This is a genomic window from Variovorax paradoxus (genome assembly GCF_030815975.1).
Taxonomy (GTDB): Bacteria; Pseudomonadota; Gammaproteobacteria; order Burkholderiales; family Burkholderiaceae_C; genus Variovorax; species Variovorax paradoxus_N.
Genome location: NZ_JAUSXL010000002.1, coordinates 4776622 through 4832187, shown reverse-complemented (window position 1 = coordinate 4832187; position 55566 = coordinate 4776622). Strand labels below are relative to the sequence as shown.

Below are 55566 nucleotides of genomic sequence, written 5' to 3'. Positions count from 1 at the left end.
CCGCGTCGCAGCTTGCCGGTCAGCCGGCCCCAGCCGAGCGGGCTCCAGACGATGGCGCCCAGGCCCTGGTCCAGGCCCAGCGGCATCAGTTCGAATTCGTAGTCGCGGCCGATCAGCGAGTAGTAGGTCTGGTTGGCCACGAAGCGCTGCAGCCCGAGCCGGTCGGAGGCCGAGAGCGACTTCATCAGTTGCCAGCCCGAGAAGTTCGAGGCGCCGATCAGCCGCACCTTGCCCGCGCGCACCAGGTCGTCGAGCGTGTCGAGCACCATCTCGACCGGCGTCATCGCGTCGAAGGCGTGCAGCTGGAGGATGTCGATGTAGTCGGTGCCCAGGCGCTTCAGCGCGGCATCGGTCGCGGCGATCAGGTGGTGGCGCGAGGCGCCGACATCGTTCGGCCCGTCGCCGGCGCGCAGCGAGAGCTTGGTCGAGATGATGGCCTTGTCGCGCCGGCCCTTGAGCGCGGCGCCGAGGATCGATTCCGAAGCACCGTTCGAATACACGTCGGCCGTGTCGAACAGCGTCACGCCGGCGTCCAGCGCCAGGTCGACGATGCTGCGCGCGCCCTCGACGTCGGTGTTGCCCCAGGCGCTGAAGAGCGGACCCTGTCCGCCGAAGGTGCCGGCACCGAAGCCGAGTGCGGGAACCTTGAAGCCGGAGCGGCCGAGAAAGCGTTGTTCCATGATGTCGTGTCTTTGTGGTCGTTGAAAAAAAGAGGGGAGTTCAGGCCCGTGCCGAGGCGCAATCGGCCGGCGAGGCATTGCTGTTTTCGCGCCGGTCGAGCGAACGGCTCCAGAGCGCGATCGCCAGGCCGGCGAGCGTGAGCAGCGCGGCCACCCAGCCGAGCGCGCGCAGGCCCGGCCCATGGTCGATGACCACGCCGCCCACCCACGCGCCGAGCGCATTGCCCAGGTTGAAGGCCGCGATGTTGAGGCTCGACGCCAGGTTCTGGCCCGCGCCCGAAGCCTTCTCGAGCACGCGCAGCTGCATCGGCGCCACGGTGGCGAAGGAAGCGATGCCGAGCAGGCCGACGAACACCACGGCCGTGAACGGCGTTCCGATGGTGAACTGCATCGCGCCAAGCACCGCGGCCAGCGCCACCAGCGTGCCGAGCACGGCCGGCATCGTCGACTTGTCGGCCAGCCTGCCGCCGAGGAGATTGCCGATGGCCAGGCCACCGCCGAACACCAGCAGGATCGGCGACACCACCGATTCGGACAGGCCGGTGACCTGCGTCAGCAAGGGCTGGATGTAGGTGAACACCACGAACACGCCCGCGAAGCCGAGCACCGTCATCGCCAGGCCGAGCAGCACCTGCGGCCGCGCGAGCACCGCGAGTTCGTCGCGCAAAGGTACCGGCTTGGCTTCGCTCCTGACACGCGGCACGAACACGGCGAGCACGGCAAAGGCCAGCACGCCGATCAGCGTCACCGCCCAGAAGGTGGCGCGCCAGCCGTACTGCAGGCCGAGCCAGGCACCGGCCGGCACGCCCAGCAGCGTGGCGGCCGTGAGGCCGGTGAACATGATGGCGATGGCCGAGGCGCGGCGTTCCGGCGCGACCAGCCCGGTGGCCACCACCGAGCCCACGCCGAAGAAGGTGCCATGCGCGAGCGAGGTGACCACGCGCGCGGCCATCAGCAATTCATAGCTGGGCGCGAGCGCACAGGCCAGGTTGCCGAGCGTGAAGATCGCCATCAGTGCAAGCAGCACCGTCTTGCGCGGCAGCTTGCGGGTGGCGATGGTGAGCACGGGCGCGCCGACCGCGACGCCGAGTGCGTAGCCCGAAATCAGCAGGCCGGCGGCCGTGATGGAGACGTGGAGATCCGCCGACACCTGCATCAGCAGGCCCATGATGACGAATTCGGTGGTGCCTATTCCGAAGGCACCGGCGGTGAGGGCGAGTAAAGCGATTGGCATGATGGCTCTACTGTGCGGGCTGGCGGCCTGGATGACTAGAATGCCGTCCGGACATAGACTTGTGAGTTGAACTCACAACAGGAAGACACCAGGAACCGCCATGCCCCGCATCGATGTCAACCGCTCCGGCGAAATGGAAGCCTTCGTGCAGGTGGTCGAATCCGGCGGGTTCTCGGCCGCAGCGCGCCTGCTCGGCATGACGCCTTCGGCCGTGAGCAAGCTCGTGGCACGGCTCGAGCTGCGGCTGGGCATCCAGCTGGTGCACCGCTCCACGCGCAAGCTGCAGCTCACGCCCGAGGGCCTGCATTTCTACGAGCGCAGCACGCGCGTGCTGGCCGACATGGACGAGGCCGAGCGCTGCGCCGCCGCGGGCGCCGCGCCGCGCGGGCGCGTAAGCATCAACGCGAGCGTGTCCTTCGGGCACCACAAGCTGGTGCCGCTGGTGCCGCGCCTGCTCGAACTGCATCCGCAGATCACGCTGGACATTGCGCTCACCGACCGCATCGTCGACCTGATGGACGAGCGCGCCGACATCGCGATCCGCTGGGGCCAGCTGCCGTCGTCGGACCTGGTGGCACGGCGCCTGGGCGAAACCAGCCAGTCCATCGTGGCCTCGCCCGGCTACCTTGCCAAGTACGGCACGCCGCACACGCCGCAGGAGCTGGAAGCGCACAACCGCCTGGGCTGGAGCTACCGGCGCAATGCGCCCGACTGGCCGCTGCGCGTGGACGGACGAATGATTGCGCTGCCCGTGGCCGGGCCGGTGCGCGCGGGAGACGGAGAAACCCTGCGCCAGCTGGCGATTGCCGGTGCGGGTGTGGCGCGGCTGTCGCTGTATCACATCCAGCACGACATCGATGCCGGCCGGCTGGTGCCGCTGCTCGAGGAATTCAACCCGGGCGAGGTGGAGCCGATCCACGCGGTGTATATCGGCAAGGCCGGCACCTTGCCGGCACGCGTGCGCGCGGTGCTCGATTTCCTGGTGGCCTGCTCGGGCGTGGGAGGAGGGCGCTATACGCGGAGGCGCACCGCGCCGATGCCCGCGAATTCCACCGTCACCTGATCGCCGCGGCGGCAGGGCACGATGCCGACCCACGAGCCGGTGGTGACCACGGTGCCGGCCGGCGCCGTCTGCCCGTGCCGCGTGATGTGGCGCAGCCAGATCGGCAGCAGCCACGCCGGATCGGCCAGCGGATGGGTGCCTTCGCGCACAACGGTTTTCGCGTTGCCGACCTTCGTTTCGCAGCGCTGCGAAGCCCAGTCGACCGCGGCATAGGGTTGCCATTCGCCAAGCACCAATGCGCCGTGCACCTGCGAATCGGCCAGGCGCAGCAGCGCGGGCGTAGCGGCCAGGTCCTGCCAGCGCGAGTCGACGATCTCGACCGAAACAGCCATCGCATCGATGAGCGAAGCGGCGTTGCCGTGGTCGAGCTTCGCGGCTTGCGCAGGCGTCACGTCCTGGCCGAGCCGCAGCGCGATTTCGGCTTCGATGCCGGGCGTGTGGAACGCGAGGTCGCTGAACTCGGCCGGGCCCTGGCGCACGCCGGCCGGCGGCAGCGGCGCATGCGTGAGCGTGGCGCTGCGCGAGCCGCCGCCGGATTTCCAATGACGGGGGACGGCGCCATCGTCACCGAACCAGCCGAGCGCGGCGGCCACGGCGTCCTGCACTTCATAGGCCTGGGTTGCGTCTTGCAGCGCATCGGTCCAGGGCGCGGCGTCGAGGGTGCGGTTGTTCCGGCGCGCGGCGATCAGGGCGTCGGCGAGGGCGGTCATTGAAGTGGTCATGTCGGGATTTTCTCAGTTGCTCTGGCGCGCGTTGTATTTGCAGGTTCTTGTGTTCGGGCGCTGTTTGGTTCAGGGCGCGTGCACAGGCCACCGGGTACTCCCCTCCGCGAATGTCCCCCGGCCTGCGGCCTCCTCCTTGATTTCGCTGCGGGGAGCACCCGATGCCCTGTGCACTTGGGCACGCTGCTGGTGTACCGCTGATCAACGACCGCTGCGCATAACGCTCCCGTCGATGGGGTGCCTTGCGCAGCGAAATAAAGGAGGAGCCGAAGGCGGGGGACATTCGCGGAGCAAGGTACCCCGTCGGCGGGAGCGCGCCCCGGACCAACGGCGTTTCAACTTTCAAGTATCCACATGCACCTTGCCATCCTTCACCACCTTCGCCCACTTCGCGATCTCGGTCGAGATGAACTGCCTGAACTTGTCCTGCGAACCGCCGCCGTCCTCGGCGCCATAGGTGTCGAGCTTCTCCTGCACGTCGGGCATCGCCAGCGCCGTGTTGACGTCGCGGTTCACCTTCTCGGCAATGCCCTGCGGCAGCTTGCCCGGGCCCGCGAGCCCGTACCAGGTGGTGGCCTCGAAACCCGCGAAACCCTGTTCCTGCATCGTCGGCACGTTCGGATGTCCCTTGGCGCGCTTGCCGCGCGTTTGCGCCACGGCCAGCACGCGGCCGCTCTTCACGTGCGGCGTGGCCGCTGTCATGGTTTCGAAGCTGTACTGGATCTGGCCGCCCATCAGGTCGGCCAGGAGCGGGCCGCTGCCTTTGTAGGGCACGTGCAGCGCATCGACCCGGGCCTGCAGCTTGAACATTTCCAGCGCCAGGTGCTGCGCCGAGCCCGCGCCCGCGGAGCCGAAGCTCACCGTGCCGGGCGCGGCCTTGCAGGCGGCCACGATGTCGTTCACCGTGAGCGCCTTCTGCGCCGGGCTCGCGATCAGCAGGTTGGGCGTGACGCCCACCAGCACGATCGGCACGAAGTCGCGCTCCACGCTGTAGCGCAGCTTGGGCTGCAGGCTGGGCGCGAGTGCATGGCTGTTGATGTGCGCCATGAGCAGCGTGCTGCCGTCGCTGGGCTGCTGCGACACGTATTCGGCCGCCAGCACGCCGGCCACGCCGCCCTTGTTCTCGACGATGACCTGCTGGTTCCACATCACCGTGAGCTTCTGCGCCACCACGCGCGCGAGCGCATCGGTGCCGCCGCCGGGCGGAAAGCCCACCACGATGCGCACCGGCCCCGAAGGCCACTCCTGCGCAAAGAGCCGGGGCACGCCCAGCGTGGCGGCCGCGGCACCCGCGGCCTGAATCAGCGAACGTCTCTGCATCATCTTTGTCTCCAGTGTGTGGTGGGTCCGATGCGTGCCGGGCTCGAAAGCCCGGCAAGGTGGTGGCCGCCGCGCCGTTCGAGCGGCGCGCTGCGGCCGGTGTGTTCTTGCGGCTACGCGGCCTTCTGCAGGCTGGCAGGCGCCGCCGAGTGGCTCGCGAAATGATCCATCGCCGCCTGCACGCCACTGCCCGCCAGCTTGATGCCGCTGAGCTTCATGCCCATTTCCACGCCCGCCACCATGGCCACCAGCGTCAGGTCGTTGCTGTCGCCCAGGTGGCCCATGCGGAACATGCGGCCCTTGAGCTTGCCCAGGCCCGTGCCCAGCGAGAGGTCGAAGCGCTGGTGGATGAGCCGGCGCAGCGCATCGGCATCGACGCCTTCGGGCGTGATCACGCCGGTGAGCACGGGCGAATACACGGCCGGGTCGGCGCACTGGATCGGCAGGCCCCAGGCATTGACCGCCGCGCGCACGCCGGCGGCCCAGCGCTGGTGGCGCGCGAAGACGTTGTCGAGGCCCTCGCCAAGCAGCATGTCGAGCGATTCCGAAAGCCCGTAGAGCAGGTTGGTGTTGGGCGTGTAGGGCCAGTAGCCGTCCTTGTTCATCTCCACGATCTCGTCCCAGGCCCAGAACGCGCGCGGCAGCTTTGCGCCCTTGGCGGCTTCGAGCGCGCGCGGCGAAAGTGCGTTGAAGCTGATGCCCGGCGGCAGCATCAGGCCCTTTTGCGAGCCGCTGATGGTGACGTCCACGCCCCATTCGTCGTGCCGGAAATCGGCGCTCGCCAGGCCCGAGATGCTGTCGACCATCAGCAGCGCCGGGTGGCCCGCCGCATCGATGGCCTTGCGCACCGAGGCGATGTCGGAAGTGACGCCGGTGGAGGTTTCGTTGTGCACCACGCACACGGCCTTGATCTTCTTTTCGGTGTCCTTGCGCAGGCGCGCCTCGATGAGGTCGGCCTGCACGCCACGGCGCCAGCTGGGTGCGGCGGGCAATTGGTCGTCCTTGCCGGACCAGGCGAGGAATTCGGTCGAGAGGCCCAGGCGCGTGGCCATCTTCTCCCAGAGCGTCGCGAAGTGGCCGGTCTCGTACATCAGCACGTGATCGCCCGGGCTCAAGGTGTTCGCGAGCGCAGCCTCCCAGGCACCGGTGCCGGAAGCGGGGTAGATCGCGACCGGATGCTTCGTCTTGAAGATCTGCCGGATGCCGCCGAGCACCTTGAGCCCCAGCGTGCCGAACTCGGGCCCGCGGTGGTCGATGGTCGGCAGGCTCATGGCCCGCAGGATGCGGTCGGGCACCGGACTGGGGCCGGGGATCTGGAGGAAGTGGCGGCCGGTGGGATGGATGTCGAGTTGCAGCATGGACTGTCCTTTCGCTTTCAGTTTTGCATTCAAAACTGATTCCAACATGCTGGTTTACCCTTGTGTCTTGGGATTGCGACTGTGGTTTTTTGCATTCAAAATGCATTCAAGGGAAACAGACATGACTGCAGACATCATCGAAATCTCGCGCCTCGCGCTGCACGACCAGGTGGCTTCGCGCCTGCGCACGATGCTGGTCGAAGGGCACATCGCCCCGGGCGCCAAGCTCAACGAGCGCGAGCTGTGCCTTCAGCTGCGCGTCTCGCGCACGCCGCTGCGCGAGGCCATCAAGCTGCTCGCGGCCGAAGGGCTGGTCGACCTGCTGCCCAACCGCGGCGCGGTGGCGGTGAAGCTCACCGAGGCCGACGTGCTCAACACCTTCGAGGTGCTGGCCATGCTCGAAGGCATGTCGGGCGAGCTGGCGGCCAAGCGCATCACCGACGAAGAACTGGCCGAGGTGCGCGCGCTGCACTACGAGATGATGGCCTGCTTCGCGCGGCGCGATCTCTCCGGCTACTACCGCCTCAACGCGCGCATCCACACCGCCATCAACGAGGCGGCGGCGAACCCGGTGCTGTCGAGCACCTACCGCTCGATCAACGCGCGCGTGCAGTCGCTGCGCTTTCGCACCAACCAGGACGAGGCCAAGTGGAAGCACGCGGTCGAGGAGCACGAACAGATGATCGAAGCGCTGGCCGCTCGCGATGCGCCGGCAATGCGCAAGGTGCTGGTCGCGCACCTGACGCGCAAGCGAGACACCGTGCTGGCGCTGCTGCGCGCCGGCGAAATCTATCCCCAGGCCAACAAGGCGGGCTGAGGCCCATCACACCATGCGCGTCGATCCCGCCAGCCACATCCAGCCCGCCGGAACCGTTCTTCCGCCCAACGACACCTGCGAACTGCTCGCACGCCGGCTGCGCGCCGAGACCGAAGGCGAGGTGCTGTTCGACGACGGTTCGCGCGGCCGCTACGCCACCGATGCGTCGATCTACCAGATCACGCCGGTCGGCGCTTTCGTGCCCACCAACGAGCGCGACATTGCCACCGCCATCGACATTGCGCGCGACCTGAAGGTGCCGGTGCTCGCGCGCGGCGGCGGCACCAGCCAGTGCGGCCAGACCACGGGCGCCGCGCTGGTGATCGACAACAGCAAGCATTTCCGCCGCGTGCTCGATGTGAACGTGGAGGAGGGCACCGCCACCGTCGAGCCCGGCCTGGTGCTCGACCATCTGAATGCACAGCTCAAGCCGCATGGCCTGTGGTACCCCGTCGATGTGTCGACCAGCGCGCAGGCCACGCTGGGCGGCATGGCGGGCAACAACTCCTGCGGCTCGCGCTCCATCGCCTACGGCAACATGGTGCACAACGTGCTGGGCGCGAGCGCCTGGCTCTCGAGCGGCGAGCTGGTGGAGTTTGGGCCGCAATCCACGCTGGGCGCCCGTGCGGCCGGCATTGCGAGCTTCGTGCACGGGCTGGCGCTTGCGCACCGCGAGCAGATCCACGCCCACTGGCCCAAGGTGCTGCGCCGCGTGGCGGGCTACAACCTCGACATCTTCGACAACCAGAGCGAGAAGCCGTACACCGCGGACGGCAGCGTGAACCTCGCGCACTTGCTGATCGGCGCCGAGGGCACGCTGGCCTACACGAAGAGCCTCACGCTCAAGCTCGCGCCGCTGCCGCGCGCCAAGGTGCTGGGCATCGTGAACTTTCCGACCTTCCATGCGGCCATGGATGCCGCGCAGCACATCGTGAAGCTGGGCCCCACGGCGGTGGAACTGGTCGACCGCACGATGATCGAGCTGAGCCTGGCCAACCCGGCTTTCAAGCCCACGGTGGAAACCGCGCTGATCGGCAAGCCCGCGGCCATTTTGCTGGTCGAGTTTGCGGGCACCGGGAAGGCCGCGCTGCTGCCGCAGCTGAAGCAGCTGGTCGAGCTGATGGGCGACCTCGGCCTGCCCCGCAGCGTGGTCGAAATGCCCGACGACGCGCGCCAGAAGAACCTCTGGGAAGTGCGCAAGGCCGGCCTCAACATCATGATGAGCCTGAAGGGCGACGGCAAGCCGGTGAGCTTCATCGAGGACTGCGCCGTGCCGCTCGAGCACCTGGCCGAATACACCGATGCATTGACCGAAGTGTTTGCGAGGTATGGCAGCCGCGGCACCTGGTATGCGCATGCCTCGGTCGGCACGCTGCATGTGCGGCCGATCCTGGACATGCGTACCGATGGCGGCGCCAAGATGCGCGCTATTGCGGAAGAAGCCTCCGTGCTGGTGCGCAAGTACAAGGGCGCCTTCAGCGGCGAGCATGGCGACGGCCTGTGCCGCGGCGAGTGGATCGAATGGCAGTTCGGCCCGGCCCTCAACGAGGCGTTCCGCGCCATCAAGCAGAAGCTCGATCCGGCCAACCTGTTCAACCCCGGCAAGATCGTCGACACGCCACGCATGGACGACGCGTCGCTGTTGCGCTTTGCGCCGCCCACGGCGCCCAGGCCCTACCGGCGCATCGAACTCAAGCCCGTGCTCGACTGGTCGGCCTGGAACGTCAACGCCGACCCGGTGACCGAGAAGACCAGCGCGCCCGGCACCGGCGGCGACAGCACCGGCGGCCTCGCCAAGGCCGTGGAAATGTGCAACAACAACGGCCACTGTCGCAAGTTCGACGCCGGCACCATGTGCCCGAGCTACCGCGTGACGCGCGACGAGCAGCACCTGACGCGCGGGCGCGCCAACACGCTGCGGCTCGCGCTCTCGGGCCAGCTCGGCGCCGATGCTTTCACCGGCGAAGAAATGCACGAGACCATGGACCTGTGCGTCGGCTGCAAGGGCTGCAAGCGCGATTGCCCGACCGGCGTCGACATGGCGAAGATGAAGATCGAGTTCCTCGACCACTACAAGAAGCGCCACGGCCACTCGCTCAAGGACAAGCTGGTGGCCCACATGCCCGACTACGCGCACCGCGCGAGCCGCGTGCCATGGCTCATGAACCTGCGCAACACCGTGCCCGGCGCGGCCTGGCTGGGCGAGAAGCTGCTGGGCTTTTCGGCACGCCGGTCGCTGCCCGAATGGCGCTCCGACACCTTCTGGCGCGCCAAGGCCGACCTGCACGGCATGTTCGCCAGCCGCGAAGCCGTGCTGTCGGTGCAGGCGAACGGCGGCAAGGCCGCGGTGCTTTTCGTCGACACCTTCAACGGCACCTTCGAAAGCGAGAACGCGCTCGCTGCGGCCCGCGTGCTCAAGGCCGCGGGCTACACGCTGCACACGGTCGAGAAGAGCGGCGGGCACCACTGCTGCGGCCGCACCTTCCTGGCCAGCGGCATGGTGGGCGAGGCCAAGCGCCGCGCCGAGGCGCTGATCGATGCGCTGCGGCCGCTCGCCGAAGCCGGCATTGCCATCGTCGGGCTCGAGCCTTCATGCTTGCTCACGCTGCGCGACGAGACCCTGGTGATGGGCTTCGGCAAGAAGGCCGAAACCGTGGCCAGGCAGGCGCTGCTGTTCGAGGAGTTCATTGCGCGCGAGCTGAAGGCCGGGCGCTTCGCGCTCGCGCTCACGCCGGCCACGGCGCCGATCCTGCTGCACGGCCATTGCCACCAGAAAGCCTTCGGCGCGGTCAGCCCGATCCTGGATGTGCTGCGGCTCATTCCCGGCGCCGAGCCCGAGCTGATCGAAAGCTCCTGCTGCGGCATGGCGGGCAGCTTCGGCTACGAGGCGCGCCACATCGACGTCTCGATGCAGATGGCTGAGGCCAGCCTGCTGCCGGCGATCCGAGCCAGGCCCGACGCCATCGTGGTGGCCGACGGCACCAGTTGCCGCCATCAGATCGGGGATGGCGCGCAGCGCGAGGCGGTGCATGTGGCTGTGCTGCTGGAGCGGCACCTCGTGCCGCCAACCCTGTCGCCCGAGCAGACTTAGCAGCTGGCACAAAATGCCGTGATGAATGCAGCATCGAGCAGCGGCAGCGAAATCATCGAGCCGGGCTTTGCCTTGTTCGAAACCGCGATAGGCACCTGCGCGCTGGCCTGGGGGCTGCGCGGGCTCGTCGGTGTGCAACTGCCGGAAGAAAACGGCGAAGCCGCCACGCGGGCGCGCATGCGGCGCCGCTTTGCGAACCTGAATGAGGCCGAGCCGCCTGAAAGCGCGCAGCGCGCGATCACAGCCATCCAGGGCTTGCTAAAAGGCGCTTCCGACGACCTCGGCGACTTCGAGCTCGACATGAGCGCCGTGTCGGAATTCCACCAACGCATCTATGCGATTGCGCGGCGCATTCCGCCCGGGCAAACGCGCACCTATGGCGAAATCGCGGCCGAACTCGGCGACAAGGGCCTGTCGCGCGCGGTGGGCCAGGCCATGGGCCACAACCCCTTCGCGCCGGTGGTGCCGTGCCACCGCGTGCTGGCCGCGGGCAACAAGCCCGGTGGTTTTTCGGCGGGCGGCGGCGCGCTGACGAAACTGCGCATGCTCGACATCGAAGGCGCGCGGCCGAACGGAATGGCTTCGCTTTTCTAGCAGCCTCCGGAAGCCGTCACGCCGCCGCAACCGGCAGCCGGTGCAGCCCCGCGATGCGCGAGGCAAAAATGATTCCCGCCTGCAAGAAGAAACCCGCCAGCGCGAGCAGCAGGCAGGCCGGCTCGCCCCACGTTGCGCCCACAACGCCGCCCAGCGCGGCACCGATCGGCCGGGCGCCCGCATTGATCGTGAGGAACACCGCCGACACCCGGCCCAGCATCGCCGAGGCCGTGACGCTCTGCCGCAGCGTGGTGGTGGTGATGGTCCAGACCATCGGCCCGGCGCCGAAGAGAAAGAACGACAGCGCGGCCAGCGATGCGGCCGGCACCACCAGCGTGGCCGCCATGGCCGCCGCGGCAACAACCGCCACGGCAGGACCGACCTGGATCGCACGGCCGAACGGCAGGCGCGCAACCACGCGCGATGTCAGCAGTGCGCCCGCCACCATGCCCGCGCCGTACATCGCCAGCGTGAAGCCGACCGCCTGCGCGCCAAGGCCCAGAACCCGCACCGCATACGGCACGTAGCCGGCCTGCAGCACGAACCACGAGATGTTGAAGACCGCGCCGGTCATCAGCATGGGCCGCAGCAATTCGTGCCGCCAGACAAAGCGCGCGCCATCGCGCACATCGAGCAGCGGATGGCGCCGCGATGCGGCCGGGCGCGGCGCTTCGGCCAGGCGCAGCAGCAGGCCCACCGCCGTGACCGAGAGCACGGCCGCCAGCACGAAGGCCGTCGAGGCACCCGCCCACGCGACCAGCGCGCCCGCCAGCGCAGGCCCGGCCGTGAACGCCGCGCTGCGCGCAAGCTCCAGCCGGCCGTTGGCGGCTGCCAATGCATCGCGCGGCACGAGTGCCGGCACCAGCGCGGGCGCCGCGACGCTGAAGCCCACGGTGCCGACCGCACCCAGGAACCCGAGCACCGCGAGCCAGCCGATGCCGAGCCTGGACGACAGCACCATGGCCAGCAGCACCAGCAGCGAGACGGCACGCAGCCCCTCGGATGCCACCATCAGCCGCTGCCGCGACATGCGATCGGCCAGCACGCCCAGCGGCATCGACAGCAGCAGAAAAGGCAGCGTCTGGATGGCGGCGAGAAAGCCGATCTCGCCCGGCCCCGCACCGAACATGAGCACCGCGACCAGCGGCACCGCTGCAAGGCTCAGCTGCTCGGCGGACTGCGCCGCGAGGTTGGACCACGCAAGGTAGACAAAGGGACGGGGAAGGGCGGTTTTCATGCGGCAGGTGCTTCATGTGCGAGGAAGCCCCCATGCTGCGGCCGCGCGCCGCCCGGCGCTGGCCGTTTACGGACCTGCGAGCGTCATCGCGCCTTGCGAGTCCGAGGCCATCATTTCCTCGAACCATTGCGCGACGCATGCGGCTTCGGGTGTGGCGTCGGGCGCCAGACCGTAGTAGTAGCGGTTCAGCGCCATGCGCAGCGAGGGGAGCGGCGACTGCAGCCGGCCGGAGGCCAGGTCGTGCGCCACCAGCGAGGTCGGCGCCAGCGCGATGCCCAGCCCGTCGACCGCGGCCTGCAGCACGAAGTGCAGGTGGTCGAACAGGAGCCGCCCCGCGGGCTTGGCACGCGGTGCGCCGACATGCTTCTTCCAGTCGTCCCAGTCTTCCTTGCGCGTGCGGGCCGACAGCTGCACGTGCGAGGCCAGCGCGCGCAGGTCCGAAAGCGGATGCGCCTTGAACAGCGTCGGCGCGCCGACCACCAGCACCTCGTCTTCGAGGAAGGGGCGCACCTCGATGGAAGGCGGCCAGCCCTCGAGCCCGCGGCGCACCGCGATGTCGAAGCTGCCCGCGGCCTGCTCGGGCATGACCGTGCTCGTGACCACCTGCGGTTCGATCTCGGGGTAGCGCTCGACGAACGACGGCAGCCGCGGAATGAGCCACCGCACCGCGAAGGAAGGCCGCACGTTGATCCTCACGGCACGGGCCGGCCCCTGTGCCTGCAGCGCACGCGCTGCCGCATGGATCTGCGCGATGGCCGGGCCTGCCTCGGCAAAGAACTGCTGTCCTTCCGCGGTCAAGGCGACCTGGCGGATGCGGCGCTCGAACAGCGCGACGCCCAGGCATTCTTCGAGGCTCTTGATCTGCCGGCTCACCGCGCTGTGCGTCACATGAAGCTCGATGGCCGCGCGCGTGAAGCTCTGGTGGCGGGCCGCGGCGACGAAGGCGCGCACGGCATTGAGGGGCGGTTCTCGCAGCGGCATGCGTGCGATTTTCTCACGCATGGCGGGCGTTAATGTCGTTTGCCGGCATGCCGTGCCACGGCGCACCATGCGGGCTCGATGCTTCGCACCACGCCCGCTCCGGCTCTCGCTGCCACCGACCTGAACTCCCGCCACGCAGCCATTGCGCTCGGGCTTTCGCTGCCGGCCGACGTGGTGCTCTACCTGTTGCTACCGATGTACGCCGGGCAGTTCGGCGTGACGCTGGCGGAGGCCGGCATGCTGCTCGCGGCCAATCGGCTCGTGCGCATCGCGGGCTACGGCGCGGTGGCGCGCTTCTATGCGCGCAACGGCGACCGGCTCACCTGCACCATCGCCGTGGTGGCGGCCGCGTTCTGCGGGCTCGGCTACGCCACGCTCTCGGGCTTCTGGGCGCTGCTGCCGCTGCGGCTCGTGTGGGGCCTGTGTTTTGCCGCGCTCAATCTGTCAACGCAGTCGCTGGCCACGGCCGAGCTGCTTGGTGCGGCACGCCGCAGCGGGCGTTCGCGTGCGCTCATCGCGATCGGGCCGGTGCTGGCGCTGCCGCTGGGCGCGCTGCTGGCGCTGTGGGCCGGTCCGCGCATCATCTTCGGCATTCTTGCCGTGTTCTCGCTGGTGGCGGTGCTGGTCACGCGGCGCTTGCCTGCGGTGCCGCATGGCGCCGGGCCACGACGCGCGCGCCGCTTCAAGCGGCCCAACAGCCTCGATGCCTGGTCGTTCATGGAAGGGCTGACGCTCGACGGGCTCTTCATCATCGGCCTGTCCTATCTGGGCAAGGACCTGATGCCGGGCGGCGCGGTGGTCATGGCCGGTTCGCTGATGGCGCTGCGCTACCTGGCGGAAATCCTGCTGAGCCCGGTCGGCGGCCACCTGGCGGAGCGCTTCGGCGCCGAGCGGCTGCTGGTGAGTCTCTCGCTCGTGACGGCGATGGCGCTGGTCGGCTTCGGCCTGGGCTGGCTGTGGAGCTGCGCGGCATCGATCGTGGTCCTGCGCGCCTTGCAGCTGCCCTTGCTGCCGCCCATCGTGGCGCGCCGCACGCCGGGGCCGGAGCGCATGCACGCGCTGGCTGCGCGCGCGGTATGGCGCGACATCGGCGCCGGCATCGGGCCGCTGCTGGCCGGGCTCCTGCTGCCGGTCGTAGCATCGTCGTGGCTCTACGGCATCTGCGCGCTGCTGCTGGCCGCGGCGGCACTGGCCTGCGGCAGAAACCCGTCAACCCCGGCAGACACAAAACAAGGAGCGACTCCATGACCCATGCCATCGACACCATCGAGCAACTCGAAGCGCTGTTCGGCCAAGCCGGCGAGACCTCGCTCAAGAAGGAGGTGCCCTGGCTGCACCCGAGCTACCAGGCGCTGATTGCCGCTTCGCCCTTTGCCGTGCTGGCCACCGCCGGACCCGGCGGCCTCGACGCCTCCCCGCGTGGCGACCCGCCCGGTTTCGTGGCGGTGCAGGACGAGAAGACGCTGCTGCTGCCCGAGCGCCGCGGCAACAACCGCATCGACAGCCTGCGCAACATCGTGGCCGATCCGCGCGTGGCGCTGCTGTTCCTGATTCCCGGCGTGGGCGAAACCTTGCGCGTGAACGGCAGGGCGCGCATCACGACCGAGCCTGAACTCATGGCGCGCTTCGCGATGGAGGGCAAGCTGCCGCAGTGCGTGATCGAGATCCGCGTGGAGTCCGTTTTCTTCCAGTGCGCGCGCGCCATCCAGCGCTCGAAGCTGTGGGCGCCGCTGCCGGCGCAGATGCGGCGCGAGGTGCCTACGCCCGGCGCCATCCTGTCGGCGCTGACCGATGCCGCCTTCGACGGAGAGGTCTACGACCGCGAGCTGCCGGCGCGGCAGCGTTCTACCTTGTATTGAGCAGCGCCCCGCGGCTCGTCAGGGCTGTGGCGATGCCTGTTGTTGCTGCTGCTGCTGCGCCCTCATGAACTGGTGCCGCTGCCAGTAGCGGCCGACCGCGCCCTTGAAGTTCTCCTTCTGCTTGCCCAGGCCGCCCACCTTGACCTTGGTGGTGCGCGCACCGAGCATGCCCTTGTCGTGGTGCGTGACGACCAACAAGTCGCCAAAGGTGTTGTCGTGGAACGTCAGGTCCTTGACCTCGTCCCATGCGATCGTCGAGCCGCCATCGACGCTCTGGCGCAGGCCCGCATGGCTCACCTCGATGCTCTCGCCGTTCTTCAGCGCGAACGCGACCGGCGGAAAGTGGCGCAGCACCACGGCGCGCTCTTCCTCGGTGGCCGGCTCGTAGCGGTAGGCGAGGCTCAGTTCGTGGTTCTGGACGAAGCGCTGCTCGTAGTCGCTCCACAGGCGCTGCTCGATGGCGGCGGCGGTCTCGATGTCGTCGGCCCACGAGGCCTCTGGCGCGGTCGCGACGATGGCGCCGTAGGCGCTTTCGGGCACGTGGTGGCCGACGTTGCGCATGCGTTCGAGCAGCGGCGGATGGCTGTCGTAGGGATGCGGTACATCGGCGGTCTTCATGCTTTCGACGAATGCGTCGGAGTTGGCATAGGGCGGCAGGCCGGCGGCCACGAAGCCGGCGATGCCGAGCGCGCCGTCGTGCTGGCGGTCCTGCGCAAAGAGCTTGCGTTCGACGTCGTTGCGGTAGCTGGCGTAGGCCGAAATCTTGATGAGCGACTGCACGATGGCGCCCGGCGCGGTGAGGCTCGCGGCAACGCGGTCGGCCTTGTATTCGCGCTCCCGGCTGTCGCGCGCCAGTGCAAACGCAAAGATCATGCGATAGAGGCGCAGCAGGTAGTGCGCCACGATGCTCAGGCCGCCGTCGCGCATCTTCCAGGTGTACTGGTCGAACTGCAGCAGCTTGGGGCCGAGCGCAGCGCTGCTGCGGGTGTCGCCACCGCCCAGGTGGGCCAGTTCGTGCGCCAACACCGCATCGGCCTCGGACTGGTCGAGCACGCGCAGCAGCGGAATGCTCACGAACAGCGTGCGGCCTTGCAGCGTGCGTCCGCCCACCTCGCAGGGCGCTTCGGTGACGAAGAAGTTGGTGTCGATACCGGCCACGATCTGGTCGGGCGGCGCGGTCTTCACGCGGGCGGCCAGCTGGCGGATGCGTTCCCACAGGCGCGGTGCGTCGGCCTCGGCGACCACTTCGCCTTCGATCTCGTTGCCGAAGGGCAACTGCTTGAACAGCGTGTAGATCGCATAGAACACGGCCACCGCGGCCGCAATGCCCGCGATGATGATCAGCTTGACGTAGTAGCTCTGCCAGAAGTAAGCCGTGAGCCAGAACGACAGCCACACCAGCATCGCGCTCTGCAGCGCGACCTCGGCCGCGCTCGACACCGTCATGAGCCGCCAGCCCGCGACGAAGCTCGCATAGCGCAGGCCGCGGTTGGCAAAGGCCAGTGCGCCCAGCACCAGCGCCGCGGCGAGCAGCGCCGCGCCGAGCACCAGTGTCCAGATGGCGGCACGGTCGGCCCAGTGGAACTGCCAGTGCATCGAGTAGGGGCTGCACACCTTGTCGTGGAAATTCTTGTCCTCGGGCGCGGTCGCGCTGCAGGCCTTGGAGAGCGGATGGCTGCGATAGAACTCGGTGGCCTGTGCCTTGTCGGCCGCGGACAGGCGGGTGTCCGAAGCGATGCGCGTCTCGATCGCCTGCAGGAATTCGGCGTCCTCCGAACGCAGTGCGTATTCGGTGAAGACCAGCGTCGCCGCCGGAATCGCGAAGAGCGACACCAGGGTCAAAAGAAAGACGCGAAAGAGGTCGGCATGGATCGTTCGGGCGAGGGCCATAAGGTGCTGCTCCTGGAAGCGATGTTGTGATTCGTTGTGTGGAACTGTCCGGGAATCGATAGCGTAGCGGCCGTTTGCCTCGTTGCGTATGCCGGACATCGTTCATTGCGAATGGCGTGAATACGAAGGTCGTACTCTTTGCACGGAATTAGCAACGACCGGGTGGCGACCCCACGCCTGCACCGGTTGCCGCGCTTGGCGACAATCGATCCGATGCGTTCTTCTTCTCCCTTCTTCAAGATGGCCCTGCTGCTGGGCCTGCTCTCCGCCATCGGCCCCTTCGCCATCGACATGTACCTGCCGGCGCTGCCGGCCATCGGCCAGACGCTGCGGGCCGACATCGGCGCGGTGCAGATGAGCCTCACGGCGTTCTTCCTTTCGCTGGGCGCGGGGCAGCTGCTGTACGGGCCGGTCTCGGACATGGTCGGGCGCAAGCCGCCGCTCTATGCCGGGCTGGTGCTGTTCGCGCTTGCAAGCGTGGGCTGCGCGCTGGCCACCGACATCCACACGCTGATCGCGCTGCGCTTCGTGCAGGGCCTGGGCGCGGCGGCCGGCATGGCGATTCCGCGCGCGGTGGTGCGCGACCTGCACACCGGCACCGATGCCGCGCGGCTCATGTCGCTCCTGATCCTGGTGTTCAGCGTGTCGCCGATCCTTGCGCCGCTGGTGGGCAGCGCCGTGATCGCGGTGGCGGGCTGGCGCGGCGTGTTCTGGGCCGTGACCATCGCCGCGGTGGCGGGCCTCGCGATGATGGTCACGCAGCTGCGCGAAACGCGGCCGCCCTCGGAGCGCGTCGAGAGCAGCCTCGGCAGCGCCTTGTCGGCCTACTGGGTGCTGCTGCGCGACTGGCACTACCTCGGGCTGGTCTTCATCGGCGGCTTCGCGATGGCGGGCTTCTTCACCTACCTGGCGAATTCTTCGTTCGTGATGATCGACCACTACGGCCTGTCGCCCGCGCTGTACAGCGTGGCCTTCGGCGTGAACGCGGCGGCCTTCATCGGCGCCTCGCAGCTCACGGGCTCGCTGGGCGAGCGCTTCGGGCTGGTGGGCCTGGTCAAGTTCGGCGTGGTGGCCTCGGGCATTGCGATGCTCGCCATGTTCGCGTACTTCGCGGCGGGCGGCGACAGCCTCTGGGTGTTGATCGTGCTGTACTTCATTGCCTCCGGTTTCATGGGCCTGGTGATTCCGACCACCGGCGTGCTGGCGCTGGAAATGCACGGCGCCATTGCGGGCACCGCTTCGGCGCTGCTCGGCACGCTGCAGATGCTGACCGGCGCACTGGCGATGGCGGTGGTCGGCCTCTTCACCGACGGCCGTCCGCTGCCGATGGTGACCGGCATGGCCGGCGGCGCGCTGATCGCGCTGGTGCTGACCTGGCTCACGCTGGGCAGCGTGCGGTCCGAGCCCACGCGCAGGACGCAGCAGGCGTGAGCAGCACGGCGCACATGGAAGCCGCGGCATCCGTGGACAGCAAGGCCGCGCAGCCCATCGACGGGCTGGACCAGCCCGCGCGCCAGCGCGCGATGCTGGTGATCATTCTCGGCATCATGGTGGCCGTGCTCGACGGCACCATCGTCAACCTGGCGTTGCCGGGCATTGCGCGCGAACTGCAGGCCAGCCCGTCGCATGCCATCTGGGTGGTGAACGCCTACCAGATCGCCACGCTGGTCATGCTGCTGCCGCTCGCGTCGCTGGGCGACCTGGTCGGCTACCGGCGGGTCTACCTGGTGGGCATGGCGGTGTTCACGCTGTCATCGATCGGCGCCACCTTTGCCGATTCGCTGGCCACGCTGATTGCCGCGCGCACCTTCCAGGGCTTGGGCGCGGCCGGCATCATGAGCGTGAACGCGGCGCTGGTGCGGCTGACCTTTCCCTCGGCGCTGCTGGGGCGCGGCATGGCGATCAACTCGATGGTGGTGGCCACGTCCTCCGTCGCCGGACCCTCGGTGGCCGCCGCCATTCTTTCGGTGGCCTCGTGGCCGTGGCTGTTTGCCATCAACGTGCCGCTGGGCGCCATCACGCTGGCGCTGGGCCTGCGGGCGCTGCCGTTCAACCGTGTGGCACCGGCGGCCGGCCTGCGCTTCTCGCCGATCGACGTGGCGCTGAACGTGCTGATGTTCTCGCTGGTGTTCTTGGGCGTCGACCGCCTGGGCGTGCGCGAGGGCAGTGCGGGCGGCGGCTCGGCCTGGCTCATCCTGCTGGCCGGCGTGGCGGTGGGCTTCGTCTATCTCCGGCGGCAGCGCACGCTGGCGGTGCCGCTGTTTCCGATCGACCTGCTGCGCATTCCGGTGTTCGCGCTTTCCATGGGCACGTCGGTGGCCGCGTTCTGCGCGCAGATGCTGGCCTACATCGCGCTGCCGTTCCTGCTGCTCGAGGTGTACGGCCGCAGCCACATCGAGGCCGGGCTGCTCATCACCGCCTGGCCGCTGGCCATCGTGGCCATGGCGCCGATCGCGGGCCGGCTGATCGGGCGCTACCCGGACGGGCTGCTCGGCGGCATCGGGCTGGGCCTGCTCGCCATCGGCCTGGCGCTCTTGGCGGCGCTGCCGGCGCATCCGGGCAATGCCGACATCGCGTGGCGCATGGCACTGTGCGGGCTGGGCTTCGGCCTGTTCCAGTCGCCCAACAACCACACCATCGTGACTTCGCCGCCCGCGCACCGCAGCGGCGCGGCCAGCGGCATGCTGGGCACGGCGCGGCTCACGGGGCAGACGCTGGGCGCGGTGGTGCTGGCCGGCGTGTTCAGCATCTGGAGCCCGCATGGCGGCCACGGGCCGATGGTGGCGCTGGTGCTGGCGGCCTGCTGCGCGGGGCTGGCGGCGGTCTTCAGCAGCCTGCGGCTGAAGACGACAGGGCACGGTGGCTGAATAGGTTAGGGTACGCCCCTATGACGGAAGTACCTGGAACCGTGGTTTGCCCGGGCTGCGATGCGGTCTTCAGCCGCGCGCCCCTGAAGCCGCGCGAGGAGTCGCACTGCGCGCGCTGCGGCACCGAGCTCTACCGCCACCCGGGCGACCAGCAGCGCCGCATCCTGCCGCTGACGGTGGCGTCGCTGATCATGTTCGCCATTGCCAACCTGTTCCCGATCGTGGAGATGGAGCTCCAGGGCCTGCGCAGCCAGACCACGCTGGCCGGCGCGGTGCTGGTGCTGAGCCGGGAGGGCATGTCGGTAGTGGCGCTGCTGGTGCTGGCCACGACGCTGCTCTTTCCGCTGATGCAGCTGTGCATCCTGGCCTATCTGCTGGTGCCGCTGCGCCGCGAGCGCCGGCCGGCCGGCTTTGCCGTTCTGGTGCGCGCCATGCAGATGCTGCGGCCCTGGGGAATGATCGAGGTGTTCCTGCTCGGCGTGCTGGTGGCGATCGTCAAGCTGTCGAGCATGGCGAGCGTGGTGGCGGGGCCGGCGCTCTGGGCCTTCGTGGCGCTCACGGTGATGCTTACCGCCGTGCTCTCGTTCAATCCCAATGCCTTCTGGGAAATGACCTTTCGTCCGCCCGGCGAGCCCGACAGGGAGGCTGCGTGAGCGCAGGCGAGTTCCACGCGCTGGACGACGGCGAAGCGCCGGTGGCAACCGCCAGCGCGCTGGGCCTCGTGGCCTGCCCGCATTGCGATGCCGTCTGGCGCGACGCCGCCGAGGGCGAGCCGTGCGGGCGCTGCGGCACGCACCTGCACACGCGCAAGCCCTACAGCCTGGACCGCACCTGGGCCTTCCTGATCGCGGCCTGCATCATGTACATCCCGGCCAACCTGCTGCCGGTGATGATCACGCGCACGTTGTTCGGCGCGCAGTACGACACCATCCTGAGCGGCGTCATCTATTTCTGGGTCTCGGGCGCCTACGGGCTCGCGGCGATCATCTTCATTGCGAGCTTCCTGGTGCCGCTGTTCAAGCTCACGGTGCTGATCCTGCTTGCATGGCTGGCGCAGCGCGGCAGCAGCTGGCGCCGGCCCGAGCGGGCCAAGCTCTATCACATCATCGAGATCATCGGCCGCTGGTCGATGCTCGATGTGTTCGTGGTGTCGCTGCTTACCGGGCTGGTGCAGATCCAGGGCTTTGCGGTCATCAACGCGGGCGTGGGCATTGCGGCCTTCGGGTCGGTGGTGGTGCTGACGATGCTGGCCTCGCTGAGCTTCGACCCCAGGCTCACCTGGGACAGCAGGCAGCAGCAGCAAGCCGAACAGGAAGGCCGGGAACCGGCACGCGACAACAGGGAACAGAAGCCAGCATGAGTGACGACGAAGCCAGACCTAACAACGATCCATCGCCCCCGCCCGGGCTTCCTGCGCCGCGCGTGGTGCGCCGGCGCGAATGGCTGCCCTCGCTGATCTGGCTGATACCCATCGTTGCCGCGCTGGTCGGCGTGATGCTGGTGGTCAGAATCCTGATGCAGCGCGGGCCCGAGATCGTGCTTACCTTCAACACGGCCGAGGGCCTGGAGGCCAACAAGACAGCCGTCAAGTACAAGGACGTGCAGATCGGCACGGTGCAGAGCCTGCGGCTCGCGCGCGACCGCTCGCACGTGCGCGTGACCGTGCAGCTCAGCAAGGAGGCCGAGAGCTTCACCGCCGAGGATTCGCGCTTCTGGGTGGTGCGGCCGCGGCTCGACACCTCCGGCATCTCGGGCCTGGGCACCTTGCTGTCGGGCGCCTACATCGGCGCCGATGCGGGCGTGTCGAAGGAAACCGCGAGCGAGTTCAAGGGACTGGAGGTGCCGCCGATCGTCACGCGCGATGCCTCGGGCCAGCAGTTCCTGCTGCGCGCCACCGACGTGGGGTCGCTCGACGTGGGCTCGCCGGTGTATTTCCGGCGCATCAAGGTCGGCCAGGTGGCGGCCTATGAGCTCGACGGCGACGGCCGCGGCGTGACGCTGCGCATCTTCGTCAATGCGCCCTACGACAAGTTCGTGGGCGTCAACACGCGCTTCTGGCAGGCCAGCGGCATCGATGCGCAGCTCAGCGCCAGCGGCTTCACGCTGCGCACGCAGTCGCTCGCCACCATCCTGCTCGGCGGCATCGCGTTCCAGGCGCCCGACGACGCCATGGGTCCGCTGGCCAAGGAGAACACGGCCTTCACGCTCGCGCAGGACGAAACCGCGGCCATGAAGGAGCCCGACGGTCCTTCGCAGACGCTGCTGATGTACTTCAACCAGTCGCTGCGCGGCCTGGCGCCGGGTGCGCCGGTCGATTTCCGCGGCGTGGTGATCGGCGAGGTCAAGTCGATCGGCGTGGAGTTCGACCGCGCCGAGCGCGAGTTCCGCATGCCGGTGCTGGTGCAGGTCTACCCGGACCGGCTGCGCCGCCGCGCGGGCGAAAGCGGCGTGGAGTCGCGTGCCACCCAGCAGGAGCGGCTGCGCTTCCTGGCCGAGAAGGGCCTGCGTGCGCAGCTGCGCAACGGCAACCTGCTGACCGGGCAGGTGTACGTGGCGCTCGACTTCTTTCCCAAGGCGCCGCCGGCCAGGATCGACATGGCGAAGAGCCCGATCGAGCTGCCCACCATCGCCAACAGCCTCGACGAGATCCAGTCGCAGGTGCAGGAGATCGCAAGCAAGCTCAACAAGGTGCCCTACGAGCAGATTGCGGCCGACCTGCGCACCACGCTGGCCTCGCTCAACAAGACGCTGGCCAGCACCGAGCAGGCGGTCACCCGCATCAACACCGACCTGACGCCCGAACTGGCCGCCGCCATGAAGGACGTGCGCAAGACCGTCAACAGCGCCGAGCGCACGCTGGCCGACGATTCGCCGCTGCAGCAGGACATGCGCCAGACGCTGCGCGAACTCACGCGTGCCGCGGGCTCGGTGCGCGTGCTGACCGACTACCTCGAGCGGCACCCCGAATCGCTCTTGCGCGGCAAACCGGACGACAAGAAATGAAGGACAAGAAAAAGCTGTTTCCGCTTGCTGCCGCTGCAGCGCTGGCGATCCTCGCAGGCTGCGCGAGCAAGCCCGACAACTACTACACGCTGGCCAGCCCGGTGGCGGCTGCGGACGCGGCCCCATCGACCCTCGGTTCGGCCGCGCCGCTCTACATCGAGCTGGCGCCGGTGGCGGTGCCCGAACGGCTCGCGCGGCCGCAGATGGTGGTGGGCCGGCCGAACGGCAGCGTGCAGGTGGATGTGTTCGAGCAGCACCGCTGGGCCGCGTCGTTCGAGAGCGAGCTGCAGGATGCGCTGGCCAGCGGCATCGCGGCGCGGCTCGGCGCGCTCGATGTCACCAAGGGCGGCCGGCAGTCTTCGCAGCCCGTCTGGCGCATCGCAGTGCAGGTGCGCCAGTTCGACGCGGTCGATGGAGGCCGGGTGGACGCGGGCTTCAACTGGACGCTGCGGCGCTCCGACGAGCCTCGCACCATGGCATGCCAGTTGAACGTGGGCGAAGCGGTGGCGGGCGGCGGCATCGATGCGGTGGCGCAGGGCGCGCAGCGCGTCACTGCCGCGGCGGCCACGGCCATTGCGCGCAGCGTGAATGCGGCGCGGGCGAATCCGGCGGCGACCGCGTGTCCGCTCTGACTTTTTCTCCCTCCCCTTCCGGGGGAGGGCTGGGGTGGGGGCGCGACGGCGGTCATCGATGCATGGCGTCCAGTTGCAAGCTGCCCCCATCCCAACCTTCCCCCGAAGGGGAAGGAGCAATACCGGCGTCTGCTTTCAGATAGATCGGAGATCACCATGGCACAGATCGGCAAGGCCCCCTGCGACAACACGCTGATCCTGCATGGCGCAAGTGCGCAGGAGGGCGCCTGTCCCGAAGCGTCCAAACCCTGGGTGCTGGCCGCGGCCATCGTGGGCTCGAGCATGGCCTTCATCGACGGCACGGTGGTCAACGTGGCGCTGCCGGCCATCCAGGCCGACCTGCGGGCCACGGCGTTCCAGGCGCAGTGGGTGGTCGAGTCCTATGCCCTGCTGCTGGCGGCGCTGCTGCTGGTGGGCGGTGCGCTCGGCGACCATTTCGGGCGGCGCCGCATCTTTGCGATCGGGGTCGGCATCTTCGCCGTTGCTTCTGTGGCCTGCGGGCTCTCCGGCAGCGTGCAGCAGCTGATTGCCGCGCGCGCGGTGCAGGGCATAGGCGCGGCCTTGCTGGTGCCCGGCAGCCTGGCGCTCATCAGCGCCGCATTTCCCGAGAAGGAGCGCGGCAAGGCCATCGGCATCTGGTCGGGCTTCAGCGGCATCACGGCGGCCGCGGGGCCTGTGCTCGGCGGCTTCCTGGTCGATCACTTCTCGTGGGCCTGGGCCTTTTTCATCAACGTGCCGATGGCGCTGCTGGTGCTGTGGATCGCGTGGCGCCACGTGCCCGAGAGCCGCGGATCGTCAGCCAGCGGCGGACTCGATGTGATCGGCGCGCTGCTGGCCACGGCCGGCCTCGGCGGCATCGTCTACGCCTTCATCGAGGCGCCCACACAGCACTGGAGTTCGCCCGCGGTGCTGGCGGCGCTGGTCATCGGCGTTGCGGCCAGCATGGGCTTCGTGGCCGCGGAGCGCAGGGCGCGCACGCCGATGCTGCCGCTGGCGCTGCTGCGCATCGGCAACTTCAGCGGCGCCAACCTGCTGACCCTGCTGCTGTATGCGGCGCTCGGCGGCGGGCTGTATTTCTTCCCGCTCAACCTGATCCAGGTGCAGGGCTACTCGGCCACCGTGGCGGGCGCGGCGCTGCTGCCGTTCATCCTCATCATGTTCGCGCTCTCGGGCTGGGCCGGGCAACTGGTCGACCGCTTCGGCCCGCGGCTGCCGCTGGTGATCGGTCCCGCGATTGCCGCGGTGGGCTTTGCACTGTTCGCACTGCCCGGCGTGGATGCGAGCTACTGGCGCGGCTTCTTTCCCGCGGTGGTGGTGCTGGGCTTCGGCATGACCGTGACCGTGGCGCCGCTCACGACCACGGTGATGAACGCGGTCGGGCCCGAGCAGGCCGGCGTGGCCTCGGGCGTCAACAACGCGGTGTCGCGCGCGGCCGCGGTGCTGGCCATTGCGGTGTTCGGCGTGGTCATGGCCTGGGCCTTCGATGGGGCGCTGTCCGAGAGCCTGCGCGGCATGGGCGCTTCGGCGGAAGTTTCGGCGTTTCTCGAGGGCGAGCGCAGCAAGCTGGCCGGCGCCGCGCTGCCGCCGGGCGTCGATGCGGCCACCGCCGCGGCCTTGAAGAAGGCAGTGGCCCAATCCTTCGTGGCGGGCTTTCGCTGGGTGATGCTGTTGAGCGCGGGGCTGGCGGTACTCAGTGCATTGAGCGCCTGGCTGATGATTGGCGGCGGGGCGGCGCCCGCGAATGCCGCCCCGGCGCCTGGCAAGCCAGCCGCATGAAAACTTCCCTCTGACGGGCGCTGCACGGATTGACAAGCACCTCGCACCGCCTTGATACTGAACCTGTAGGTTCATCATCAAAACTCAGGAGATTCCCATGCAGAAGATCGTTCCCTGCCTCTGGTTCGACCGCAACGGCGAAGACGCGCTCAAGTTCTACACCGCCATCTTTCCGAACTCGCGCATGACCGAAAAGCAGCTCTGGGGCGACGAGAACCCCAGCCTCAAGGGCTCGCTGCTCACCGCGATGTTCGAGCTCGACGGGCAGGAGTTCATGGTGCTCAACGGCGGGCCGCAGTACAAGTTCACCCCGGCCATCTCGATGCTCGTGAGATGCGAGACGCAGGCCGAGGTCGACAACTACTGGGAGAGGCTGCTCGAAGGCGGCGGCCAGCCGGTGCAGTGCGGCTGGCTCACAGACCGCTACGGCGTGTCGTGGCAGGTCGCGCCCACGCCCATCCTGCGCATGTTCAAGGACAAGGATCCGGCCAAGGCCGCCCGCGCGATGCAGGCGATGATGAAGATGATCAAGCTCGACATCGCCGAGGTGCAGAAAGCCTTCGACGGCGAGTGATCCGATCCGCCGCCGCGGCGGCTACACCATCCGCCGGATCGCCTTCTTGCGCCACACCAGCCGGTAGTAGGCCGTCTGCAGCAGCAGCATCGCGCCGAAGGTCACGGGGTAGGCCCACCAGATGCCGTTGAGCCCGATGCGGTGGCTCATGAACCAGGCCACGGGCACCTCGATGCCGATCAGGCAGAGGATCGAGATGGCCGTGGGCACCAGCACCGAACCGCTGGCCCGCATGATCCCCGAGATGGCCGCGGCCATGCCGAAGATCACCAGGCTCCACAGCATGATGTGCAGCAGCGTCTGCGCAATCTCGATCACCGGCGCGCTGGTGATGAAGAAGCCCATGAGGTGGCGCGAGAACAGGTAGCCCAGCAGCACCAGGCCGCCGGTCAGCACCAGGTTCATCAGCAGCGCGGTCCTGGCGATGGCGCCCAGCCGGTCGGCGCGGCCCGCGCCGATGGCCTGTGCGCCCAGGATCGACGCCGTGATGGCGATCGAGATGGCCGGGAACTGCACGTAGGCCACCACCTGGTTCACCGCGCCATAGGCCGCGGTGGCGCTGGAGCCATAGCTGTTGACCAGCGAGAGCAGCGCCACCTCGGCCAGCGCCACCACGATCATCTGCACGCCCGTGGGTATGCCCACCTTGAGCACGGCTTTCAGCAGCTTGGGGTCGATGCGCAGGTGGCGGAAGAATTGCGCATCGGGCGCCAGCGGGCTGCCGCGGCGGCGCAGGCGCCAGCCCAGCCACAGCGTGGCGAGCACGAAGGCCAGCACCGAGGCCCAGGCGGCGCTCGCGACGCCCAGTTGCGGCAGGCCGCCCCAGCCGCGGATGAGCGCGGGCGTGACGACGAGGCCGGTTCCGGTGGAGATCAGCAGCGTGAGCAGCGGAGTGACCGTGTCGCCGACGCCGCGCAACATGGCGGTGGAAAGCAGGAACACGAACAGCCCCGGCATCGCGATCAGCATGATGCGCGCATAGCGCGTGGAGTCGGCCAGCACGTCGGGCGGCGTGCCCAGCAAGGAAAGCAGCGGCGTCGTGAAGGCGCCGCCGAACACGGCCACCGCCAGCCCGAGCAGGATGCCGACCGACAGCGCGGTGCCCGCGATGGCCTTGGCCTTGGCGGCGTCGCGCGCGCCCCAGGCCTGGCCGATCAGCACCGAGGCGCCGGCGCCCAGCCCGATGACAAAGGCGATGAAGAAGAACATCACCGGGAAGAAACTCGACACGGCCGCCAGCGCGCCGACGCCGATCATCTGGCCGATGTAGATGTTGTTGATGGTGCCCGACATGGACTGCAGGATGTTGCTGAGCAGCATCGGCGCGAGGAAGAACAGGAAGGTCTTCCACAGCGCGCGCGGCGCACCGACGGGCGCCACCGACGTGCCTTGAAGGCCGCTCTGGCCTGTGCTTGCGTTCTCGGGGGTCGTTCTCATGCAGTGGTGCTCCAGCCGGCGGCGGACAGTTTTTGAAGATGGGTGCGCAGGTCCGCGGGCCAGGCGTCGATCAGTGCCTCGAAGCGCTCGTGCTCGCCCGCGAACAGCGCGCGCGTGGCTTCCTCGAAGCCGGGCAGGGCGCCGGCGATGGCGGTCATGAAGCGGTAGGTGGCTTCGCGCGATGCGCGCACGGCATCGCGGTCGGCATTGACGCGGCTCGCCTCCTGCACCAGGCGCCGCAACGCGACCGAAGCGCCGCCCGGTTGGCGGTTGAGCCAGTCCCAGTGACGCGGAAGCAGGGTGACTTCGCGCGCCACGACGCCCAGCCTCGGACGGCCTACGCCGCGCGGGGTTTCGTCATGGGCCCCGGCGCTGGCAGCGGATGTCACGACGCCGGCCCGGTTGTGCACGTCGAAGTCGAGCGGCTCGCCGGTCTGTTCGTCGAACACGAGGTAAGGCGTGTCGTCGTCCTTGCGTCCGCGCAACTGCGCGAGCACATCGGCCGTGCGTCCCTGCGCGATGCGCTTGAAGCCGGCGAAAACAATCAGGTTGATGGGTGGCGTGTCGGATGGCATGTCGGATTCGTTGTTCGTCTGGTCCGGTCGAAACGGGCTGCGGACCTGCTCGTTGAACGGCTCAGACCTTCGGCGTGTCGTCGTGGCAAAACGCAAGGAGCGTGGCGTTGATTTGCGGCAGGCTTTGCGGGGCCAGCGATTTCACCGTATCGGCGCAGATGGCTTCAACGGTCGTGACCGCAGCTTGCATCAATTTTTTGCCGCTGGGGCGGATGGTTGCATGGCGGCGGTTGTCTTCGATCGCGCCGGCCGTGCGTTCGGCCAGTCCTGTTTTTTCGAGCAGGACCATTTTGCGAACCAGCGCCGACATCGGCAACCCCAAGGTGCGCGAAAGCTCGGTCATCGCCATGCGGCCGCCTTCGGCGCACAGGAGCGCATGGAGCAAAGTGAAGTCTTCGTAGTTCAGGCCGTGGAAGGCGCCCAACTCCTCTTGGAGCTTCAGGTTCAGGCTGGCGTGGGCACGGCCGATGTTGAGGCACAAGTCCAGCGGATCGATGCTCATGGCGCGTCGTAGCCCCGGTCGCCGTGGCACTGGAGTTCCTCGCGCCAGAGCGCGAGGAGTTTCTCCAGCTCGGCGGCGCGGTCGAAGGCCGGGTCGTCGCGTTCCTTGACCCGGTCGATCACCTCGAAGCTGAAGTGTTCGGCGCCATGCGCGGCCCAGTCGCTCACCAAGGCCTTGTTGCGGTGCGAACGCAGGCCGAGTTCGAAGCGGGCCCGGTTCATCGCGCCCTCGACATCGAGGCTTCCGGCCACATGAATGCGGCCGCTCAGCGTGTTGCGAATGACGAAGACGCCCGCGGGGAGCACCGTGTCCTTGTATTTCCTGACGAGGGCGCGCTTCGTCTCTGGTGGCAGGTTCATGCCGCGAATATTACCCGGGCAAAACTAAATGCACAATCTACCCGGGTAAAAATATTCAAAGCGCCTGGCCTCGCAACCGGCGCCAGAGGCGGTGCATGCGCCAGTTGAATGCGCGCACCACGCGCCACGGGCGGCTCTCGCGAACGAGCGTCAGCACGTGGTCTTTCCAGGCTTTCCAGCGCGGGTACCAGCGGGCGAACAGCGGAATGCGCATGAGCGCGGGCTCGACCAGTTGGAAGATGCGCGCGACGAAGGCGGTACCGATCAGCTTGGCGACGACCAGCACCGTCACGCCGCTTGCGGCATGGCCGCGGCCGAAGAGAAAGAGGGCGAGCACCTTGACTGGCAGCAACAGCAGGACCGGCAGCATGAAGGCCAACATCGCGCCCCACGGCGGCAAACCGCGCAGCCGGTTTTCCAGCCGCGCCCACAGCGGCAGCCGGGCCAGGCGGCGGACCAGCGCGGCGAGCGGCTCCCAGCCCCATTCCTCGAACAGCAGGATGGGCACGAGCAGCGCGGTGGCAAGGGCGCGCAAGAGGCGGGTGAAGAAGTGCATGGCCAGGCATTGTGACCGCGGGCCTGGCCCGCTCGCTCAGGCCTGAACCGCCAGCGTCTCGTGCACACCCAGCTCGCGCAGCGCACGCAGCTGCCTGGCCACGGCGGAGATGAAGCGCGCGTTGCTTCCGAGGTCATTGCCGAACACCGGCGCGAAAGCCGCGAACGCAGCCACGCGCGCTTCGTCGGCCCGTGCCGGCTCGGCAGCGGCTGCCGCGCGTTCGGCCGCCGCACATCGTTCGGCCAGCGCGTCGGCCAATGGATCCTGGATCTCGTGGCGGCGGCCGAGTTCGTCCACGCCGCGCAGGTAGTGCAGCCAGGCCGCGACGGCCAGCGCAAGGCGGTCGATCGAAGCGCCTGCGGCGAGCCGGTCGCGCACCGTGCCCAGCAGGCGCTGCGGCAGCTTCTGCGAGCCGTCCATCGCGATCTGCGCGGTGCGGTGCGCGAGCGCCGGGTTGGCGAAGCGCTCGAGCAGGCGTTGGCGGTACGCATCGAGGTCCAGCCCGGGAAGCGCCGGCAGCGTGGGCGCGATCTCGTTGCGCATGAGCCCGTCGAGGTAGCGGTGCAGGGCAGGGGTGGCGACCGCGCGGTCGACCGTGTCGAGGCCCGCCATGGCGCCGAGGTACGCGAGTGCCGAATGCGCGCCGTTGACCATGCGCAGCTTCAGTGTCTCGAAGGGGCGCGCGTCGGCCACGAAGCGGGCGCCGCCCGCGTCCCAGGCCGGGCGGCCGGCCGCGAAGTCGTCTTCCACCACCCATTCGAGAAAGCGCTCGCCGACCACCGGCCAGGCGTCCTCCAGGCCGAGCGCGGCGTTGACCTGCGCGCGGTCGGCGTCGGTGGTGCGCGGGACGATGCGGTCCACCATCGAACAGGGGAAGCTGCAGTGTTCGGCAATCCAGCGTGCCAGCTGCGGATCGACGCGCTGCGCGAAGTCCAGCACCAGGCCGCGCAGCAGGTGGCCGTTGGACGGCAGGTTGTCGAGCGACAGCAGCGTGACCGGCGCCAGCCCGCGCAGCTGCCGCAGGCGCAGGCCCGAAACCAGGAAGCCGAGCGTGCCGCGCGGCGCATCGGGGCGCGCGAGGTCGTGCAGCACGTCGGGATGGTCGGCGCGCAGCGCACCGGTGGCCGGGTCGTGGCAGTAGCCTTTTTCCGTGACGGTGAGGCTCACGATGCGGGTCGCGGGATGGGCGATGCGCGCGAGCACCGCCGCCGGGTCCTCGGGCGCGACCTGCACGCCGAGCAGGCAGCCGATGACCTGCAGCGACGCACGCGGCATGCCGGCCTCGTCCACGTCGCGCAGTGCGAGCGTGTAGAGGCCGTCCTGCGGCGCGAGCGCATCGCGCGTTTCGGCGCTGCGCAGCGACACCCCCGCGATGCCCCAGCGCAGGTCGCCGCTGGCATGCAGCGCCGCCTCGGTGACGGCGGCCAGGTGGGCGCGCTGGAACGCGCCGACGCCCAGGTGGACGATGCCGGCCTCGAGCGAGGCGCGGTCGTAGGCGGGGCGCGCCACCGCGGGCGGCAGCGCGGCCAGCGTCCCGGGATTCAGCCTGTCGGGCATGGCGCTCACCAGTTCCACAGCGTGCCGTCGTGCTGCAGGCGGTTGACCGGCAGGTAGGCGCGCTTGTAGGGGTACTTCGCGGCCAGCGCCTCGTCGATCTCCACGCCGTGGCCGGGCACGTCGCCGGGGTAGAGCATGCCCTGGTCGAAGGTGTAGGCGTGCGGGAACACGGCGTCGGTTTCTTCGGTGTGGCGCATGTACTCCTGGATGCCGAAATTCGGCACCCACAGGTCGAAATGCAGCGCCGCGCCCATGCACACCGGCGACAGGTCGGTGGCGCCGTGGCAGCCGGTGCGCACCTGGTAGAGCGAGGCCAGGTCGGCGATGCGGCGCAGGTGCGTGATGCCGCCGGCATGGACCACGGTGGCGCGGATGTAGTCGATCAGCTGGTTCTCGATCAGCGCCTTGCAGTCCCAGATGGAGTTGAAGATCTCGCCCACCGCCAGCGGCGTGGTGGTGTGCTGGCGGATCAGGCGGAAGGCATCCTGATTCTCGGCCGGCGTCGCGTCCTCCATCCAGAAGAGGTTGAAGGGCTCGAGCGACTTGCCCAGGCGGCCCGCCTCGATCGGCGTCAGGCGATGGTGCACGTCGTGCAGCAGGTGGTGCTCGAAGCCGAGCTTCTCGCGGATGCGCTCGAACAGCTTGGGCGTGTGGCGCAGGTACTTTTCGGTGGACCAGTCGTGCTCGGAGGGCAGGTCGGCATCGGCCGGCTCGTAGAACAAAGTGCCCTTGCCGACGCCGTAGACCTTCTCCAGCCCCGGCACGCCGCTTTGCGCGCGGATGGCCTTGTAGCCGGCGTCCGCATAGCGCAGCACCTCGTCCACCGTGTGCTCGATGTCGCTGCCGTTGGCGTGGCCGTAGACCATCACGCCGGTGCGGCTCTTGCCGCCGAGCAGCTGGTACAGCGGCAGGCCCGCGGCCTTGGCCTTGATGTCCCACAGGGCCGTGTCCACGGCGGCGATGGCGGTCATGGTGACCGGGCCGCGGCGCCAGTAGGCGCCCTTGTAGAGGTACTGCCAGATGTCCTCGATCTGGTGCGCGTCGCGTCCGATCAGGCAGGGAATGACGTGCTCGGTGAGGTAGGCGGCCACGGAGAGTTCGCGCCCGTTGAGCGTGGCGTCGCCGATGCCGGTCAGGCCTTCGTCGGTTTCGATCTTGAGGGTGACGAAGTTGCGGCCGGGGCTACAGACGATGACGCGGGCGTTGGTGATTTTCATGGTTGAAGCGAGAGAGATGGAAGCGGCGTTCGTTGTCGGTTCGTTCGTCAGCCGTTCCAGCCGAGGTGGCCGAGGAAGTCGCGCGTGCGCTCCACGGTGGGGTGCTCGAAGATCTGCGCGGGCGGCCCCTGTTCGATGATGGCGCCGGACTCGAACACCACCACCCAGTCGGCCACGCGCCGCGCAAAGCCCATTTCATGCGTGACCACGATCATGGTCATGCCTTCCTGGGCGAGCTTCTGCATCACGCTGAGCACTTCGCCCACGGTTTCGGGGTCGAGCGCGGAAGTGGGCTCGTCGAACAGCATCACCTCCGGCTCCATGGCCAGCGCGCGGGCAATCGCCACGCGCTGCTGCTGGCCGCCGGAAAGGTTGGCCGGGAAGCTGCCGGCCTTGGCGGACAGCCCGACCTTCTCCAGCAGCGCCATGGCGCGCGCCTTGGCCTCGGCCTCGCGCATGCCCAGCACGGTGATGGGGCCCATGGCCACGTTGTCGAGCGCGGACTTGTGCGGGAACAGCTCGAAGCTCTGGAACACCATGCCCATGCGCTGGCGCACCTTGCGCACCGCCGACTCCTGCACGGGCAGCGGCACGCCGTCGATCAGCACGCGCCCGCCGTTGATGGTTTCCAGCGCGTTGGTACAGCGCAGCAGCGTGGACTTGCCCGAGCCCGAAGGGCCGATCAGGCACATCACCTCGCCCTTGTGGACCTGCAGCGAGACGCCGTTGAGCGCCACGAAGTCGCCATAAAGCTTGCGCACCTCTTCATAGACCAGCACCGGCGGCTGGTCGGCGTTCTTGCGCGCGGGGGCGCGGGCGATGTCGTTGTTCATTCCTTGACTCCGTATGTGCGGTGGATCCAGTCCACCAGCTTGGCTTGCGGGTAGCCCATCAGCCAGTAGAGGACGGCCATGGCGGTCAGCATTTCCAGCACGCGGAAGGTCTGCGCGCGGATCTGCATCGCCGTGTAGGCCAGTTCGCTCACGGCGATGACGGACACCAGCGAGGTGTCCTTGAAGAGCGAGACCCAGGTGCTCGCGATCACCGGCAGGATGCGGCGCCCCGCCTGCGGGATGACCACCTTGAACATGGCCTGGCGGCGCGACATGCCCATGGCGAGCGCCGCTTCCATCTGCCCCTTGCGGATCGAATTGATGCCGGCGCGGAAGGTCTCGGCGTTGTAGGCCGAGATGTTGAGCACCAGCGCCACCAGCGCGGTGACGAGCGGCGAGAGCTGAAACTCGACCGCCATCGGCATCACGTAGAAAACCCAGTAGATCACCAGGATCAGCGGCAGGTTGCGGAAGAACTCCACGAAGGCGAGCGAGGCGGACTGCAGCAGCCTGTTCGACGACAGCCGCATCAGCGCCAGCATGATGCCGCCCGGCACGGCCAGCAGCATGGTCAGCACCGTGAGCCCCACGGTCAGCGCCGCGCCTTCGAGCAAAGCCTGGCGGTGCGTCCAGATCACGGACCAGTCGAAAGTCATGGGATGGCCCTCTTCATCATGAACGCCCCAGGTGCGCAACGCGGTGGTACAGCCGGTCGATGCCGCGCGTGACCGGGAACAGGATCGCGAAGTACGCCACCATCACCGCGGTGAACACTTCCACCGGCCGGTAGCTTTGGCCCGCCACGGTTTCGGCGCGGTGCATCAGCTCGGGCACGGCGATCACGGTGGCAATGGCCGTGTCCTTGATGGCGATGGTGAGGATCGAGCCGAAGGCCGGCAGCATGCGGATGGTGGCCTGCGGCAGCAGCACCTTGCGCAGCAGCTGCGCGCGCGACATGCCCAGCGCCAATGCGGCACGCGTCTGGCCCGGCCGGATCGATTCGATGCCCGCGCGGATCACCTCGGCCGCATAGGCCGCGATGTGCAGCGTCAGCGCGGTCACCGCGGCCCAGAACGGCGCGAAGGTGAAGCCCACGAGCAGCGGGAACGCGAAGTACATCCACACCAGCACCACCAGCACCGGAATGGCGCGCATCGAGTCGATGTAGAACACGAGCAGCGGGCGCAGCCAGCCGGGGCCGTACAGCCGCAGCAGCGCGATCGCCAGGCCCGCGAGGATGCTGGTGACCGCGCTGATGAGGCTCAGCGCGACCGTCACGCCCAGGCCGCTGGCGAAGAATCGCCAGTTGTCGGCAATCGGGGAAAAGTCGAATTCCATGGAAGCTCCGCGAGAGAAGGGCGGGAGAAGGGCGGGAGAGGGCGGCAGGATCAGGCGATCCCGCCGTCAGAACGTGACGAGCACCTTCATCGCGCGGTGCCGGTCCGCTGCCAGCGCGAAGGCGTCGTGCACGCGCGCCACCGGCACCGCCTCGGTCAGCAGAGGCGACACGTCCAGCAGGCCGCGGCTCAGATAGTCCACCGCCCAGGCGTATTCGTCGACGAAGCGGAAGCTGCCGACCAGGTGCAGGCTCTTGACCATGATCTGGTTGAAGGGGCAGCTTTCGCTGTTGCCGCCGAGCGTGCCGACCTGCACGATGGTGCCGCGCGGGCGCGTCGACCGGATGCAATTGGCCAGGCCGTCGTAGTGGCCCGAGACCTCGAAGCTCGCATCGACCTGGCCCTTGTCCGCGGCCAGTGCCAGCAGCGCATCGGGATCGTTGGCCGCGTTGATGGTGCGCGTCGCGCCGACACGCGTGCAGGCCGCGAGCGTCTCGTCCACGATGTCCACCGCAATGAGTTGGCTGGCACCCGCGAGCTTCGCGGCCATGAGGATCAGCGCGCCGATCGGGCCGGCACCCACCACCATCACCGTCTTGCCGAGCAGCGAGCCGGCCTCCTGCACCGCATGCAGCGCCACGGCCAGCGGCTCGCCGAAGGCGGCCAGCTCGAACGACAGCGTGTCGGGCACCACCACGCACTGCGTGGCTTCGACCACCACCTGCTCGCGCATCGCGCCCTGCATGTGCGGCCAGCGGCTCGCGCTGCCGAAGAAGTGGACGTTCTCGCAATGGTTGGACGCGCCCGCGCGGCAGAAACGGCAGACACCGCAGGTGCGCGACGGGTTGAGGGCCACGCGGTCGCCGGGCTTCACCGAGCTGACCTGCGCGCCCACTTCCACGACCTGGCCCGAGGCCTCGTGCCCCGGCGTCAGCGGTGCGCGGATGACGAAGTCGCCGACGCGGCCGTGGCGGTAGTAGTGCAGGTCGGAGCCGCAGATGCCCACAGCCTTGACGGCCACGCGCACCTGGGTGGGCGCCAACGGTTCGGCCGGGCGTTCGGCAAGGCGCAGGTCGAGCGCGCCGTGGATTTCGCAGTTCAGCATGGCGTTACTTCAGGTTCTGCGTCATGCGGCGCTCTTCTTCGCTGAGCGCGGGCTGCATGCGTTGGGCCACGGCGCGCAGCCAGTCGAGATACACCTGCTGGTCCTTCGCCACGCCCATGCCGGTCTGGATCTGGAAAATCTTGCTGTCCTGGCAGTCGTTCTCCTTGGGGAACACGGCCAGGCCCTTGACCTTCTTGCTGATGTTGGGCCACAGCATGCGGTTGAGCGGCGCAACGTCCGAGCGGCCGGCCATCACCTCTTCGATCGGCGCGACCGAACCGGAGTTGGCGACGCCGCGCAGCTTGGCCTTCGCGAACTGCTGGCGCACCAGCGGCTCCTCGCCCGCGCCGGAGAAATACGCCATGGTGATCTCGGGCTTGTTGAAGTCTTCCAGGGTGCGTGCGCTGGTGAACTTCGGGTTGTCGGCGCGGCCGAACATGCACACGCCGGTGCTCGAGAAGGTGACGAAATCGATGATCTTCGCGCGCTCGGCGGTTTCGTTCAGCGGCCCGATCATGATGTCCATCTGGTTGGCCGTGAGCGACGGCACCTTGGTTTCGTGGCTCACCGCCACTGGCTCCATCTTCACGCCCAGCAGCTTGGCGAATTCCTTGCCCAGCGTCCACGACGGGCCGGACCACGGCTCGCCATCGCCCGCCGTGTTCTGCGCCAGCCAGGGCGGGTTGTTGACCACGCCCACGCGCAGCACGCCGGCCTTGCGGATGGCGTCGATGCGGGGGCTCGCGCCGGGGGGCGGCGGCGTCTGGGCCGCGGCGACGAGGCAGGTGCCGGCCAACGCGGCGGCAAGTGCGGCGGTGGCCAGCTTGCGGCCGAGGAAAGTCCTGGGGATGCGTGACATGAGGGTCTCCGGTTTTTTGATGACTGAACGATGTGTGACTTGCTTGCTTATTTCAGTGCGCCGATCACGCGGGCCTCGTCGGCGTCGAGCTGCGCCTTCCGGGCCTTGGCGACCTGCCGCAGCCAATCGAGGTAGGCGGGCTGGTTCTTGTCGACCGCCAGGCCGACCGGCGAGGCTTTCTCGGTGCTGCCCTGGCAGTTGTTTTCCTTCGGCAGGACGGCCAGGCCCTTGACCTTCTGCTGCAGCCCGACCCACGGCACGCGGTTGATGGGTGCCGCGTCGGCGCGGCGCGCCATGATTTCTTCCACCGGCGCGGTGGCGCCGGAACTGGCCACGGCGCGCAGCCTGGCCTTGGGGAAGCGTTCCTTGACCCAGCCTTCCTCGGCGCCGCCGGTGAAGTAGGCGATGGTCACCTCGGGCCGGTTCAGGTCGTCGACCGAGGTGGCCTTGGCCAGCTTGGCGTTGTCGGCGCGGCCGAACATGCACACGCTGGTGGCGGAGTAGGCGACGAAGTCGACCACCTTCAGCCGCTCGGGCGTTTCGCCCAGCGGGCTGATCGTCATGTCGACCTGGTTCGATGCGAGCACCGGCACCTTGGTCTCGTGCGACACCGGCACGGTGCTGAGCTTGACGCCGAGCAGGCGGGCGTACTCCTTGGCCAGCAGCCAGGCCGGGCCGCTCCAGGGCTCGCCATTGCCGGTCGTGTTCTCGATCAGCCAGGGCGCGTTCTGCAGCACGCCGACGCGCAGTTCGCCGGCCTTGCGGATCGCATCGATGCGCGGGCTCGCGCCGGGCGCGGGCGGCTCTTGCGCGTGGACAGCGCCGAAGGTGCCGGCAAGCAGCAGTGCGCCAAGGCAGTGGGCAAGTTGGGGCTTCATGGTTCTTGTCTCCGTCTTCTTGAATGAGTGAAGCGCGCTGAGGCGGCCGCGCGCGGGACTGGGCGCCTAGCGCCAGCTCTGGGCGAATTCGCCGATCACACGTTCCAGGTGCGCCCGCATGGCCAGCCGCGCGGCACCGGCATCGCCCGAGACGATCGCAGCGAAGATGCGCTGGTGGTCGTCCTGCGACTTCAGGCGCAGTGCGGGCGAATGGAAGTGCTGCTCGATCTGCGTCCAGATCGGGCCCTTGGCCTGGTCCCAGAGATTCGTCACCGTCTGCAGCAGCACGCTGTTGCCGGTGGATTCGGCAATGTGCAGGTGGTACATGCGGTCGGCCGCCTCGTTGGCTTCCTTGTCGTGCATCTGCTCGCGCATGGTGGCGAGCGCGCCGAACATTTTGTCCAGGTCGGCATCCTTGCGCGTGGTGGCCGCCAGCGAGGCGATTTCGGACTCGATCAGGCAGCGCGCGCGCAGCAGCTCGAAGGGGCCGGCGCCGGTTTCCTGGGCCAGGGGCAGCCGCGTTGGCGCGCTTTGCGGCTGGCAGATGTAGATGCCGGAACCGCCGCGCACCTCGACCACGCCCTGAAGCTCCAGCGCAATGATGGCCTCGCGCACCGAGGTGCGGCTGACGTCGAAGCGCTCCGCCAGCGCTCTTTCGGAAGGCAGCCGCTGGCCGACCAGAAATTCACCCTGTTTGACCAATTCATGAATATTGGCAGCCAGGCGTTGATACGGCTTCTCCACCGGAAGTTGGCCGATTTTCGACATCGCTGCGGAGGGATGAATGAGCTTGAGGGCCATGATGGTTCAAAGTGGTTAGACCACATTTTGCGTGGCGTACCAATTCAGCCCATAGTGGTTTACCACTAGCGCAGGCGTTTCCGCGGGCATCGGCGCCCGTGGGCCGGCCGCACCCTATGGCAAACTTCCGCGCTTCATCCGCCAGGCGCCCGAACGGCGTCGACAGTTCCAGGGATCCCCTCCGACATGCAAAAAATCATTCGCCAACTCGCCGCCGAGATCAAGGTAGGCGAGCACCAGGTGAAGGCGGCCATCGAACTGCTCGATGGCGGTGCCACGGTTCCGTTCATTGCCCGCTATCGCAAGGAAGTGACCGACGGCCTCGACGACATCCAGTTGCGCGAGCTCGAGGCGCGCCTTTCGTACCTGCGCGAACTCGAAGACCGCCGCGCCGCCGTGTTGAAGAGCATCGACGAGCAGGGCAAGCTCACGCCCGAGCTGCGCGCCGCGATCGAATTCGCGCCGACCAAGCAGGAGCTCGAAGACATCTATCTGCCGTTCAAGCAGAAGCGCCGCACCAAGGGCCAGATCGCGCGCGAGTTCGGCATCGAGCCGCTGGCCGACAAGCTGCTGGCCGACCCGATGCTCGACCCGGCCGTGGAGGCCAAGGCCTTCCTGCAGCCCGCGACCACGCTCGACGACGGCAAGCCGGGCCCCGATTTCTCGACCGTCGCGGCCGTGCTCGACGGCGTGCGCGACATTCTTTCCGAGCGCTGGGCCGAAGACGCGCCGCTGGTGCAGCGCCTGCGCGAATGGCTCTGGGCCGAGGGCCTGCTCAAGTCCACGCTGATGGCCGGCAAGGACGAGAACAACGCTGACATCGCCAAATTCCGCGACTACTTCGAATACGACGAGCCCATCGGCCGCGTGCCCTCGCACCGCGCGCTGGCCGTGTTCCGCGGCCGCGCGCTCGACATCCTCGATGCCAAGCTGGTGCTGCCTCCGGAGCCCGAACCGGTCAAGCCCAAAGATTTGAAAGCGCCACCTGCGGTGTCGCTGGCCGAAGGCCGCATCGCGCTGCACCTGGGCTGGAGCCATGCCGGCCGACCGGCCGACGACCTGCTGCGCAAGTGCGTGGCCTGGACCTGGCGCGTGAAGCTCGCGCTCTCCACCGAGCGCGACCTGTTCACCCGCCTGCGCGAAGAGGCCGAGAAGGTCGCGATCAAGGTGTTTGCCGACAACCTGCGCGACCTGCTGCTGGCCGCACCCGCCGGCCCCCGCGTCGTGATGGGCCTGGACCCGGGCATCCGCACCGGCGTGAAGGTGGCGGTGGTCGATTCGACCGGCAAGCTGGTGGAGACCGCCACCGTGTTCCCGCACGAGCCGCGCAAGGACTGGGAAGGCTCGCTGCACACGCTGGGCAAGCTGTGCGCCAAGCACGGCGTGAACCTCATCGCCATCGGCAACGGCACCGCCAGCCGCGAGACCGACAAGCTCGCCGCCGACCTGATCAAGCTGCTCGCCAAGATGGCCGAGCAGGCCGGCGCCCCCGAGATGACTGTCGACAAGGTGGTGGTGAGCGAAGCCGGCGCGTCCGTGTACTCGGCCAGCGAATTCGCCTCGCAGGAAATGCCCGACGTGGACGTGAGCCTGCGCGGCGCCGCGAGCATCGCGCGCCGGCTGCAGGACCCGCTGGCCGAGCTTGTGAAGATCGACCCCAAGAGCATCGGCGTGGGCCAGTACCAGCACGACGTGAACCAGAGCGAACTCGCGCGGACCCTGCAGGCGGTGGTCGAAGATTGCGTGAACTCGGTGGGCGTGGACCTGAACACCGCGAGCGTGCCGCTCTTGAGCCGCGTCTCGGGCCTGTCGGCCAGCGTGGCCAAGGCCGTGGTGCGCTGGCGCGAATCGAACGGCGCGTTCTCCACCCGCAAGCAGTTGCTCGAGGTGAGCGGCTTCGGCCCCAAGGCCTTCGAGCAGAGCGCGGGGTTCCTGCGCATCCGCGGCGGCGCCGACCCGCTCGACATCACCGGCGTGCACCCCGAGACCTATCCACTGGTCGAGCAGATCATCGTGAAGACCGGCAAGCCGATCGCCGAGCTGATGGGCCGCGCCGAGATGCTCAAGACGCTGAAGCCCGAGCTGTTCGCGAACGAGAAATTCGGCGTCATCACCGTCAAGGACATCCTCGGCGAACTCGAGAAGCCCGGCCGCGACCCGCGCCCCGACTTCAAGGTGGCGCGCTTCAACGACGGCGTGGACGACATCAAGGACCTGGTCGAGGGCATGATCCTCGAGGGCACCGTGAGCAACGTGGCGCAGTTCGGCGCCTTCATCGACCTGGGCGTGCACCAGGACGGCCTGGTGCATGTGAGCCAGCTGAGCCACAAGTTCGTGAACGATGCGCGCGAGGTCGTGAAGACCGGCGACATCGTCAAGGTCAAGGTGATGGAAGTGGACGTGGCGCGCAAGCGCATCGGCCTGTCGATGAAGCTCGATGCAGCGCCTGCCCGCCGCGACGGGCCGCGCGACAACCGCTTCGAAGGCGCAGCGCGCGGCCAGCAGCAGGGCCCGCGCCGCGACAACTCGCCGCAGCCCGCGGGGCAGATGGCGAGCGCGTTTGCCAAGTTGCAGGGGTTGCGCAAGTAGACCGTGCTGCACGCTTCTTGCTGACGCAACCGGCATGATGAAAGCCCTGCGCATCTACGCCGGCCCCGCCGCCCGCAAGCACATCGAACAGCACGGCCTGCGCCCGCAGGACGTGCGCACCATTCCCGGCGCGGCGGGCGGTCCCAAGGGCCTGATCCTCGGGCCGCTCGACCGCTTCATCTTCGGCCGCTGGCTCGCGCAGTCGAGCCAGCCGGTGCACCTGGTGGGCGCGTCGATCGGTGCATGGCGGCTGGCCACGGCCTGCCTCGCGGATCCGCACAAGGCCTTCGAGCGCTTCGAGCACGACTACGTGCGCCAGCAGTTCGAGGTGCCGCCGGGGCAGAAGCGGCTGAGCCCGCAGCAGCTCAGCACGCGTTTCGCCGAAAGCCTGTCCGACTTCTATGGCGGGCGCATCGCCGAGGTGCTGGGCCATGCGCGCTACCGGCTCCACGTGGTGACTTCGCGCGGCCGCCACATCCTCGGGCGCGAGGGCAGGGCGCGCACGCCCTTCGGCTACCTGGGTGCGTTTGCCACCAACAGCCTGCACCGCAAGGGCCTGGGCGCATGGCTCGAACGCTGCGTGTTCTCCACGCCCGGCGCGGCCTTGCCCTTTGGCACGAAGGACTTCCGCACGCGCCAGCACGCGCTCAGCGAAGAGAACTTCAACCTGGTGCTGCAGGCCTCGTGCTCGATCCCGTTCCTGCTGGCCGCGGTGCACGACATTCCCGGCGCGCCGCGCGGTGCGTACTGGGACGGCGGCATCACCGACTACCACCTGCACCTGGACTACCAGCCGGCCGACGAAGGCATCGTGCTGTACCCGCATTTCCAGCGCGCGGTGGTGCCGGGCTGGCTCGACAAGGGCCTGCGCTGGCGCCACAGGTCCACGGGCTTTCTCGACCGCATGGTGGTGCTCGCGCCCGATGCCGACTGGGTGCGGTCGCTGCCCAACGGCAAGCTGCCCGACCGCAAGGACTTCATCCATTTCGCGAACGAACCGCAGGCCCGCATCGGCGCATGGCGCAAGGCCACGCGCGAGGCAGAGCGGCTGTCCGATGAGTTCGAGGCGTGGCTCGCAACCGGTGGTCGCACGCGCGACATCCTGCCGCTCTGAACGGGCCTGCGCCGGGGCAAACCCTGACAGGGTGCGCGCATGGCGCCTTCGAGAATGGCCGGATCATTCTTGTCGAGAGAAAGCTGCCACTCATGCCGCAGGCCCGAATTTCACGCCGCCGATTCACCCTTGCCGCTGCGGCCGCCGCGACCGTTCCAATGCCCGCGCTGGCCCAGGGCGCCTGGCCGAACAAGCCGATCCGCATCATCGTGCCCTATACGCCGGGCGGCTTCACCGACCAGATGGCGCGGCTGGTGCAGGTCGGCCTGCAGGCGCGGCTCGGGCAGCCGGTGCTGGTCGACAACAAGCCGGGCGCCAACAGCCTGATCGGCGTCGATGCCATTGCCAAGGCGCCGCCTGATGGCAGCACCTTCGGCGTCGTCATTGCAGCCTATGCAGCCAACACCACGCTGTACCCCAAGCTGCCCTACGACCCGCAAAAGGACCTGACGGGTGTTTCGCTGATGGGCGTGTCGCCGCTGCTGGCCGCCGTCAACGTCAATGCGCCGTTCAAGACCGCGCGCGAGCTCATCGACTATGCGCGTGCGAATCCCGGCAAGGTGAGCTTCGGCTCGTCGGGCAACGGCTCGGCCGCGCACCTGACGACCGAGCTGTGGAAGTCGCTCACGCAGACCTACATGATCCACATTCCGTACCGCGGCGCGGTGCCCGCGCTGACGGACCTGATGGGCGGGCAGATCCAGCTGTTCTTCGATGCGCCCACGGGCCTCATCAACCAGGCCAAGGCGGGCAAGGTGCGGCTGATCGGCGTGGCGGGCGACAAGCGCCTGGCCGCCGCGCCCGACGTGCCGACCTTCATCGAGCAGGGCTTTGCGGGCTTCACCGGCAGCACCTGGGCCGGCATGCTGGCGCCGGCCGGCACGCCGCGCGACATCGTCAAGCGCATGTCGGAAGAACTGGCGCGCATCATCAAGAGCGACGAGACGCGCGCAAAGCTGGATGCCATGGGCACCATCCCGGTCGGCAGCACGCCCGAGGAATTCGATGCCTTCATCAAGACCGAAACGGCCAAGTGGGGCAAGGTCATCCGCACGGCGGGCGTCAAGGCGGAGTAGGAGCAGGAAGCCTCAGGCCGCGAGCACCAGCACCTTGAACTGGCTCGGCACGATGCGCATCCCCACGATGTTGGAGCGGTTCTGCACCGAGAGGCTGGTCATGCGCGTGCAGGGCGAACCCTTCAAGAGCACGGTGAACGCACCGGTGATGTGGCGCGAAGGCCCCATCACCGTCTGCGACACCACGCCCATCAGCACGCCCGCGTTGTCGCCATTGGTGATGGGCGTGGTGGTGGCAAGGTTGTGGGCCGGCGTGCCGCCGTAGAGGATGTTCCAGGCGTTGGGAATGGCCGTCGGCCCGAGCGCGAAGTTGGGATAGGGAACGGGAATCGCGGGCGGCGTCTTGCAGACGTCGGGAAAGGCGAGGTCCATGCCCATCATCTGTGCATTGGCAAACATGCGTGGAGACTCCTTCAATCAACCCATGTGGATCTGTTCGGCATCGACCTTGACCAGCTCCTTGCTGGTCACCAGGGTGTTCTTCGCATGCAGCCGAAGCGTCTGCGAGGCCTGGATGTCGATCTGCCCGGCGCGCACATGCTCGACCTCTTCGGTGATGCGAAAGCTCGAGCGCGTGAGCAGGTGCAGCCGGTCGAGCACGACTTCGCAGGCGCGCCCCAGGAATCGCGTGACGAGCACGCCGACGCGCAGCTCCGCGCCCTGGTAGTCGAGTTCCGAGACGTTGCACTGGCCGCGCTCCGCCGTAAGCTTCCATTGCGGCGTGCTTGTGGCCACGGACGTCTCCGATTGGAGCTCGAGCGCGCCCGCGCTGCGGATCGCGATGCCGCCGCGCTTCGACTGCAAGCGCAGATCGCCATCGACCGCGAGCGTGGCCTGGCGCTTGTCGGCCTGGGCCACCACGGCAATGATGTAGAGCGCGTCGTCGCCAGTGCCCGCAACCATGACCGTATCGCCGGGCGCGGGCACCAGCAGGCAGCTGGCGGCGCGCTGGCAGCGCATGCGGTGCCCGCCGGCAAGCATCAGCTCGCAGAAGTCGTCGTCGGGATCGCAGGCGACGACGGTGGCCATCGAGATGCCGGCCACCGCCGGCCCCGGTTGGTGCTTCGCAGGCGAGGACTTTCGCAGCAGCGGTTCGAGCTCGCTCGCGGGCCGGGGAACTGTCGGCGCTGCAGCGGCAGCGGTGGAGGGAGGTCGAGCCGCCGTTGTCATGCAGTGTCCTTTGGGTGAGATGGTGGATAGTCGGCAAGCCGCATGTGGCCTTGGGCGTCCCGGTCGAGCCGGACTGCGCGCGGTGAGCGCTGCCACGCCACCCGCTCGGCTTCGAACAGGTCGGGGTCGGCGTCGAGCACGCCGACTCGGTCGCTCCATCGGGAGCCGCCCTGGTGGGCGCGGTGCAGCTGGGTGCGGTGGCATCGGGCTTTCTCGAAGCCGGCGTTGCGCAGGTCCGCATAGGAGAAGTCAGCGTAAGTCAGCCGGCTCCTCGCGAACGAGGCGCGCTCGCACCGGGCGCGATGGAACACGCACTGCTCGAGGCTCGCATCGGCAAAATCGGCGTCGCACAGCAGCGCATCGATCCACAGCGACTGGTCGAACACCCCCGCGCGGCAGTCTGCGTTGCGCATGTCGGCTTGCGGGAACAGCGATTGCGGCGCATGCACGCGGTGCATGCGCACGCCGTCGAGGGCAGCGCCCTTGAAGTTGCACTGAACGAGCCGCGCCTCGTCGAACACGCAGTTCGACATGCGCGCGTCCACGAACTGGCAGAGCATGAACGACTGGCCGGCGAACGACTGCCCGCGCAGGTCGGCCTCCGAGAAGATGGCATTGTGAAAGCTGGTTCCGCGGAAACCGGCCTCGCGCAGGTCCGATCGAAAGAACACGGCGGTCGTGAGTTCGGCGTCGGCAAAGTCGGCGTTGCCCAGGCGGCTTTCGTTGAAGATCGTCTTCGCGAGCCTGGCCCGCTCGAAGCTGGCCCCTTGGAATTCGCAATCGTGGAAGGCCGCTTCCTTCAGCTCAGCGCCTTCTGCGCGCGTGCCGCGCAGGTCCGATTCGGCCACGACGGTGCCGATCCATCGGCTGGACGGCGCCTGCATGTCCCGCAGGCTGCAGCGCAGCAGCGACGCGCCGTCCAGGTGAATGCCGGCCAGCGCCGCGCCGTCAAAGCGGCAGCGCTCGAACACCGAATCGTTCAAGCGAGCGCGCGCCAGCCCGGCCTGCGTGAAGCTGCATTCGCTGAACAGGCCGCCCGACAGGTCCAGGTCGTTCAACTGCATGCCGCTGAAGTCTTCTCCCTGCAATTGCACTCCGTTGCGGACCTTGGACACCAGCTCCTGCGGGCTCATCCGGCGGTTGTCGCTCGCGCAGCCGGCACGGTCTTGGTCTGCTCGAGGTAGGCGCCGTGCGTCTCGGTGATGGCGTCGATCTGGATTTGAGACATGTCGGTGCGAAAGAGATTGGTCTCGCGAAGGTCGGCCGACAGCAGGCGGGCCTTGTTGAAGTTGGCGGTCATGAGGTTGGCAGCGCGCAGGGAAGCGCGGGTCAGGTTGCTGCGGATGAACAGGCTCTCGGGTGCCTGCACCGCGCTCAGGTCGGCGGCGGTCAGGTTGCAGGAGGAAAAGTCGCAGGTGTCGAGCGTGGCACGGGCGAGGCGCGCGCCCTCCATGGGAACTTCGCGAAAGCTGCATTGCACCAGCGTGGCTTCTTCGAAGTTCGCACCCCGCAGGCTGCTGCTGCCCACGAAGCAGGTGGTGCGCAGCAGGGCGCGCTGAAATCCGATGCGGTCGTCGCCGTTGGTGTGGGTCCATACGCAGGCTTCGAGTTCGGCGCCGGAGAAGTCCAGCCCGGCGACCCGGCAGGCCATGAATCCCGCCTTTTCCAGGCGTGCATTCCGAAAGCTGCAGTCTTCGATGACCGTGTCCGACAGAAAGCCGATGTAGGCCGCGTCCATCCCGTCGAAGGTGCAGCGCAACAGCTGCGATCCGATGACGTGCAGATGATGCATGCGGGCCGACGAGAAATTGCACTGCTCGAACTTGAGCTTCTCCAGCGTCGTCCCTTCGAAGACCGCGTGCGAGAAATCGGCCTGGCTGCAATCGACCCTTGCCAGGTTGGCATTGCGGAAGACGGCGCGGCCGAAGCTGGCGCCGGACAGCCGCGCCCGCACCAGCACTGCGTCGCTGAAATCGGCGTCGCCGCACCTGGCGCGGCCCAGGTCGGCCCCTTCGAGCAGCGCGCGCCGGAAGCACGCGCCGCGCAGGTCGAGTCCGGACAGGTCGGCGCCGGTCAGGTCCATGTCGGTGAAGTCGCGGCTGCCCGCAAGAACCGAGGCGACCTGCGCGCCCAGCGCAGCCATGCGATCGGCGGGCAAGGGGTCCACGGGCGCCTGGTGCTGCGCGGAGCTGCGGTACAGCGCCAGCAATCCGCGTTCGCCGTTTTCCGCCAGGTTGCGCATGGCGTCGATCTGGCTCGCGGGCAGCGGCGCGGTGCCGATTGCCGCGGGAATGCCTTCGAACCCGCGCGCCATGGCCGCGCGGTCGACGCGGGGCGGGCCTTTCAACTGTGGGCGGTCGTGCTCGCGCACCAGCTTGCCGGTGTCGAAGCCGACCTTCCTCGACTCGCTGGCGTTGGCATCGGCTTCGCGCTGGAGCCGCTCGCGTTCGACGGCTCCCTGCTCGCGCTGCGCGCTGGCATAGCGCTCGGCCTGTTCCACGAACTCGGGCAGCTCGCTCAGGGTCGGCATGCGGGTAAAGGGTTCGGGAAGCCGGCGATCGTTGAAGTGGCGCGCCTTGTGTCCCGCCGCAATCGCTTTCTGCTTCAACTCTTCACGGGCCTGTGTGCCGCGCTCGCGCATGTTGCGCACCAGTGCCGATTCCTGGTTGCCGGCTTCATCGAGCCAGGGACCGATGGCTTCTTCCGGCACGAGCTCGTTGTCCCGGAACATGTAGAGCGCGCCTTTTTCCGGATCGCATCGCTGGCGCAGCACGGTGGCGTAGTGCGCCAGGCCTCGCGGTGCATTGCGCAGTTCGATCGCCGGCATCACGTGGGAGACGTCGGAGGCATCGTCTTCCTCGATGCGCGTCTCGCCATGGAAGACGAGCGCGACGCGGTCGAGATGCGGAAAGAACCAGGCCGTGGTCAAGCGCTGCGCAACTTCCTCGACATGCCCGGGCGAACGGTGCCGCGCAATCACGGCGAGGGCGCGCCAGTCCGGCAGGTGGCCTTGCTGGAGAGGCACATCGGGGTGCATGTTCCAGATCGCGTAGGGAGCGCGCGGCGCAATCTCCGTCTGCGGGAACCGCTGGTCGGCCGGCGCGGCGTTGAAGAGCTGCCAGTCCATGTCGCTGGCAAAGCCCGGAAAAAGATGTGCCCGCCAGTGCGCGTCGTACTGCCTGCCCATGAGGCGCATGCGCTGCGGCGAAGCGATGTCGACGGGGCCGAAGCCGGCGGGCTCCGGCTGGTCGCGCGGATGATGCAGGCGGTGCGCCGGGTCTTCGATGTTGGGCAGGCGCTGCACTTCGAGGCCATGAACCATCTCCAGCCCGTGGCCGCGGCCCAGCGGGTTGTCCGCAAAGTCAGGGCCGCCATAGGCACGCGTCCAATCGATGCGCATCGCCTCGAATGGCTGCGGCGGGGTGGGGCGGCCGCCCACCCAGAAGCGGTCGCCGAACACGGCCAGGTCCTTCGACAGTCCAGCGACCTGCAGCCTTGCGGCGCAGAGCGTCTTTTCCTCCTGGTGCGCGGTGTATGCGAAACCCGTGGCGAGTATTTCGGCACGTGCCTTGGGAATGCCCAGGTCGATGGCGGTCGCCGGGCCCAATTCTTCGGACAGCGTCTTCCAGAACTCGGACTCCGGCGTCAGCACGGGCTTGCCGCTCATCGACACCATGCACAGCGTCGTCACGGCAAGGCGCTGATCGCCCTGGCGCAGGAACGGACGGGTCGTCACGCTCAGCCGCAGCGGCTTGACGGTCTTCATGGGCGCGGCATCCGCCGCATCCGCGGTTGCGGGCGCTCAGCGCGCACGGGGAAGCTCCAGCGGCGTGCGCTCGCGGTCAATGGCCACCAATGCCGGGTTGCCCGCGTCGTAGCGCAGGTGGATGGCCTTGCCCGGCTCGAGGAATTGCGGCACCAGCGCATCTTCGACGAAGGTGGGAATCGATGCGGCATGAACCACGCCGGCACTGTCGGTGTAGTCGACGTCGAGCACCAGGGCCCGGACAGTCTGCCCGCTGGAGCCGCCGCGGGTCATGTTGTTGGGGTGCATCCGGACGTTGCGGACCACGCCGTCGGCAGGCTGTCCGGCCTGCGCCAGCGCAGGCCAGAGTTTTTCCTCGGCACCATAGCGGCGGTTCTCCTTGCGCATGTAGCCCACGGCACCGATGCCGCCCACGACGACCGCGGTCATCACGATGCCGAAGAAAATCCAGAGAAGCGTCTCCCATTCAGGCATGGCGCGAGTGTCACATCACAAGATGCATGGCCTGCGCATAGGCCGCCATGCCATCCACGAAAAAGCGCACGGCGGCCTTGCCGACCTGCACCGCTTCGTTGGTGATGTCGATGCCCTGGTTGGCAATCTTGAAAGTCAGCAGGTCGACCTTGAGCACGGAGTACTGCGAGTTGATGCCGTAGAACTGCTGGCGAGCGCCCCAGAAGTCGAGCGACATGCCCACGGCACCGAAGCGGAAGCCCACGCCGCCCGAACGCGACAAGCGCCAGTCGCTGCTCTTGGCGTAGTTGTTGGTGTAGCTGACCGAATTGTTCGTGTAGTTGTTCGTCAGGTTGTTGTAGGTGTTCGACGTGGTGTTGTAGACGTTGGTGTTGATGACGTGCTGCGTCGTGTTGTGGATGTGGTTGGTCGTGTTGAAGGTCACGTCGGGCGAGGTGTGGACCGTCGGACCGGTCACCGTGGTGGTCGACGGACCGTTGACCACCACGGTGTTCGAGGTGTCGATGGTGTCGCTGCGCCCACCGCTCACGAAACGGATCTCCTGCCCGTCGATGGTGCCGTTGAAGCCGCCTGTGATCGCGAGCTTCACGCCGCCGGTGATGGTGTCGTCCAGCCCGCCGCTGAGCGTGCGCTTCTTGCCGCCCGAGATGGTCTGCGTGACGCCGCCCTTGACCGTTTCGCTGAAGCCGCCGGCCACGTCGCGCGTGTCTCCGCCGGCAATGGTTTCCTTCGCGCCCGCTGTGATGTCGCGCGTCTCGCCGCTCTGATAGGTGGCCGACTCGTGGCCCTTGACGAGGGTGGTGCGGGTGCCGCCGGTGGTGTGCGTTTCGTCGGCTTCCACTTCCACGTCGAGGTTGCGCTCGGCATGCAGCAGGATCTGCTCGGCGCCCGTGCGGTCCTCGAAGCGCAGCATGTTGGCCTGGTTGGCTGCGCCGCCGCTGCTGGAGCGCGTGAGGATGCCGCTGGCCGTGGCATTGGCCGGCAGCTCCCACGGCGGCATCTGGTCGTTGTTGTAGACGCGGCCGGTGATGATGGGGCGGTCGGGTTCGCCGCCGATGAAATCGACGATCACTTCCTGGCCCACGCGCGGCATGTGCATGGTGCCGTAGTTGGCGCCGGCCCAGTTGCTCGACACGCGCACCCAGCACGAGCTGTTCTCGTCCGACTGGCCGTAGCGGTCCCAGCGGAACTGCAGCTTCACGCGGCCGAAGCGGTCGGTCCAGATCTCTTCGGGGCCGACCACGGTGGCTGTCTGCGGGCCGTTGGTGCGCGGCTTGGGCGTCTTGCGCACGGGACGATAGGCCACGCTGGAGGGCAGCACGGTGAAGTCGAACTCGCACACCGATTCGGCGGTGCCGCCGGTCGAGTACTCGGGCTCCTGCAGGTCGTAGCGGGTCTGGGTAATGAGGTACTCGCGGTTGTCGGCCTCGCGCGGGCAGTGCGTCATCCGGAACAGGTAGCCCGGCGCCATGCCCACCACATTGGTATGGCCCGTGGCCAGCTCGTGCGCGCACTGCAGCTCCTGCAGTCGGATCTTCGCGTAGGCATCGCCTTGGTCGTTCTCGCTGTAGCCGCCGAGCCATTCATAGACTTCGTAGCTCGAATGGTCGTGGCCCTTCGGATCCTGCTGCACGCTCTGGAGCGAGGCGCGCGACTTCCTGAAGTCGAAGTCGTCGAGCATCACGCGGCCCGAGGTGATCTGCTCCGAGATGCGCCACTGGTCGATGCAGGGCCCCATCGCATGCACCACGCGGTCGCGCGGGCGGTAGGCAATGGTGGCGTGGCCGGGCAGGGTGCCGTAGCCGCCGACGTCGTCGGCCAGCACCAGCAGGTGCGAGCCGTTGCGGTGCTCGAAGTGGTAGGCGATGCCCTCGTGCTCCATGAGGCGGCACACGAAGGCGAAGTCGCTCTCCTGGTATTGCACGCAGTATTCCCACGGGCGGTAGCTGCCGGTGAGGCGCTTCTCGTATTCGAAGCCGTATTTGCCGAACACCTCGTCAAGCACGTCGGGCACGCTTTTGTTCTGGAAGATGCGGCAGTCGGTGGTGCGCGTGAGATACCAGAGCCAGGGCTGCACCAGGGCGCGGTAGACGTAGTGGCGGCCGGTTTCGTTGGCGCGGCCCACGAGCTCGAAGCGCACCACGGTGCCGTTGAGAAAGCGCGATGCGCCATCGTCCTGCAGTTCGAGCGTGAGCGAAGTGCCCAGCAGCGTCTTGAGGTCGAGGTTGAAGCTCGGGCTGACCATGTCGACCTCGAACTCGAACAGCTGCGAGAGGCCTTCCTGTCCCCGCATCGCGCGGAACTTCAGCTGCTCGGCGTTGAGTACGGTGTGAACCTGGACGGTACGTGGCATTCGGAATTTCCCTGGCCCTTGGGACTTCTGCGGATGCGAAGCCTTCGAGTGGCAGTCTAGAAATTCCTTATGTCATATACGTGACGTGCACTTTGTTCGGGGCGCGTGCACAGGCCACCGGGTACTCCCCTCCGCGAATGTCCCCCGGCCTGCGGCCTCCTCCTTGATTTCGCTGCGGGGAGCACCCGATGCCCTGTGCACTTGGGCACGCTGCTGGTGTACCGCTGATCAACCAGTGCTCTGAACACGCTCCCGTCGATGGGGTGCCTTGCGCAGCGAAATCAAGGGGGAGGCCGCAGGCCGGAGGACATTCGCGGAGCAAGGTACCCCGTCGGCGGGAGCGCGCCCCGAACAACGGCACTCAGAACAACCCCGACCTGCCGCAAATGGACGCCCCCCTACATCGACGCTTCGAGCATCGCCTTGTAGTCGTCGCGCGAAGCCAGCCGCGGGTTGGTCTTGTGGCAGTGGTCGGCCATGGCGCCGTCGATGATCTGCTCGAACAGGGCGGGCGTGACACCCACCTCGGCCAGGCCCTTGGGCAGGCCGAGGCGCGCGTTCATGTCGCGGATCGCATCGCCCAGGTCGCCGGGCGAATCGAGGTGCATGGCCCGCGCCATGCGCTGCAGCCGCTGCTCCTTCTGCACCGACTCGGCACCGGCGTTGAAGTGGATCACCGCGGGCAGGAAGAGGGCGTTGAGCGTGCCGTGGTGCAGGCGCGGATCGACGCCGCCCAGGCTGTGGCTCAGCGAATGCACGCAGCCCAGGCCCTTCTGGAACGCCATGGCGCCCTGCATCGAGGCGCTCATGAGATTGAGGCGCGCCTCGCGGTCGCTGCCGTCTTTCGTCGCGCGTTCGATGTGCAGCCAGGCGCGCTCCAGGCCGTCCAGGCCGATGCCGTCGGCCGGCGGATTGAAGGCGGCCGACATGAAGGTTTCCATGCAGTGCGCAATGGCGTCCATGCCGGTCGCGGCCGTGAGCCTGGGCGGCAGGCCGAGCGTGAGCTCGGGGTCGCAGATGGCCGCCTTGGGCATCAGGAACCAGCTGTGGAAGCCGAGCTTGCGGTGGTCGTCGACGATCACGATGGCGCCGCGCGCCACCTCGCTGCCGGTGCCGCTGGTGGTGGGCACCGCGATGAGCGGCACCGCGCGATCGGTGATCTTCGGCGAACCGCCTTCGATGGTGGCGTAGGTCTTGAGCGGGCCTTCGTGCGTGGCGGCGATCGCCACGCCCTTGGCGCAGTCGATGGCGGAGCCGCCGCCCACCGCGATGAGCCCGTCGCAGCGCCCGCTGCGGTACAGCTCGACGGCCGCGCGCACGGCGGCTTCGGTGGGGTTGGAAGGCGTCTGGTCGAACACCGCCACCTCGAGGTCAGCGATGGCATCGAGCGCCTTCTGCAGCACGCCGGCCGCGCGCACGCCGGCGTCGGTGACGATCAGCGGCCGGTTGATGCCGATGCGCGCGCATTCGCTGGACAGCAGCTGGATGGCGCCGAATTCGAACTGGATCTGGGTGAGGTATTGGATGAGGGCCATGAGGTGGAGTTGCCTGGGGCAGTACGATTGCAGACCCCCAAATCTAACAAGCAGGGACAGTCTTGCACATGAACAAAACCCTTGCCGCTGTCGCGCCAGGCATATGGCAGCCACCGCTCACCGCGAAGATGGCCGGCGTGGTCGAGCGCATGGCGCGGGCCGGCCATCCCTCGCTCGACCAGCTCACGCCCGAGGAGGCCAAGGCCTCCTACGAAAAAGGCGCGGGCGTGCTCGAAGTGCCCAAGCCCGCGCTGGAGCGCGTCGACGACTTCACCATTCCGGCGCGCGATGGCTTTGCGATTCCCGCGCGGCTCTATGCGCCGTCGGCGACGGCGGTGCTGCCGGCGCTGGTGTATTTTCATGGCGGCGGTTTCACGGTCGGCAACATCCGCACGCACGACACGCTGTGCCGCGTGCTGAGCAGCAAGAGCGGCTGTGCGGTGGTGTCGGTCGACTACCGGCTGGCGCCCGCGTTCAGGTTTCCGACGGCATCGAACGACGCATGGGATGCTTTCGCCTTCATCGCAAAAGAAGGTGCGCGCCTGGGCATCGACACGAGCCAGCTGGCCGTGGGCGGCGACAGCGCCGGCGGCACGCTGGCCGCGGTGTGCGCCATCCTCGCGCGCGACGCGGGCCTGCCGCTCGCGCTGCAGATGCTCATCTATCCCGGCACCGCGGCGCACCAGGACACAGCCTCGCACCAGCGCTATGCCCACGGCCCGCTGCTCACCAAGGCGCTGATCGACTATTTCTTTGGCCAGTACGTGCGCACGCCGGCCGACCGCGACGACTGGCGCTTTGCGCCGCTGCTGGCCGAGGATGTCGACGGCGTGGCGCCCGCTTGGATCGGCCTGGCCGAATGCGATCCGGTGGTGGACGAAGGCATTGCCTACGCCGACAAGCTCCGCGCCGCGGGGGTGGCGGTCGATCTGGAGATCTACCGCGGCGTGATCCACGAATTTCTGAAAATGGGCCGCGCCATTCCCGAGGCGCTGCAGGCGCAGGACGATGCGGCCCGCGCACTCAAGGACGCACTGAACCCATGACCGACGAAACCCTGCCCCGCAGAAAAGACTTCCGCTTCTTTCACCGCCTGCGCGTGCGCTGGGCCGAAGTCGACATGCAGAAGATCGTGTTCAACGCGCACTACCTGATGTACTTCGACACCGCCATTGCCGACTACTGGCGTGCGCTCGCGCTGCCCTACGAAGAGGCCATGCATGCGCTGGGCGGCGACCTGTACGTGCGCAAGGCGACGGTCGACTTTCGCGCCTCCGCGCGCATGGACGACGTGATCGACGTGGGCATGAAGTGCGCACGCATCGGCAACTCGTCCATCGTTTTTGAGGGCGCGCTGTTCCGGCAGGACCAGTACCTGGTGGGCTGCGAACTCGTCTATGTGTTTGCCGACCCCGCGACGCAGACCTCAAAGCCGGTGCCACCTGCCTTGCGCGAGATTCTCACGGGCTTCGAGGCCGGCGAGCCGATGCGCACGGTGGAAACGGGCGGCTGGAAAACGCTGGGCGAAGGCGCGGGCGCGCTGCGCCGCGCGGTCTTCATCGAGGAACAGAACATCCCCAAGGAACTGGAGTGGGACGAGCACGATGCAGTCGTGCTGCATGCGGTGGTCCGCAACCGGCTCGGCCAGGTGATTGCGACCGGCCGGCTGCTCGATGCGGTCGACGGCACGGCCATGCTCGGCCGCATGGCCGTGCATCGCGCGCTGCGCAGCGGCGGCCACGGTGCCGCCGTGATGCAGGCGCTCGAGGCGGCCGCCAAAGCCCGCGGCGACCGCGAGATCGGCCTGCACGCGCAGCGCAGCGCGGAGCGCTTCTATGCGCGGCTGGGCTACGCCGTGCACGGCGAGCCTTTCGAGGAAGCCGGCATCCCGCACATCGAGATGCGGCGCGCGCTGGCCTGATCGCGGCGCTCGACGGGGTTCAGTAGCGCGCCGGCGGATCGGGCACGTAGCCCATCTCCGAACCCGGAAAGGCGGACGGGCCTTCGGGGCGCGGCCAGCGCGGGGGAGGCGGCACCGGAATCACGCCCGCGGCGACGAGGTTCTCGCGGCTGTCGTAGCGGATGCGCACCACCTCGTCGGGCGTGGACTGCGCGCGCTCGAAGTTGGTGTGGACTACGTGCGAGGTTTCGCGCCGGCCATGGGCGGTGCCCAGGCTCGGGCTGGTGGGCGATGGCCGGGCCAGGCCGCCTTTCGCGGATCCGGCCGCTTCGGCGCCCAAGGCGCTGTCGGCGGAGCGGGCTTGCGCGGCAGATTCGGCCGGTGCGGCTTCGGCCACGGCGGACGGCGCCTCACTGCGGCGCTCCATCTCGCGGGTGCTGCCGTCGCGGCGCGGAAATGCGATGGGCGGTGCAGGAGGCGGCACGGGCACGCGCTCGCGGAACATCGCGACACCGATCACGCCCACGTCGTCCGGCCGGCCGGTGCGGCTCGCGTACGAATTGCCGATGGAAGTGAATTCGAACGCCGCGATCTGCGAATCGCTCTTGCGCCAGCCCGTGATGTCGCTGCGCTCGCCGCCGGAAAACACATAGCCGTTCTGCAGCACGCCCGCGGTTTCGCCGGTCACGATGTTGACGCCGTCCACCGACATCACGGCCATGATGCGTTCGCCCATCGCATTGCGCGCACGGATCGCGTAGCGCGCGCCTGGCCGTCCGGCCACCCAGTATTCGCCGCGGTGGCGGTAGATCGGCAGTTCGCGGCCGCTGGCGCGGTCGAGCACGCTGAGCTGCATCAGCGTGCCGATGCGGTCGTAGGTTGAAGGTGGCCGCACGGGGCTTTCGGCGCAAGCCGGGAGGGCGCCCAGCGCGGTCCATGCGAGGGCGGTCGAGAAAAGCAGTCTGCGCTTCATGATGTCTTTCCTTGCCAGGAGTGGATCGGTACGGCTTCTACGGAGCAGCACCGGCGGCAGGGTCAAACGCGCGCAAAAAAAATGGCGCTGACTCTTTCGCGGCAGCGCCAGGCGTCATGTCTTTGGTCTAGATGTCTTCGAGCAGCGGATACGGCAGCGGCTCGACCGTGAGCGCCGGCCCGTCGGGGCCGCCGGCATGCAGTCCGCCGGTTTCGAGCGCCGAGATCTGGATCGAGATCAGCGCGGCCCAGCCGCCGCCGGGCGCCGGCGCAGCCTGTGCCACCGTGCCCACCGGCTGCTCGGCGTCGCCGGCTGCGAACACTTCCTGGCCCGCGCTCACGGGCGCGTCGGCCTGCACGAGGTAGGTGCGCCGCTTCAAGGTGCCGCGGAACTGGCTGCGCGCCACGATTTCCTGGCCCGGGTAGCAGCCCTTCTTGAAGTTCACGCCGCCCACGGATTCGTAGTTGATCATCTGCGGCACGAAGGCCTCGACCACCGGCGCGGTCAGGGTCACGATGCCGCTGCGAACCTCGCTCCATTGCCAGAGCTGCGCGTCGAGCGCCGGGCCCGCGGGCACCGGGCTGCCGGTCGGCGCGATCCACATGGCGCGCGGCACGCCGTCGGCCGGGTAGAGCGACACCGAACTGATGTCTTCGCCGATGGCCGTGCGCTGGCCGGGCAGGGCTGCGGCATCGAGGCCATTGGCTGCCAGTGCGGTACCGGCAAGGCCGTAGAGCGCGAACTGCTCGGTGGCGTCGGTGAGCTTTGCCTTGGCGCGCAGCACGTACATCGACAGGCGCTTGAGCGTGGCGGCCAGGATGTCGCGGCTGCAGACCAGCAGCACCAGGTCGGGCTGCGGCCGGATGCCGACGAAGCTGGCGATCACGCGGCCCTTGGCGGTG

Annotated in this window: 50 protein-coding genes (2 of these 50 cut by a window edge); 19 read left to right on the top strand and 31 right to left on the bottom strand. The window is 68.3% G+C overall.

Annotation, left to right across the window (positions count from 1 at the left end; genetic code table 11):
* Nucleotides 1-680, bottom strand: partial view of an aldo/keto reductase gene (locus QFZ47_RS26495; RefSeq protein WP_307658467.1) — the 5' portion only. 352 nt of this gene lie to the left of the window's left edge; 680 of the gene's 1032 nt are visible here — the first part of the coding sequence; the start codon lies at nucleotides 678-680; its stop codon lies off the left edge, out of view.
* 40 nt (nucleotides 681-720) lie between these two features.
* The gene (locus QFZ47_RS26490) at nucleotides 721-1914 is read right to left on the bottom strand and encodes an MFS transporter (protein WP_307658466.1); all 1194 of its coding nucleotides are present in this window, start codon (nucleotides 1912-1914) and stop codon (nucleotides 721-723) included.
* Nucleotides 1915-2014: 100 nt separating this feature from the next.
* On the opposite strand from QFZ47_RS26490, the gene QFZ47_RS26485 reads away from it, so the two are divergent.
* On the top strand, nucleotides 2015-2977 hold the full coding sequence (locus QFZ47_RS26485) for a LysR family transcriptional regulator (protein ID WP_307658465.1): 963 nt from the start codon (nucleotides 2015-2017) through the stop codon (nucleotides 2975-2977).
* Here the strand turns inward: QFZ47_RS26485 and QFZ47_RS26480 are convergent.
* From QFZ47_RS26480 to QFZ47_RS26470, 3 genes are all read right to left on the bottom strand, one after another.
* Nucleotides 2926-3699 (bottom strand): fumarylacetoacetate hydrolase family protein, encoded by a 774-nt coding sequence (locus QFZ47_RS26480; protein ID WP_307658464.1) that lies wholly within the window; start codon nucleotides 3697-3699, stop codon nucleotides 2926-2928. The genes QFZ47_RS26485 and QFZ47_RS26480 overlap by 52 nt on opposite strands.
* Before the next feature lie 342 nt (nucleotides 3700-4041).
* The gene (locus QFZ47_RS26475) at nucleotides 4042-5019 is read right to left on the bottom strand and encodes a Bug family tripartite tricarboxylate transporter substrate binding protein (RefSeq protein WP_307659025.1); all 978 of its coding nucleotides are present in this window, start codon (nucleotides 5017-5019) and stop codon (nucleotides 4042-4044) included.
* 113 nt (nucleotides 5020-5132) lie between these two features.
* Nucleotides 5133-6377, bottom strand: coding sequence for a pyridoxal-phosphate-dependent aminotransferase family protein (locus QFZ47_RS26470; RefSeq protein ID WP_307658463.1), 1245 nt, complete (start codon nucleotides 6375-6377; stop codon nucleotides 5133-5135).
* Between the two features lie 121 nt (nucleotides 6378-6498).
* Here QFZ47_RS26470 and QFZ47_RS26465 point away from each other — a divergent pair, with 121 nt between their 5' ends.
* From QFZ47_RS26465 to QFZ47_RS26455, 3 genes are read left to right on the top strand one after another with little or no spacing between them, the layout of a single operon-like run.
* Nucleotides 6499-7194, top strand: a complete 696-nt coding sequence (locus QFZ47_RS26465) for a GntR family transcriptional regulator (RefSeq protein WP_307658462.1) — start codon at nucleotides 6499-6501, stop codon at nucleotides 7192-7194.
* Between the two features lie 13 nt (nucleotides 7195-7207).
* On the top strand, nucleotides 7208-10285 hold the full coding sequence (locus QFZ47_RS26460; RefSeq protein WP_307658461.1) for an FAD-binding and (Fe-S)-binding domain-containing protein: 3078 nt from the start codon (nucleotides 7208-7210) through the stop codon (nucleotides 10283-10285).
* Between the two features lie 21 nt (nucleotides 10286-10306).
* A complete protein-coding gene (locus QFZ47_RS26455; protein ID WP_307658460.1) occupies nucleotides 10307-10879 on the top strand; it encodes a methylated-DNA--[protein]-cysteine S-methyltransferase in 573 nt (190 codons plus the stop codon).
* A gap of 16 nt (nucleotides 10880-10895) precedes the next feature.
* Here QFZ47_RS26455 and QFZ47_RS26450 read toward each other — a convergent pair whose 3' ends face one another.
* Nucleotides 10896-12116 carry an MFS transporter gene (locus QFZ47_RS26450; protein WP_307658459.1) on the bottom strand — a complete coding sequence of 407 codons (1221 nt, stop codon included), beginning with the start codon at nucleotides 12114-12116 and terminating at the stop codon, nucleotides 10896-10898.
* A gap of 66 nt (nucleotides 12117-12182) precedes the next feature.
* A complete protein-coding gene (locus tag QFZ47_RS26445) occupies nucleotides 12183-13097 on the bottom strand; it encodes a LysR substrate-binding domain-containing protein (RefSeq protein WP_307658458.1) in 915 nt (304 codons plus the stop codon).
* Between the two features lie 78 nt (nucleotides 13098-13175).
* Between QFZ47_RS26445 and QFZ47_RS26440 the strand changes: the two genes are divergently transcribed.
* On the top strand, nucleotides 13176-14345 hold the full coding sequence (locus tag QFZ47_RS26440) for an MFS transporter (protein ID WP_307658457.1): 1170 nt from the start codon (nucleotides 13176-13178) through the stop codon (nucleotides 14343-14345).
* Nucleotides 14342-14956, top strand: a complete 615-nt coding sequence (locus QFZ47_RS26435) for a pyridoxamine 5'-phosphate oxidase family protein (RefSeq protein ID WP_307658456.1) — start codon at nucleotides 14342-14344, stop codon at nucleotides 14954-14956. The genes QFZ47_RS26440 and QFZ47_RS26435 overlap by 4 nt, the downstream gene beginning before the upstream one ends.
* An 18-nt stretch (nucleotides 14957-14974) precedes the next feature.
* On the opposite strand, the gene QFZ47_RS26430 is transcribed toward QFZ47_RS26435, so the two are convergent.
* Nucleotides 14975-16846, bottom strand: a complete 1872-nt coding sequence (locus QFZ47_RS26430) for a M48 family metallopeptidase (RefSeq protein ID WP_307658455.1) — start codon at nucleotides 16844-16846, stop codon at nucleotides 14975-14977.
* A 240-nt stretch (nucleotides 16847-17086) separates the two neighbouring features.
* Here QFZ47_RS26430 and QFZ47_RS26425 point away from each other — a divergent pair, with 240 nt between their 5' ends.
* The 8 genes from QFZ47_RS26425 to QFZ47_RS26390 all read left to right on the top strand — a co-directional run bounded on the left by QFZ47_RS26425 (nucleotide 17087) and on the right by QFZ47_RS26390 (nucleotide 25698).
* The gene (locus QFZ47_RS26425) at nucleotides 17087-18277 is read left to right on the top strand and encodes a multidrug effflux MFS transporter (protein WP_370880648.1); all 1191 of its coding nucleotides are present in this window, start codon (nucleotides 17087-17089) and stop codon (nucleotides 18275-18277) included.
* Between the two features lie 14 nt (nucleotides 18278-18291).
* Nucleotides 18292-19713 (top strand): MFS transporter, encoded by a 1422-nt coding sequence (locus tag QFZ47_RS26420; protein WP_307659024.1) that lies wholly within the window; start codon nucleotides 18292-18294, stop codon nucleotides 19711-19713.
* Between the two features lie 20 nt (nucleotides 19714-19733).
* Nucleotides 19734-20366: a paraquat-inducible protein A gene (locus QFZ47_RS26415; protein ID WP_307658453.1), complete on the top strand. Its 633-nt coding sequence runs from the start codon at nucleotides 19734-19736 to the stop codon at nucleotides 20364-20366.
* Nucleotides 20363-21073, top strand: coding sequence for a paraquat-inducible protein A (locus tag QFZ47_RS26410; RefSeq protein ID WP_307658452.1), 711 nt, complete (start codon nucleotides 20363-20365; stop codon nucleotides 21071-21073). Before QFZ47_RS26415 ends, QFZ47_RS26410 begins: the two co-directional genes overlap by 4 nt.
* On the top strand, nucleotides 21070-22716 hold the full coding sequence (locus QFZ47_RS26405; RefSeq protein WP_307658451.1) for a PqiB family protein: 1647 nt from the start codon (nucleotides 21070-21072) through the stop codon (nucleotides 22714-22716). The genes QFZ47_RS26410 and QFZ47_RS26405 overlap by 4 nt, the downstream gene beginning before the upstream one ends.
* Complete coding sequence (locus QFZ47_RS26400) at nucleotides 22713-23348, top strand: PqiC family protein (protein ID WP_307658450.1); 636 nt, start codon at nucleotides 22713-22715, stop codon at nucleotides 23346-23348. Before QFZ47_RS26405 ends, QFZ47_RS26400 begins: the two co-directional genes overlap by 4 nt.
* A 156-nt stretch (nucleotides 23349-23504) precedes the next feature.
* Nucleotides 23505-25124 (top strand): MFS transporter, encoded by a 1620-nt coding sequence (locus tag QFZ47_RS26395; RefSeq protein ID WP_307658449.1) that lies wholly within the window; start codon nucleotides 23505-23507, stop codon nucleotides 25122-25124.
* A 97-nt stretch (nucleotides 25125-25221) separates the two neighbouring features.
* Nucleotides 25222-25698, top strand: a complete 477-nt coding sequence (locus QFZ47_RS26390) for a VOC family protein (RefSeq protein WP_307658448.1) — start codon at nucleotides 25222-25224, stop codon at nucleotides 25696-25698.
* A gap of 21 nt (nucleotides 25699-25719) precedes the next feature.
* Here the strand turns inward: QFZ47_RS26390 and QFZ47_RS26385 are convergent, their stop codons facing one another.
* From QFZ47_RS26385 to QFZ47_RS26320, 14 genes are all read right to left on the bottom strand, one after another.
* On the bottom strand, nucleotides 25720-27135 hold the full coding sequence (locus QFZ47_RS26385) for an MATE family efflux transporter (RefSeq protein ID WP_307658447.1): 1416 nt from the start codon (nucleotides 27133-27135) through the stop codon (nucleotides 25720-25722).
* Complete coding sequence (locus QFZ47_RS26380; protein WP_307658446.1) at nucleotides 27132-27710, bottom strand: DUF2239 family protein; 579 nt, start codon at nucleotides 27708-27710, stop codon at nucleotides 27132-27134. The genes QFZ47_RS26385 and QFZ47_RS26380 overlap by 4 nt, the downstream gene beginning before the upstream one ends.
* A 61-nt stretch (nucleotides 27711-27771) precedes the next feature.
* Nucleotides 27772-28212: a MarR family winged helix-turn-helix transcriptional regulator gene (locus QFZ47_RS26375; protein WP_307658445.1), complete on the bottom strand. Its 441-nt coding sequence runs from the start codon at nucleotides 28210-28212 to the stop codon at nucleotides 27772-27774.
* Complete coding sequence (locus tag QFZ47_RS26370; RefSeq protein ID WP_307658444.1) at nucleotides 28209-28571, bottom strand: GIY-YIG nuclease family protein; 363 nt, start codon at nucleotides 28569-28571, stop codon at nucleotides 28209-28211. Before QFZ47_RS26370 ends, QFZ47_RS26375 begins: the two co-directional genes overlap by 4 nt.
* A 55-nt stretch (nucleotides 28572-28626) precedes the next feature.
* Nucleotides 28627-29127 (bottom strand): hypothetical protein, encoded by a 501-nt coding sequence (locus QFZ47_RS26365; RefSeq protein ID WP_307658443.1) that lies wholly within the window; start codon nucleotides 29125-29127, stop codon nucleotides 28627-28629.
* Between the two features lie 36 nt (nucleotides 29128-29163).
* Nucleotides 29164-30684 (bottom strand): mannitol dehydrogenase family protein, encoded by a 1521-nt coding sequence (locus QFZ47_RS26360; RefSeq protein ID WP_307658442.1) that lies wholly within the window; start codon nucleotides 30682-30684, stop codon nucleotides 29164-29166.
* 5 nt (nucleotides 30685-30689) lie between these two features.
* Complete coding sequence (gene manD / locus QFZ47_RS26355; protein WP_307658441.1) at nucleotides 30690-31901, bottom strand: D-mannonate dehydratase ManD; 1212 nt, start codon at nucleotides 31899-31901, stop codon at nucleotides 30690-30692.
* Nucleotides 31902-31948: 47 nt separating this feature from the next.
* Nucleotides 31949-32734, bottom strand: a complete 786-nt coding sequence (locus tag QFZ47_RS26350; protein ID WP_307658440.1) for an amino acid ABC transporter ATP-binding protein — start codon at nucleotides 32732-32734, stop codon at nucleotides 31949-31951.
* Entirely contained in the window at nucleotides 32731-33390 is a 660-nt protein-coding gene (locus tag QFZ47_RS26345; RefSeq protein WP_307658439.1) for an amino acid ABC transporter permease, read from the bottom strand. The genes QFZ47_RS26350 and QFZ47_RS26345 overlap by 4 nt, the downstream gene beginning before the upstream one ends.
* 16 nt (nucleotides 33391-33406) lie before the next feature.
* Nucleotides 33407-34072, bottom strand: coding sequence for an amino acid ABC transporter permease (locus tag QFZ47_RS26340; RefSeq protein ID WP_307658438.1), 666 nt, complete (start codon nucleotides 34070-34072; stop codon nucleotides 33407-33409).
* A 66-nt stretch (nucleotides 34073-34138) separates the two neighbouring features.
* The gene (locus QFZ47_RS26335; protein WP_307658437.1) at nucleotides 34139-35176 is read right to left on the bottom strand and encodes an L-idonate 5-dehydrogenase; all 1038 of its coding nucleotides are present in this window, start codon (nucleotides 35174-35176) and stop codon (nucleotides 34139-34141) included.
* A 4-nt stretch (nucleotides 35177-35180) separates the two neighbouring features.
* The gene (locus QFZ47_RS26330; RefSeq protein ID WP_307658436.1) at nucleotides 35181-36035 is read right to left on the bottom strand and encodes a transporter substrate-binding domain-containing protein; all 855 of its coding nucleotides are present in this window, start codon (nucleotides 36033-36035) and stop codon (nucleotides 35181-35183) included.
* Nucleotides 36036-36082: 47 nt separating this feature from the next.
* Nucleotides 36083-36913, bottom strand: a complete 831-nt coding sequence (locus tag QFZ47_RS26325) for a substrate-binding periplasmic protein (RefSeq protein WP_307658435.1) — start codon at nucleotides 36911-36913, stop codon at nucleotides 36083-36085.
* Between the two features lie 66 nt (nucleotides 36914-36979).
* Nucleotides 36980-37714, bottom strand: a complete 735-nt coding sequence (locus QFZ47_RS26320) for a FadR/GntR family transcriptional regulator (protein WP_307658434.1) — start codon at nucleotides 37712-37714, stop codon at nucleotides 36980-36982.
* A gap of 186 nt (nucleotides 37715-37900) precedes the next feature.
* On the opposite strand from QFZ47_RS26320, the gene QFZ47_RS26315 reads away from it, so the two are divergent.
* From QFZ47_RS26315 to QFZ47_RS26305, 3 genes are all read left to right on the top strand, one after another.
* The gene (locus QFZ47_RS26315; RefSeq protein ID WP_307658433.1) at nucleotides 37901-40303 is read left to right on the top strand and encodes a Tex family protein; all 2403 of its coding nucleotides are present in this window, start codon (nucleotides 37901-37903) and stop codon (nucleotides 40301-40303) included.
* Nucleotides 40304-40340: 37 nt separating this feature from the next.
* The gene (locus QFZ47_RS26310; protein WP_307659023.1) at nucleotides 40341-41417 is read left to right on the top strand and encodes a patatin-like phospholipase family protein; all 1077 of its coding nucleotides are present in this window, start codon (nucleotides 40341-40343) and stop codon (nucleotides 41415-41417) included.
* A 92-nt stretch (nucleotides 41418-41509) separates the two neighbouring features.
* Nucleotides 41510-42493, top strand: coding sequence for a tripartite tricarboxylate transporter substrate binding protein (locus QFZ47_RS26305; protein WP_307658432.1), 984 nt, complete (start codon nucleotides 41510-41512; stop codon nucleotides 42491-42493).
* A gap of 12 nt (nucleotides 42494-42505) precedes the next feature.
* Here QFZ47_RS26305 and QFZ47_RS26300 read toward each other — a convergent pair whose 3' ends face one another.
* The 7 genes from QFZ47_RS26300 to gbd form a co-directional block, all read right to left on the bottom strand.
* Nucleotides 42506-42892, bottom strand: coding sequence for a DUF4150 domain-containing protein (locus tag QFZ47_RS26300; RefSeq protein ID WP_307658431.1), 387 nt, complete (start codon nucleotides 42890-42892; stop codon nucleotides 42506-42508).
* Between the two features lie 18 nt (nucleotides 42893-42910).
* Entirely contained in the window at nucleotides 42911-43663 is a 753-nt protein-coding gene (locus QFZ47_RS26295) for a DUF3540 domain-containing protein (protein ID WP_307658430.1), read from the bottom strand.
* Nucleotides 43660-44796, bottom strand: coding sequence for a pentapeptide repeat-containing protein (locus QFZ47_RS26290; protein WP_307658429.1), 1137 nt, complete (start codon nucleotides 44794-44796; stop codon nucleotides 43660-43662). The genes QFZ47_RS26295 and QFZ47_RS26290 overlap by 4 nt, the downstream gene beginning before the upstream one ends.
* Entirely contained in the window at nucleotides 44793-47429 is a 2637-nt protein-coding gene (locus tag QFZ47_RS26285; protein ID WP_307658428.1) for a DUF2169 family type VI secretion system accessory protein, read from the bottom strand. The genes QFZ47_RS26290 and QFZ47_RS26285 overlap by 4 nt, the downstream gene beginning before the upstream one ends.
* A gap of 36 nt (nucleotides 47430-47465) precedes the next feature.
* Nucleotides 47466-47903, bottom strand: coding sequence for a hypothetical protein (locus QFZ47_RS26280; protein ID WP_307658427.1), 438 nt, complete (start codon nucleotides 47901-47903; stop codon nucleotides 47466-47468).
* 10 nt (nucleotides 47904-47913) lie between these two features.
* Complete coding sequence (locus tag QFZ47_RS26275; RefSeq protein WP_307658426.1) at nucleotides 47914-50256, bottom strand: type VI secretion system Vgr family protein; 2343 nt, start codon at nucleotides 50254-50256, stop codon at nucleotides 47914-47916.
* A 398-nt stretch (nucleotides 50257-50654) separates the two neighbouring features.
* Nucleotides 50655-51791 carry a 4-hydroxybutyrate dehydrogenase gene (gene gbd, locus QFZ47_RS26270; RefSeq protein ID WP_307658425.1) on the bottom strand — a complete coding sequence of 379 codons (1137 nt, stop codon included), beginning with the start codon at nucleotides 51789-51791 and terminating at the stop codon, nucleotides 50655-50657.
* A 68-nt stretch (nucleotides 51792-51859) separates the two neighbouring features.
* Between gbd and QFZ47_RS26265 the strand changes: the two genes are divergently transcribed.
* Nucleotides 51860-52837, top strand: a complete 978-nt coding sequence (locus QFZ47_RS26265; protein ID WP_307658424.1) for an alpha/beta hydrolase — start codon at nucleotides 51860-51862, stop codon at nucleotides 52835-52837.
* The gene (locus tag QFZ47_RS26260; protein ID WP_307658423.1) at nucleotides 52834-53712 is read left to right on the top strand and encodes a YbgC/FadM family acyl-CoA thioesterase; all 879 of its coding nucleotides are present in this window, start codon (nucleotides 52834-52836) and stop codon (nucleotides 53710-53712) included. The genes QFZ47_RS26265 and QFZ47_RS26260 overlap by 4 nt, the downstream gene beginning before the upstream one ends.
* Nucleotides 53713-53731: 19 nt before the next feature.
* Here the strand turns inward: QFZ47_RS26260 and QFZ47_RS26255 are convergent, their stop codons facing one another.
* Together QFZ47_RS26255 and ygfZ are read right to left on the bottom strand one after the other, a co-directional pair.
* On the bottom strand, nucleotides 53732-54664 hold the full coding sequence (locus QFZ47_RS26255; RefSeq protein ID WP_307658422.1) for a hypothetical protein: 933 nt from the start codon (nucleotides 54662-54664) through the stop codon (nucleotides 53732-53734).
* A 127-nt stretch (nucleotides 54665-54791) separates the two neighbouring features.
* Nucleotides 54792-55566, bottom strand: partial view of a CAF17-like 4Fe-4S cluster assembly/insertion protein YgfZ gene (ygfZ, locus tag QFZ47_RS26250; protein ID WP_307658421.1) — the 3' portion only. The gene runs 152 nt beyond the window's last position; 775 of the gene's 927 nt are visible here — the last part of the coding sequence; its start codon lies off the right edge, out of view; its stop codon occupies nucleotides 54792-54794.

Bases quoted from the DNA above. Each gene is read 5' to 3' on its own strand.
- QFZ47_RS26490 (WP_307658466.1), bottom strand. From the start codon at position 1,914: ATGCCAATCGCTTTACTCGCCCTCACCGCCGGTGCCTTCGGAATAGGC.
- QFZ47_RS26485 (WP_307658465.1), top strand. From the start codon at position 2,015: ATGCCCCGCATCGATGTCAACCGCTCCGGCGAAATGGAAGCCTTCGTG.
- QFZ47_RS26480 (WP_307658464.1), bottom strand. From the start codon at position 3,699: ATGACCACTTCAATGACCGCCCTCGCCGACGCCCTGATCGCCGCGCGC.
- QFZ47_RS26475 (WP_307659025.1), bottom strand. From the start codon at position 5,019: ATGCAGAGACGTTCGCTGATTCAGGCCGCGGGTGCCGCGGCCGCCACG.
- QFZ47_RS26470 (WP_307658463.1), bottom strand. From the start codon at position 6,377: ATGCTGCAACTCGACATCCATCCCACCGGCCGCCACTTCCTCCAGATC.
- QFZ47_RS26465 (WP_307658462.1), top strand. From the start codon at position 6,499: ATGACTGCAGACATCATCGAAATCTCGCGCCTCGCGCTGCACGACCAG.
- QFZ47_RS26460 (WP_307658461.1), top strand. From the start codon at position 7,208: ATGCGCGTCGATCCCGCCAGCCACATCCAGCCCGCCGGAACCGTTCTT.
- QFZ47_RS26455 (WP_307658460.1), top strand. From the start codon at position 10,307: ATGAATGCAGCATCGAGCAGCGGCAGCGAAATCATCGAGCCGGGCTTT.
- QFZ47_RS26450 (WP_307658459.1), bottom strand. From the start codon at position 12,116: ATGAAAACCGCCCTTCCCCGTCCCTTTGTCTACCTTGCGTGGTCCAAC.
- QFZ47_RS26445 (WP_307658458.1), bottom strand. From the start codon at position 13,097: ATGCCGCTGCGAGAACCGCCCCTCAATGCCGTGCGCGCCTTCGTCGCC.
- QFZ47_RS26440 (WP_307658457.1), top strand. From the start codon at position 13,176: ATGCTTCGCACCACGCCCGCTCCGGCTCTCGCTGCCACCGACCTGAAC.
- QFZ47_RS26435 (WP_307658456.1), top strand. From the start codon at position 14,342: ATGACCCATGCCATCGACACCATCGAGCAACTCGAAGCGCTGTTCGGC.
- QFZ47_RS26430 (WP_307658455.1), bottom strand. From the start codon at position 16,846: ATGGCCCTCGCCCGAACGATCCATGCCGACCTCTTTCGCGTCTTTCTT.
- QFZ47_RS26425 (WP_370880648.1), top strand. From the start codon at position 17,087: ATGGCCCTGCTGCTGGGCCTGCTCTCCGCCATCGGCCCCTTCGCCATC.
- QFZ47_RS26420 (WP_307659024.1), top strand. From the start codon at position 18,292: ATGGAAGCCGCGGCATCCGTGGACAGCAAGGCCGCGCAGCCCATCGAC.
- QFZ47_RS26415 (WP_307658453.1), top strand. From the start codon at position 19,734: ATGACGGAAGTACCTGGAACCGTGGTTTGCCCGGGCTGCGATGCGGTC.
- QFZ47_RS26405 (WP_307658451.1), top strand. From the start codon at position 21,070: ATGAGTGACGACGAAGCCAGACCTAACAACGATCCATCGCCCCCGCCC.
- QFZ47_RS26400 (WP_307658450.1), top strand. From the start codon at position 22,713: ATGAAGGACAAGAAAAAGCTGTTTCCGCTTGCTGCCGCTGCAGCGCTG.
- QFZ47_RS26395 (WP_307658449.1), top strand. From the start codon at position 23,505: ATGGCACAGATCGGCAAGGCCCCCTGCGACAACACGCTGATCCTGCAT.
- QFZ47_RS26390 (WP_307658448.1), top strand. From the start codon at position 25,222: ATGCAGAAGATCGTTCCCTGCCTCTGGTTCGACCGCAACGGCGAAGAC.
- QFZ47_RS26385 (WP_307658447.1), bottom strand. From the start codon at position 27,135: ATGAGAACGACCCCCGAGAACGCAAGCACAGGCCAGAGCGGCCTTCAA.
- QFZ47_RS26380 (WP_307658446.1), bottom strand. From the start codon at position 27,710: ATGCCATCCGACACGCCACCCATCAACCTGATTGTTTTCGCCGGCTTC.
- QFZ47_RS26375 (WP_307658445.1), bottom strand. From the start codon at position 28,212: ATGAGCATCGATCCGCTGGACTTGTGCCTCAACATCGGCCGTGCCCAC.
- QFZ47_RS26370 (WP_307658444.1), bottom strand. From the start codon at position 28,571: ATGAACCTGCCACCAGAGACGAAGCGCGCCCTCGTCAGGAAATACAAG.
- QFZ47_RS26365 (WP_307658443.1), bottom strand. From the start codon at position 29,127: ATGCACTTCTTCACCCGCCTCTTGCGCGCCCTTGCCACCGCGCTGCTC.
- QFZ47_RS26360 (WP_307658442.1), bottom strand. From the start codon at position 30,684: ATGCCCGACAGGCTGAATCCCGGGACGCTGGCCGCGCTGCCGCCCGCG.
- manD (WP_307658441.1), bottom strand. From the start codon at position 31,901: ATGAAAATCACCAACGCCCGCGTCATCGTCTGTAGCCCCGGCCGCAAC.
- QFZ47_RS26350 (WP_307658440.1), bottom strand. From the start codon at position 32,734: ATGAACAACGACATCGCCCGCGCCCCCGCGCGCAAGAACGCCGACCAG.
- QFZ47_RS26345 (WP_307658439.1), bottom strand. From the start codon at position 33,390: ATGACTTTCGACTGGTCCGTGATCTGGACGCACCGCCAGGCTTTGCTC.
- QFZ47_RS26340 (WP_307658438.1), bottom strand. From the start codon at position 34,072: ATGGAATTCGACTTTTCCCCGATTGCCGACAACTGGCGATTCTTCGCC.
- QFZ47_RS26335 (WP_307658437.1), bottom strand. From the start codon at position 35,176: ATGCTGAACTGCGAAATCCACGGCGCGCTCGACCTGCGCCTTGCCGAA.
- QFZ47_RS26330 (WP_307658436.1), bottom strand. From the start codon at position 36,035: ATGTCACGCATCCCCAGGACTTTCCTCGGCCGCAAGCTGGCCACCGCC.
- QFZ47_RS26325 (WP_307658435.1), bottom strand. From the start codon at position 36,913: ATGAAGCCCCAACTTGCCCACTGCCTTGGCGCACTGCTGCTTGCCGGC.
- QFZ47_RS26320 (WP_307658434.1), bottom strand. From the start codon at position 37,714: ATGGCCCTCAAGCTCATTCATCCCTCCGCAGCGATGTCGAAAATCGGC.
- QFZ47_RS26315 (WP_307658433.1), top strand. From the start codon at position 37,901: ATGCAAAAAATCATTCGCCAACTCGCCGCCGAGATCAAGGTAGGCGAG.
- QFZ47_RS26310 (WP_307659023.1), top strand. From the start codon at position 40,341: ATGAAAGCCCTGCGCATCTACGCCGGCCCCGCCGCCCGCAAGCACATC.
- QFZ47_RS26305 (WP_307658432.1), top strand. From the start codon at position 41,510: ATGCCGCAGGCCCGAATTTCACGCCGCCGATTCACCCTTGCCGCTGCG.
- QFZ47_RS26300 (WP_307658431.1), bottom strand. From the start codon at position 42,892: ATGTTTGCCAATGCACAGATGATGGGCATGGACCTCGCCTTTCCCGAC.
- QFZ47_RS26295 (WP_307658430.1), bottom strand. From the start codon at position 43,663: ATGACAACGGCGGCTCGACCTCCCTCCACCGCTGCCGCTGCAGCGCCG.
- QFZ47_RS26290 (WP_307658429.1), bottom strand. From the start codon at position 44,796: ATGAGCCCGCAGGAGCTGGTGTCCAAGGTCCGCAACGGAGTGCAATTG.
- QFZ47_RS26285 (WP_307658428.1), bottom strand. From the start codon at position 47,429: ATGAAGACCGTCAAGCCGCTGCGGCTGAGCGTGACGACCCGTCCGTTC.
- QFZ47_RS26280 (WP_307658427.1), bottom strand. From the start codon at position 47,903: ATGCCTGAATGGGAGACGCTTCTCTGGATTTTCTTCGGCATCGTGATG.
- QFZ47_RS26275 (WP_307658426.1), bottom strand. From the start codon at position 50,256: ATGCCACGTACCGTCCAGGTTCACACCGTACTCAACGCCGAGCAGCTG.
- gbd (WP_307658425.1), bottom strand. From the start codon at position 51,791: ATGGCCCTCATCCAATACCTCACCCAGATCCAGTTCGAATTCGGCGCC.
- QFZ47_RS26265 (WP_307658424.1), top strand. From the start codon at position 51,860: ATGAACAAAACCCTTGCCGCTGTCGCGCCAGGCATATGGCAGCCACCG.
- QFZ47_RS26260 (WP_307658423.1), top strand. From the start codon at position 52,834: ATGACCGACGAAACCCTGCCCCGCAGAAAAGACTTCCGCTTCTTTCAC.
- QFZ47_RS26255 (WP_307658422.1), bottom strand. From the start codon at position 54,664: ATGAAGCGCAGACTGCTTTTCTCGACCGCCCTCGCATGGACCGCGCTG.